The organism is Rhodococcus sp. C-2 (assembly GCF_027854095.1).
Classification (GTDB): domain Bacteria; phylum Actinomycetota; class Actinomycetes; order Mycobacteriales; family Mycobacteriaceae; genus Rhodococcus_F; species Rhodococcus_F qingshengii.
Window position 1 is genome coordinate 1 of record NZ_JAQGFI010000001.1, and the last position, 57,671, is coordinate 57,671.

53 protein-coding genes, 1 tRNA gene, 1 rRNA gene and 1 riboswitch (1 of these 56 running past the window's edge) are annotated in these 57,671 nt (G+C 62.4%); of the genes, 38 read left to right on the forward strand and 17 right to left on the reverse strand.

Annotated features, from left to right (window positions below; all coding sequences use genetic code 11):
• From rrf to PCS43_RS00095, 20 genes are all read left to right on the forward strand, one after another.
• Nucleotides 1–75, forward strand: a 5S ribosomal RNA gene (gene rrf, locus PCS43_RS33400); the annotation flags it as partial.
• 61 nt (nt 76–136) lie between these two features.
• Complete coding sequence (locus PCS43_RS00005) at nt 137–1,078, forward strand: hypothetical protein (RefSeq protein ID WP_073513327.1); 942 nt, start codon at nt 137–139, stop codon at nt 1,076–1,078.
• A complete protein-coding gene (locus PCS43_RS00010) occupies nt 1,075–2,058 on the forward strand; it encodes an HAD-IIA family hydrolase (RefSeq protein WP_209908739.1) in 984 nt (327 codons plus the stop codon). Before PCS43_RS00005 ends, PCS43_RS00010 begins: the two co-directional genes overlap by 4 nt.
• A 76-nt stretch (nt 2,059–2,134) precedes the next feature.
• On the forward strand, nt 2,135–2,377 hold the full coding sequence (locus tag PCS43_RS00015) for a hypothetical protein (RefSeq protein ID WP_003946140.1): 243 nt from the start codon (nt 2,135–2,137) through the stop codon (nt 2,375–2,377).
• 1 nt (nt 2,378) lies between these two features.
• Nucleotides 2,379–3,218: a TlyA family RNA methyltransferase gene (locus tag PCS43_RS00020; RefSeq protein ID WP_003946142.1), complete on the forward strand. Its 840-nt coding sequence runs from the start codon at nt 2,379–2,381 to the stop codon at nt 3,216–3,218.
• Nucleotides 3,215–4,162 carry an NAD kinase gene (locus PCS43_RS00025; RefSeq protein ID WP_003946132.1) on the forward strand — a complete coding sequence of 316 codons (948 nt, stop codon included), beginning with the start codon at nt 3,215–3,217 and terminating at the stop codon, nt 4,160–4,162. The genes PCS43_RS00020 and PCS43_RS00025 overlap by 4 nt, the downstream gene beginning before the upstream one ends.
• Nucleotides 4,163–4,164: 2 nt before the next feature.
• On the forward strand, nt 4,165–5,943 hold the full coding sequence (gene recN, locus PCS43_RS00030) for a DNA repair protein RecN (protein WP_042446202.1): 1,779 nt from the start codon (nt 4,165–4,167) through the stop codon (nt 5,941–5,943).
• An 86-nt stretch (nt 5,944–6,029) separates the two neighbouring features.
• Nucleotides 6,030–7,214, forward strand: a complete 1,185-nt coding sequence (steA, locus tag PCS43_RS00035; RefSeq protein WP_007731902.1) for a putative cytokinetic ring protein SteA — start codon at nt 6,030–6,032, stop codon at nt 7,212–7,214.
• Nucleotides 7,211–8,164, forward strand: coding sequence for a copper transporter (locus tag PCS43_RS00040; protein WP_042446205.1), 954 nt, complete (start codon nt 7,211–7,213; stop codon nt 8,162–8,164). Before steA ends, PCS43_RS00040 begins: the two co-directional genes overlap by 4 nt.
• A 156-nt stretch (nt 8,165–8,320) precedes the next feature.
• Nucleotides 8,321–10,081 carry a CTP synthase gene (locus PCS43_RS00045; RefSeq protein ID WP_003946139.1) on the forward strand — a complete coding sequence of 587 codons (1,761 nt, stop codon included), beginning with the start codon at nt 8,321–8,323 and terminating at the stop codon, nt 10,079–10,081.
• 6 nt (nt 10,082–10,087) lie between these two features.
• Complete coding sequence (locus PCS43_RS00050) at nt 10,088–10,720, forward strand: NUDIX domain-containing protein (protein WP_019748589.1); 633 nt, start codon at nt 10,088–10,090, stop codon at nt 10,718–10,720.
• A 1-nt stretch (nt 10,721) separates the two neighbouring features.
• The gene (xerD, locus tag PCS43_RS00055) at nt 10,722–11,645 is read left to right on the forward strand and encodes a site-specific tyrosine recombinase XerD (RefSeq protein WP_007731892.1); all 924 of its coding nucleotides are present in this window, start codon (nt 10,722–10,724) and stop codon (nt 11,643–11,645) included.
• Nucleotides 11,646–11,788: 143 nt separating this feature from the next.
• Nucleotides 11,789–12,802: a ParA family protein gene (locus PCS43_RS00060; protein WP_270922984.1), complete on the forward strand. Its 1,014-nt coding sequence runs from the start codon at nt 11,789–11,791 to the stop codon at nt 12,800–12,802.
• A gap of 50 nt (nt 12,803–12,852) precedes the next feature.
• The gene (locus PCS43_RS00065) at nt 12,853–13,674 is read left to right on the forward strand and encodes a segregation and condensation protein A (protein WP_046379919.1); all 822 of its coding nucleotides are present in this window, start codon (nt 12,853–12,855) and stop codon (nt 13,672–13,674) included.
• A 41-nt stretch (nt 13,675–13,715) separates the two neighbouring features.
• Nucleotides 13,716–14,399, forward strand: coding sequence for an SMC-Scp complex subunit ScpB (gene scpB, locus PCS43_RS00070; protein WP_037127047.1), 684 nt, complete (start codon nt 13,716–13,718; stop codon nt 14,397–14,399).
• A gap of 77 nt (nt 14,400–14,476) precedes the next feature.
• Nucleotides 14,477–15,874 (forward strand): pseudouridine synthase, encoded by a 1,398-nt coding sequence (locus PCS43_RS00075; protein ID WP_209908736.1) that lies wholly within the window; start codon nt 14,477–14,479, stop codon nt 15,872–15,874.
• 11 nt (nt 15,875–15,885) lie between these two features.
• Nucleotides 15,886–16,566: a (d)CMP kinase gene (cmk, locus tag PCS43_RS00080; protein ID WP_182261235.1), complete on the forward strand. Its 681-nt coding sequence runs from the start codon at nt 15,886–15,888 to the stop codon at nt 16,564–16,566.
• Nucleotides 16,563–17,990: a ribosome biogenesis GTPase Der gene (gene der, locus PCS43_RS00085; RefSeq protein ID WP_003946199.1), complete on the forward strand. Its 1,428-nt coding sequence runs from the start codon at nt 16,563–16,565 to the stop codon at nt 17,988–17,990. The genes cmk and der overlap by 4 nt, the downstream gene beginning before the upstream one ends.
• Before the next feature lie 102 nt (nt 17,991–18,092).
• Nucleotides 18,093–18,166: transfer RNA gene (locus PCS43_RS00090), tRNA-Pro, on the forward strand.
• 678 nt (nt 18,167–18,844) lie between these two features.
• Nucleotides 18,845–19,174 carry a hypothetical protein gene (locus PCS43_RS00095; protein ID WP_270922985.1) on the forward strand — a complete coding sequence of 110 codons (330 nt, stop codon included), beginning with the start codon at nt 18,845–18,847 and terminating at the stop codon, nt 19,172–19,174.
• Between the two features lie 473 nt (nt 19,175–19,647).
• On the opposite strand, the gene PCS43_RS00100 is transcribed toward PCS43_RS00095, so the two are convergent.
• A complete protein-coding gene (locus tag PCS43_RS00100) occupies nt 19,648–20,073 on the reverse strand; it encodes a hypothetical protein (RefSeq protein ID WP_054828053.1) in 426 nt (141 codons plus the stop codon).
• Between the two features lie 467 nt (nt 20,074–20,540).
• Between PCS43_RS00100 and PCS43_RS00105 the strand changes: the two genes are divergently transcribed.
• On the forward strand, nt 20,541–20,996 hold the full coding sequence (locus PCS43_RS00105; protein WP_021333520.1) for a hypothetical protein: 456 nt from the start codon (nt 20,541–20,543) through the stop codon (nt 20,994–20,996).
• Here the strand turns inward: PCS43_RS00105 and PCS43_RS00110 are convergent, their stop codons facing one another.
• The 8 genes from PCS43_RS00110 to PCS43_RS00145 form a co-directional block, all read right to left on the reverse strand.
• Nucleotides 20,997–21,338 carry a hypothetical protein gene (locus PCS43_RS00110; protein WP_042451032.1) on the reverse strand — a complete coding sequence of 114 codons (342 nt, stop codon included), beginning with the start codon at nt 21,336–21,338 and terminating at the stop codon, nt 20,997–20,999.
• 35 nt (nt 21,339–21,373) lie between these two features.
• Nucleotides 21,374–22,054 carry a hypothetical protein gene (locus PCS43_RS00115; protein ID WP_063316364.1) on the reverse strand — a complete coding sequence of 227 codons (681 nt, stop codon included), beginning with the start codon at nt 22,052–22,054 and terminating at the stop codon, nt 21,374–21,376.
• Nucleotides 22,055–22,229: 175 nt separating this feature from the next.
• The gene (locus PCS43_RS00120) at nt 22,230–23,114 is read right to left on the reverse strand and encodes an SCO6745 family protein (protein WP_030537506.1); all 885 of its coding nucleotides are present in this window, start codon (nt 23,112–23,114) and stop codon (nt 22,230–22,232) included.
• A 65-nt stretch (nt 23,115–23,179) separates the two neighbouring features.
• Nucleotides 23,180–24,040: an ABC transporter permease gene (locus tag PCS43_RS00125; RefSeq protein ID WP_020969703.1), complete on the reverse strand. Its 861-nt coding sequence runs from the start codon at nt 24,038–24,040 to the stop codon at nt 23,180–23,182.
• Nucleotides 24,037–24,999, reverse strand: a complete 963-nt coding sequence (locus tag PCS43_RS00130) for an ABC transporter permease (protein ID WP_158510646.1) — start codon at nt 24,997–24,999, stop codon at nt 24,037–24,039. The genes PCS43_RS00125 and PCS43_RS00130 overlap by 4 nt, the downstream gene beginning before the upstream one ends.
• 80 nt (nt 25,000–25,079) lie before the next feature.
• The gene (locus PCS43_RS00135) at nt 25,080–26,612 is read right to left on the reverse strand and encodes an ABC transporter substrate-binding protein (RefSeq protein ID WP_162114854.1); all 1,533 of its coding nucleotides are present in this window, start codon (nt 26,610–26,612) and stop codon (nt 25,080–25,082) included.
• Nucleotides 26,613–26,743: 131 nt separating this feature from the next.
• Nucleotides 26,744–27,718, reverse strand: a complete 975-nt coding sequence (locus tag PCS43_RS00140) for an oligopeptide/dipeptide ABC transporter ATP-binding protein (protein WP_209908729.1) — start codon at nt 27,716–27,718, stop codon at nt 26,744–26,746.
• Nucleotides 27,718–28,629, reverse strand: coding sequence for an ABC transporter ATP-binding protein (locus PCS43_RS00145; RefSeq protein WP_238592730.1), 912 nt, complete (start codon nt 28,627–28,629; stop codon nt 27,718–27,720). The genes PCS43_RS00140 and PCS43_RS00145 overlap by 1 nt, the downstream gene beginning before the upstream one ends.
• Nucleotides 28,630–28,904: 275 nt before the next feature.
• On the opposite strand from PCS43_RS00145, the gene PCS43_RS00150 reads away from it, so the two are divergent.
• Nucleotides 28,905–29,462 carry a QsdR family transcriptional regulator gene (locus PCS43_RS00150; protein ID WP_021333511.1) on the forward strand — a complete coding sequence of 186 codons (558 nt, stop codon included), beginning with the start codon at nt 28,905–28,907 and terminating at the stop codon, nt 29,460–29,462.
• A gap of 85 nt (nt 29,463–29,547) precedes the next feature.
• Here PCS43_RS00150 and PCS43_RS00155 read toward each other — a convergent pair whose 3' ends face one another.
• Entirely contained in the window at nt 29,548–30,369 is an 822-nt protein-coding gene (locus PCS43_RS00155; RefSeq protein WP_031331541.1) for a class II glutamine amidotransferase, read from the reverse strand.
• A gap of 21 nt (nt 30,370–30,390) precedes the next feature.
• Complete coding sequence (locus tag PCS43_RS00160) at nt 30,391–30,834, reverse strand: DUF7144 family membrane protein (protein ID WP_042451026.1); 444 nt, start codon at nt 30,832–30,834, stop codon at nt 30,391–30,393.
• Nucleotides 30,835–31,181: 347 nt separating this feature from the next.
• On the opposite strand from PCS43_RS00160, the gene PCS43_RS00165 reads away from it, so the two are divergent.
• The 5 genes from PCS43_RS00165 to PCS43_RS00185 all read left to right on the forward strand — a co-directional run bounded on the left by PCS43_RS00165 (nt 31,182) and on the right by PCS43_RS00185 (nt 37,304).
• The gene (locus PCS43_RS00165) at nt 31,182–31,910 is read left to right on the forward strand and encodes a hypothetical protein (protein ID WP_209908726.1); all 729 of its coding nucleotides are present in this window, start codon (nt 31,182–31,184) and stop codon (nt 31,908–31,910) included.
• Entirely contained in the window at nt 31,907–32,521 is a 615-nt protein-coding gene (locus PCS43_RS00170) for a class F sortase (protein WP_230793229.1), read from the forward strand. The genes PCS43_RS00165 and PCS43_RS00170 overlap by 4 nt, the downstream gene beginning before the upstream one ends.
• A gap of 93 nt (nt 32,522–32,614) precedes the next feature.
• The gene (thiD, locus tag PCS43_RS00175; protein ID WP_003946192.1) at nt 32,615–33,415 is read left to right on the forward strand and encodes a bifunctional hydroxymethylpyrimidine kinase/phosphomethylpyrimidine kinase; all 801 of its coding nucleotides are present in this window, start codon (nt 32,615–32,617) and stop codon (nt 33,413–33,415) included.
• A 50-nt stretch (nt 33,416–33,465) separates the two neighbouring features.
• Nucleotides 33,466–35,949 carry an aminopeptidase N gene (gene pepN / locus PCS43_RS00180; RefSeq protein WP_064444627.1) on the forward strand — a complete coding sequence of 828 codons (2,484 nt, stop codon included), beginning with the start codon at nt 33,466–33,468 and terminating at the stop codon, nt 35,947–35,949.
• Between the two features lie 65 nt (nt 35,950–36,014).
• Nucleotides 36,015–37,304 carry an alpha/beta hydrolase gene (locus PCS43_RS00185; protein ID WP_042451019.1) on the forward strand — a complete coding sequence of 430 codons (1,290 nt, stop codon included), beginning with the start codon at nt 36,015–36,017 and terminating at the stop codon, nt 37,302–37,304.
• On the opposite strand, the gene PCS43_RS00190 is transcribed toward PCS43_RS00185, so the two are convergent.
• Entirely contained in the window at nt 37,266–39,533 is a 2,268-nt protein-coding gene (locus tag PCS43_RS00190) for a DUF2254 family protein (protein WP_042451017.1), read from the reverse strand. The genes PCS43_RS00185 and PCS43_RS00190 overlap by 39 nt on opposite strands.
• A gap of 4 nt (nt 39,534–39,537) precedes the next feature.
• A complete protein-coding gene (locus PCS43_RS00195; protein ID WP_042924704.1) occupies nt 39,538–41,673 on the reverse strand; it encodes a bifunctional lysylphosphatidylglycerol flippase/synthetase MprF in 2,136 nt (711 codons plus the stop codon).
• A gap of 139 nt (nt 41,674–41,812) precedes the next feature.
• On the opposite strand from PCS43_RS00195, the gene PCS43_RS00200 reads away from it, so the two are divergent.
• The 11 genes from PCS43_RS00200 to gcvP all read left to right on the forward strand — a co-directional run bounded on the left by PCS43_RS00200 (nt 41,813) and on the right by gcvP (nt 51,757).
• Nucleotides 41,813–42,427: an NUDIX hydrolase gene (locus PCS43_RS00200; RefSeq protein ID WP_003946186.1), complete on the forward strand. Its 615-nt coding sequence runs from the start codon at nt 41,813–41,815 to the stop codon at nt 42,425–42,427.
• Nucleotides 42,428–42,536: 109 nt separating this feature from the next.
• Nucleotides 42,537–43,136 carry a CDP-alcohol phosphatidyltransferase family protein gene (locus PCS43_RS00205; RefSeq protein WP_030537518.1) on the forward strand — a complete coding sequence of 200 codons (600 nt, stop codon included), beginning with the start codon at nt 42,537–42,539 and terminating at the stop codon, nt 43,134–43,136.
• Nucleotides 43,133–43,999 carry a DUF881 domain-containing protein gene (locus PCS43_RS00210; RefSeq protein WP_003946177.1) on the forward strand — a complete coding sequence of 289 codons (867 nt, stop codon included), beginning with the start codon at nt 43,133–43,135 and terminating at the stop codon, nt 43,997–43,999. The genes PCS43_RS00205 and PCS43_RS00210 overlap by 4 nt, the downstream gene beginning before the upstream one ends.
• Nucleotides 44,000–44,012: 13 nt before the next feature.
• Nucleotides 44,013–44,363 carry a small basic family protein gene (locus PCS43_RS00215; RefSeq protein ID WP_003946178.1) on the forward strand — a complete coding sequence of 117 codons (351 nt, stop codon included), beginning with the start codon at nt 44,013–44,015 and terminating at the stop codon, nt 44,361–44,363.
• Nucleotides 44,364–44,366: 3 nt separating this feature from the next.
• Entirely contained in the window at nt 44,367–45,149 is a 783-nt protein-coding gene (locus PCS43_RS00220; protein WP_007731994.1) for a DUF881 domain-containing protein, read from the forward strand.
• Nucleotides 45,150–45,194: 45 nt separating this feature from the next.
• Nucleotides 45,195–45,599, forward strand: a complete 405-nt coding sequence (gene gcvH, locus PCS43_RS00225) for a glycine cleavage system protein GcvH (protein WP_003946160.1) — start codon at nt 45,195–45,197, stop codon at nt 45,597–45,599.
• Nucleotides 45,600–45,810: 211 nt separating this feature from the next.
• On the forward strand, nt 45,811–46,305 hold the full coding sequence (gene garA, locus PCS43_RS00230) for a glycogen accumulation regulator GarA (RefSeq protein ID WP_003946166.1): 495 nt from the start codon (nt 45,811–45,813) through the stop codon (nt 46,303–46,305).
• Nucleotides 46,305–47,042, forward strand: a complete 738-nt coding sequence (ftsR, locus tag PCS43_RS00235) for a transcriptional regulator FtsR (protein ID WP_003946161.1) — start codon at nt 46,305–46,307, stop codon at nt 47,040–47,042. The genes garA and ftsR overlap by 1 nt, the downstream gene beginning before the upstream one ends.
• A gap of 93 nt (nt 47,043–47,135) precedes the next feature.
• Nucleotides 47,136–47,609 (forward strand): bifunctional nuclease family protein, encoded by a 474-nt coding sequence (locus PCS43_RS00240; protein ID WP_003946194.1) that lies wholly within the window; start codon nt 47,136–47,138, stop codon nt 47,607–47,609.
• Nucleotides 47,610–47,941: 332 nt separating this feature from the next.
• Entirely contained in the window at nt 47,942–48,496 is a 555-nt protein-coding gene (locus PCS43_RS00245; RefSeq protein WP_021344354.1) for a MerR family transcriptional regulator, read from the forward strand.
• A gap of 220 nt (nt 48,497–48,716) precedes the next feature.
• Nucleotides 48,717–48,845: riboswitch (glycine riboswitch) on the forward strand.
• Between the two features lie 53 nt (nt 48,846–48,898).
• Entirely contained in the window at nt 48,899–51,757 is a 2,859-nt protein-coding gene (gcvP, locus tag PCS43_RS00250) for an aminomethyl-transferring glycine dehydrogenase (RefSeq protein WP_042451011.1), read from the forward strand.
• A gap of 22 nt (nt 51,758–51,779) precedes the next feature.
• On the opposite strand, the gene PCS43_RS00255 is transcribed toward gcvP, so the two are convergent.
• The 4 genes from PCS43_RS00255 to PCS43_RS00270 form a co-directional block, all read right to left on the reverse strand.
• Entirely contained in the window at nt 51,780–52,928 is a 1,149-nt protein-coding gene (locus PCS43_RS00255) for a metallophosphoesterase (protein WP_042451009.1), read from the reverse strand.
• Nucleotides 52,928–54,622, reverse strand: a complete 1,695-nt coding sequence (locus PCS43_RS00260) for a VWA domain-containing protein (RefSeq protein ID WP_030537521.1) — start codon at nt 54,620–54,622, stop codon at nt 52,928–52,930. Before PCS43_RS00260 ends, PCS43_RS00255 begins: the two co-directional genes overlap by 1 nt.
• Nucleotides 54,623–54,781: 159 nt before the next feature.
• The gene (locus tag PCS43_RS00265) at nt 54,782–56,965 is read right to left on the reverse strand and encodes a malate synthase G (RefSeq protein WP_007732004.1); all 2,184 of its coding nucleotides are present in this window, start codon (nt 56,963–56,965) and stop codon (nt 54,782–54,784) included.
• A 152-nt stretch (nt 56,966–57,117) separates the two neighbouring features.
• A protein-coding gene (locus PCS43_RS00270; protein WP_042924714.1) for a saccharopine dehydrogenase family protein crosses the window boundary here: on the reverse strand, nt 57,118–57,671 show its 3' portion. 697 nt of this gene lie beyond the right edge of the window; only the last 554 of its 1,251 coding nucleotides appear in the window; its start codon lies off the right edge, out of view; it ends in the stop codon at nt 57,118–57,120.

The window sequence follows — 57,671 nt, forward strand, 5'->3', positions numbered from 1 at the left end:
AACCCGGAAGCTAAGCCCTTCAGCGCCGATGGTACTGCACTCGACAGGGTGTGGGAGAGTAGGACACCGCCGAACACCCGTTAACCGAAAGGGGACCCAACATATTGGGTCCCCTTTCGTGCGTTGTATGAGAGGAATGACTGTGTCGGAGAATGGCGACGAGCGTCGGTCCTTCCGTGGGGGAGGAGCGCCTCGATCAGGTGGCCCCCGTCGTGACAACGACGGGCGTGGATCACGCGGCGCTGCAGGCGGAGACCGCCGCGGTGGTGCCGGAGACAACAACCGTGGCGGTGCTGGAAACAGTAACCGCGGCGGCGGATTCAACGGCGGACAGCGTCGCGGCGGCGAGGGTGGGTTCACCCCTCGTGGACGCGACGGCGACCGCAACCGTCAGCAAGCACGACCTGACGAACCGGATTTGCCCGACAACGTAGAGCCCACGGAGTTGGACCCGGCCGTTCGTCGGGATCTGCTCAGCCTCGACAAGGACAACGCCAACACAGTTGCGCGTCACCTCGTCATGGCGGGCAAGCTCGTCGACGAAGATCCGGAACTCGCACTGCTCCACGCTCGCGCTGCCCGTCAGCGCGCCGGCCGAATTGCGGTCGTTCGTGAAGCTGCCGGAATCACCGCGTACCACGCCGGTGAATGGGCTGAAGCTCTCTCCGAGCTTCGTGCTGCCCGTCGAATGGCTGGCGGACCGGGTCTGATCGCTGTCATGGCCGACTGCGAACGCGGTTTGGGTCGACCCGAACGCGCGATCGAGCTCGGCCGTAGCGACGAGGCTGCCCTGCTTTCGGGCGACGAGGCGTCTGAGTTGAGGATCGTCGTCGCGGGCGCCCGCATGGATCTCGGTCAGTTCGACCAGGCAGTTGTCACACTGCAGACCAAGGATCTGGACGCAGCGCGTACCGGTGAAGCTGCGGCTCGGCTGTTCTACGCCTACGCCGATGCCCTCGTTGCAGCTGGTCGTGTCGAAGACGGACTGAAATGGTTCCTCAACGCTGCAGCTGCTGACCTCGAGGGTGACACGGATGCTGAAGAACGGGTGGCCGAGTTGACCGGAGAAGATCAGTGACCGTGCTTCGTACTCAGTACGACGTACTTTTGCTCGATCTCGATGGCACTCTGTACGCCGGAGCTCATGCGATTCCCGGCACCCAGGCCGCTCTCGGTCAGGGCACGCAGGCCTTGTACTACGTGACCAACAATGCGAGTCGCTCGCCTTCGGCAGTGTCGGCGCATCTGACCGAACTCGGTTTCGATTCCGAAGACGATCGTGTCGTCACCAGTTCTCAGACGGCAGTGCGTCTGCTGTCGGAGCGTCTCGAACCCGGTGCCGCTGTGCTCGTCGTCGGTACCGACGCATTGGCCGACGAGGTGACGCGCGTCGGGTTGCTTCCGGTGCGCGAATTCGCGGATTCTCCGGTTGCTGTCGTTCAAGGACATTCGACGGAGACCAACTGGTCGATCCTTGCCGAGGCGTGCTTGGCGATCCGGGCCGGTGCGCTGTGGGTAGCGGCAAACCTGGACACAACACTGCCGTCGGAGCGGGGTTTGGTGCTGGGCAACGGCTCGATGGTGGCAGCTCTACGCGCTGCGACCAAGCAGGAACCGTTGGTGGCAGGTAAGCCTGCTGCACCGCTGATGGAGGACTCGCTCGCTCGCAGCGGGTGCTCGCGTCCACTGGTGGTCGGTGATCGTTTGGACACCGATATCGAAGGCGCACAAGCTGTTTCGATCGACTCGTTGTTGGTTCTCACCGGTGTGAGCACGCCGGGTGACGTACTGCGGGCTCCGGTTGAGCAGCGCCCCACCTACATTGCAGCAACTCTGGATTCGCTCAATCAGCCGGCCGTCGAATCGCTGGTCGGTGCGGACTCCAAGTGGTCTGTCTCCGTGAACGGGTCGGCGCTGGTTGTCGACGGCCCGGTTGTCGGGGACGAGATGTCGCTTCTACGCGCGGTTGCGCCTGTCGCATGGGCTAATCCGTCGTTCCGGACCCTGGAAGCGTCGGATGCCGGCGTGGCGGATCTGTTTGCATCCTGGCTCGTCTGATCTCTCGCAAATGTGTTCGACTCGCGGGGGTGCGGGTGTATGCGTAACCGAGAGTCATGCACTAACGTTGTGCCCGATGAGCACGCCGACACCGCACCCCGGAAACACGAGTAACGGATCTCCGTTGCCCGGGCCACGCCCTTCCGTCGATCCGGAACGCATACGTTCTGACGTCGACGGTTTGCTGGCGCGCCTCGGTGGCATCGAACAGGATCCGAACGATCAGCACGGAGCAGGTGTGATTCCGCAGAAGGCACATATTTTGGAACAGGCACACGAGGTGCTCGTCCAGGCACTCGCCTCTGTGGACAGGGCTTGACGTGGCACGTAGAGCACGGGTGGACGCCGAACTTGTCCGTCGCGGACTCGCACGGTCACGAGATCATGCGCAAGAACTGATTTCCGCCGGGCGAGTTCTCATCTCGGGAGCCGTTGCGACCAAGCCTGCGACGGCGATCGAAGCCGGAACGCCACTTCGGGTCGTCGAGGTGGAGCAGGAAGTTTCGTGGGCGTCGCGAGGTGCTCACAAACTGATCGGCGCACTCGACGCCTTCGGTGCCGAAGGATTGACGGTCGAAGGTCGCCGTTGCCTCGACGCCGGCGCATCCACCGGTGGGTTCACCGATGTTCTGCTGACGCGTGGTGCGAAGGAAGTTGTCGCAGTCGACGTCGGCTACGGACAACTGGTGTGGCGCCTGCAGTCCGATGACCGGGTGCACGTCATCGACCGAACCAATGTTCGTGCAATTGATGCAGAGACCATCGGCGGAACTGTCGATCTCGTTGTCGCGGACTTGTCGTTCATTTCTCTCAAACTTGTACTCGGGGCGTTTGTCGCCTGTACTGCTGACGGCGCGGACCTGGTTCCGATGGTCAAGCCTCAGTTCGAGGTGGGCAAGGACCGCGTCGGTGCCGGTGGCGTCGTACGAGATCCGGAATTGCGAATCTCGGCTGTGCTCGACGTGTCGGAGGCTGCTGCAAAGGTAGGTCTGCGGACGTTAGGTGTTGTGGCCAGCCCATTGCCCGGTCCGTCGGGAAATGTCGAGTATTTCCTGTGGCTTCGAAAGACAGGTTCGCCCGGTGATCACGAGCCGGACACCGAGGGAATTCCTTCGGTGGAGGACATGATTCGCAAGGCTGTAGAGGAAGGGCCCCAGTGAACGCGGTCACGAACGGCGAGTCGCGCGAGATCCTTCTTGTCGCACACCCTGGTCGACGTGACATCACGGAAACCGCCAAACGAGTCGGGAAGATTTTCGAACGGGCGGGAATCGGGCTGCGAGTCCTCGTCGACGAAGCAGACAGCTCGCGCATCGAAGCAATGACGGAACCCGCGGGCTTCTCTGCGCCGGGTCTCGACGTCACGGTTGTTCATCCCGGCCCTGATGCTGCCGTCGGATGCGAGTTAGTTCTGGTTCTCGGTGGTGACGGCACATTTCTGCGCGCCGCCGAACTCGCTCAAGAAGCGTCCATTCCGGTACTGGGCATCAACCTCGGACGGATCGGATTTCTGGCAGAGACCGAGGCCGAGCATCTCGACGAGGCGCTCGCACAGGTAGTTCGCAAGGAATATCGCGTCGAGTCCCGTATGACACTCGACGTTGTGATTCGGGTGGACGACGAGATCATCGATCGCGGGTGGGCGCTCAACGAGGCCAGTATCGAGAATCGTTCGCGTCTGGGAGTTCTCGAAGTTGTCCTCGAAGTCGACGGCCGACCGGTGTCTGCCTTCGGTTGCGACGGTGTTCTCGTGTCCACTCCTACAGGCTCGACCGCTTACGCATTTTCCGCAGGCGGCCCTGTCGTGTGGCCCGAACTCGAAGCATTGCTCGTCGTACCCAGCAACGCGCATGCGCTGTTCGCGCGGCCGTTGGTCACCAGCCCGAATTCGATCATCGCGGTGGAGACCGTCGCCGGTAGCCACGACGGCCTGGTCTTCTGCGACGGTCGTCGTACGTTGGAACTGCCTGCCGGCGCTCGCGTCGAGATCGTTCGCGGCGCCACTCCCGTCAAGTGGGTCCGGTTGGACTCTGCGCCCTTCGCTGATCGGATGGTTCGCAAGTTCGAGCTTCCGGTTACCGGATGGCGAGGAAGGAAGCCTTAATCGTGCTCGCAGAGATCCGTATCGACAGTCTTGGTGTGATCTCCGAGGCCAGCGCCCAGTTCCACGAGGGCCTGACCGTCCTGACCGGTGAAACCGGCGCAGGTAAAACGATGGTCGTCACCAGCTTGCACCTCCTCAGCGGAGCGCGAGCCGATGCCGGGCGGGTGCGGTTGGGCGCGTCGCGAGCCGTCGTCGAAGGACGATTCATCGCCGACGACGTCTCACCGGCCACCGAGCGTGAGATCGTCCGAATCCTGGAATCGTCCGGCGCCGAGCGCGACGAGGACGGGACCATCATCGCCGTCCGGACAGTCGGCAGCGACGGCCGCTCACGGGCTCATCTCGGCGGACGAAGCGTGCCGGCGGGAGTTCTCTCCGAATTCACGGATCCACTTCTGACTGTCCACGGACAGAACGATCAGCTGCGATTGCTTCGTCCCGACCAGCAACGCAATGCGCTGGACCGCTTCGGGGACAAGGCAATCGGAACGCTGCTGACGAGGTACCGCAAACACCGTCGTGAATGGCTAGATGCTCGTTCGGAGTTGATCGAACGCACGTCGAAGGCTCGTGAACTGGCGCAAGAAGCAGATCAGTTGACCTTCGCGCTCAACGAAATCGACGGCGTGGCACCCGAGCCAGGCGAGGACACGGCAATCGTTGCCGAAGTTCGTCGACTCAGTGAACTCGATTCGCTCCGCTCGGCTGCGGAAGAGGCGCACGCTGCGCTCGCCGGTAGTGACGACATGGCCAACGGCGACGTCGGGGTCATGCCGGCGCTAGACCTGATGTCCGAAGCGCGGGCGCGTATCGAGTCGGTCACCGACGCAGATCTGGACGGCCTCGGTTCCCGGTTGGCCGACGCTATTGCCGTCGTCACCGATGTTGCCGGTGACCTGAACACCTATCTGTCCGGGCTGCCCGCAGACCCGGGTGCTCTGGACTCGCTGCTGTCGCGGCAATCGGAACTGAAGACTCTGACTCGCAAGTACGCCGCCGATGTCGACGGTGTTCTCGAATGGGCAGATACCGCTCGCGCTCGTCTGTCCAAACTCGACGTGTCGTCGGATGCGTTGTCGCTGTTGGCCAAGCAGGTCGAGGAGACGGCTGGCCTCACCGCGGAAGCCGCCACAAAGCTGAGCGCCGCCAGAGTCAAGGCAGCGGCAAAGCTCGCCAAAGCCGTCAGCGCGGAACTCGCCGGTCTGGCGATGGGACGTGCGGGCCTCGAGGTGACCGTCCGTTCTCAGCCTGCGGGCCCGCAGGACTCGGCGCCGCTCAGTGTCGGGGGAGTAGACCTTCATGCCGGGTCTGCCGGCGTCGACGAGGTGGAATTCCGTCTGTCTGCGCACAGCGGGGCACCGTCACTTCCGATCAGCAAGAGCGCTTCCGGTGGCGAGCTGTCACGCGTCATGCTGGCGCTCGAGGTTGTTCTCGCTGGTAGCGACACCGGCGCGACGATGGTTTTCGACGAAGTGGACGCGGGGGTCGGTGGTCGCGCTGCTGTCGAGATCGGCCGCCGATTGGCGAAACTTGCTCGTACGCATCAGGTTATCGTCGTCACCCACCTTCCGCAGGTTGCTGCGTTTGCCGACACCCACCTCGTGGTGGACAAGGTCGACGACAAAGGCGGAGTGGTGAGCAGTGGCGTGCGGACCTTGTCGGATTCGGATCGGGTGGTCGAATTGGCCCGTATGTTGGCAGGGCTGGACGACACCGAGACCGGTCGTGCGCACGCCGAAGAACTGCTCGAGATCGCGAATGCGGCCCGCGTCACAGATTGAAGGTTCTGTGGTGTTGGTGTGACTGATGTGGTAGTTGTCGGCGCGCCTCCACCGGTCAACGCGGTTTCAGGTTCATCATCGAAGCCATGAAGATGCCCGGATTGCTCTCACGTAACACCGAATCCTTGCCTGGGATCAGTGGCATCGCCAGGGCCGATCGGAACACGGCGAAGCTTCTACGCCGCGTCGGTCCTGGAGACATCGTGATCCTCGACGAAGTCGACATCGATCGCCGGACCGCCGATGCTCTGGTGAAAGCCGGAGTCATGGCCGTGGTCAACGCGTCGCCGTCGATTTCGGGGCGGTACCCCAACCTCGGACCGGAAGTGATCGTCGCCAACGACATCGTTCTGATCGATGCCGTAGACGGTGACGTCTTCAAGAACGTCAAGGACGGCAGCAAGATCCGCCTGCACGAGGGCGAGATCTTCAACGGCGAGAAGAGCCTCGTCAAGGGCGAAGAGCAGACCGAGGCCGAGATCTCCGATCGGATGATCGAGGCCAAGACCGGCCTGGTCGATCACCTGGAAGCGTTCTCGGGTAACACCATCGAGTTCATCCGCACCGAAAGTCCTTTGCTGATCGACGGAATCGGTGTTCCGGACATCGACATCGACTTGAAGGATCGCCACGTCGTGGTCGTCTCCGACGGACCCGAACACGAGGCAGATCTGAAGAACCTCAAGCCCTTCATCAAGGAGTATTCGCCGATCCTGATCGGTGTCGGCGCAGGTGCGGACGTGTTGAGCAAGGCCGGATACCGCCCCGATCTGATCGTGGGCGACCCGGAAGAGATCACCAGTTCCACCCTCAAGTCCGGCGCGGAAGTTGTACTGCCCGCAGACCAGGACGGTCATGCGGCGGGGCTTTCCCGAATCCAGGATCTCGGTATCGGGGCGATGACGTTCCCGGCGACCTGCTCACCGACCGACCTTGCGTTGCTGCTCGCCGATCACCACGGAGCTTCACTGATCGTGACGGTCGGCAACGTGGTGTCCTTGGACGAGTTCTTCGACCGTGGGCGTCGTGAAAGCAATCCGTCGGCGTTCATGACACGGCTCAAGGTGGGACCGAAACTGGTCGACGCCAAGGCTGTTGCAACGCTGTATCGAAGTCGAGTGTCCGGCGGCGCGATCGCGCTCCTGGTGCTCGCCGCCCTGGTGGCAGTGATCGTCGCCCTGGTCGTGTCCAATGCCGGTAGTGAAGTTCTCGACTGGGCAATCGCAACGTGGAACAGCTTCGCGCTGTGGGTTCAGGGGCTCTTCAAGTGATTTCGATGCGTCAACATGCAATTTCCATAGCGGCAATCTTCCTGGCACTCGCGATCGGCGTGGTGCTCGGTTCCGGAATGCTGTCCAGTGGATTGCTTTCGGGTCTGCGCGACGACAAGGCGGACCTGCAGAACGAGATCGAAGACCTCAATCAACAGTCCAATCAGCTTCAGCAGCAACTCAATTCCGCGGACGGCTTCGATGCTGCTGTCGGCGGTCGCGTCGTGCGCGACAGTCTCGCTGGTCGCACCGTCGTCGTGATCACGGCACCGGACGCCGATCCCGGTGATCTCGACGGTGTCAACCGACTCGTTACTGCCGCCGGTGGCGCCGTGACCGGACGCGTCTCGCTCACCGATTCGTTTGTCGACGCCACGGGCGGTGACCGCTTGCGGACCGTCGTCACCAATGTCATCCCTGCGGGCATCACCCTCAAGACCGGTGCGGTCGATCAGGGCAGTCTCGCGGGTGATCTGCTGGGTTCGGTTCTGCTTCTCAACGGGCAGAACAGCGAGCCGCAGAGCACTCCGGACGAGATGAATCTCGCGCTCGACTCGCTGCGTAGCGCCGGTTTCATCAGCTACGACGACGGAGCGGTCAAGCCGGCTCAGCTCGCGGTGGTTCTCACCGGCGACAACAAGAGTGAATCCGACGCAGCCACGGGTAACCGCGGCGCCGTCATTGCCCGGTTTGCAGGTGCTCTCGACGGACGCGGCGCAGGAACGATTCTCGCGGGCCGGCCTGGCTCGGCCGAGGGCAGTGGTCCGGTTGCCGTCGCTCGTGCGGACACGGCGCTCTCAGCGGGCTTGACGACCATCGACAACATCGATCGGGAGTCGGGCAAGATCACCACGCCGTTGGCGCTGCAGGAACAGTTGAACGGCGGCGCCGGCCGCTACGGCACGGGACCGGGAGCGGCGGCGGTCACCGTCGGCGCACCCACCAACTGAACACCCCGGTATTGATACGCCGGTCACATCGGGGGCGGAAAGTCGGCGCGTTGTAGGCACCGACCCCCGATAGGTGTTACCGTGAAATCCCGTGGGTCGGCAGGCCCCAGCATGCTTCATCAGACCAAGCCCTGCACAGTCGTCACGGGAGCCCCTTTGCCACAGTCACGCACTAACACGCGTACCGCCACCAAGCACATCTTCGTCAGCGGAGGTGTAGCTTCCTCGCTCGGCAAAGGTTTGACCGCCTCGAGCCTGGGACAGTTGTTGACCGCGCGGGGAATGCGCGTGACCATGCAGAAGCTCGATCCCTATCTCAATGTGGATCCGGGCACCATGAACCCCTTCCAGCACGGCGAGGTCTTCGTCACCGAAGACGGTGCCGAGACCGACCTCGATGTCGGGCACTACGAGCGGTTCCTCGACCGTGACCTATCCGGTCAGGCGAACGTCACCACCGGCCAGGTTTACTCGACGGTCATCGCCAAGGAACGCCGCGGCGAGTACCTCGGCGACACCGTTCAGGTCATCCCGCACATCACCGACGAGATCAAGCGTCGCATCCTCGAGATGAGCGGTCCGGATCTGCAGGGACACCGCCCGGACGTCGTGATCACCGAAATCGGTGGCACCGTCGGCGACATCGAATCGCAGCCCTTCCTCGAAGCCGCTCGCCAGGTCCGCCACGACGTCGGCCGCGACAACGTCTTCTTCCTGCACGTCTCCCTCGTGCCGTACCTCGGCCCCTCCGGAGAACTCAAGACCAAGCCCACGCAGCACTCGGTTGCGTCGTTGCGCAGCATCGGCATTCAGCCCGACGCGCTGATCCTTCGTTGCGATCGTGACGTTCCGCAGGGCCTCAAGAACAAGATCGCCCTGATGTGCGACGTGGACGTCGACGCCTGCATCTCGACGCCCGACGCTCCCTCGATCTACGACATCCCGAAGGTTCTGCACCGTGAGGGCCTCGACGCTTACGTCGTTCGCCAGCTCGGTCTCCCGTTCCGCGACGTCGACTGGACCGTGTGGGGCAACCTCCTCGATCGTGTTCACCAGCCGCGTGAGACCGTGCGGGTCGCGTTGGTCGGCAAGTACGTCGACCTGCCCGACGCATACCTATCCGTCACCGAGGCACTGCGCGCCGGTGGATTCGCGAACCGGTCCAAGGTCGAGATCTCCTGGGTCCCGTCGGATGCCTGTGAGACCGAAGCCGGAGCGCAGGCCGCTCTCGGTGACGTCGACGGTGTTCTGATCCCCGGCGGCTTCGGCATCCGCGGCATCGAAGGCAAGCTCGGCGCGATCCGTTTCGCACGTTCGCGCAAGCTGCCGCTGCTGGGTCTGTGCCTGGGTCTGCAGTGCGTCGTCATCGAAGCTGCTCGTAGCGTCGGCCTCGACGATGCCAACTCGGCCGAGTTCGAGCCGGACACCAAGCATCCGGTCATCTCGACGATGGCTGATCAGGAAGACGTCATCGCCGGTGACGCCGACCTCGGTGGCACCATGCGTCTGGGTGCTTACCCGGCCGTGCTGACCAAGGGTTCCGTCGTCGCTCAGGCCTACGGAACCGAGGACGTTTCCGAGCGTCACCGTCACCGTTACGAGGTCAACAACACCTACCGCGACCGGATTGCCAAGTCCGGCTTGCAGTTCAGCGGAACTTCACCGGACGGCCACCTGGTCGAGTTCGTCGAGTACCCGCGTGAGCAGCATCCGTTCTTCGTTGCCACCCAGGCACACCCGGAGCTCAAGAGTCGCCCGACACGCCCGCACCCGCTGTTCGCCGCCTTCGTCGAAGCAGCGTTGACGTACAAGCTCGAAGAGCGCCTGCCCGTCGACGTCCACGGTGACGAGAAGATCGACACCGCTGCCACCGAGACAGCGCTCGACGCTGCAGTCGAGAACGTGGAAAAGGTCTAGCCACACATGAGCGATCCCGGTCGGCACGAATTCGACACCCTCGGCTCCAAGACGGTCTACACCGGCGCGATCATCGCGTTGCGCGTCGACACCGTTGCGATGCCTGGTGGTCAGCGTGCCGATCGGGAAGTCGTCGAGCATCACGGCGCCGTTGCCGTCGTGGCACTGGACGAGCACGACAACCTGGTCCTGATTCACCAGTACCGTCACCCGCTCGGGCACCGGTTGTGGGAAATTCCTGCCGGTCTGCTCGACGCTGCGGGGGAGAGCCCGGTCGAGGCTGCAGCGCGCGAGCTGGGCGAAGAAACCGGACTCGGCGCCGATCGATGGTCGGTGCTGGTCGATGTCGCTCTCTCACCCGGGTTCACGGACGAGGCGGTTCGCGTCTTCCTCGCCGAGGGGTTGCACGAGGTGGAGCGCGACGATCCCGAACACGAAGAAGCCGATCTCGAGATTTCGCGGGTTCCGCTCGCCGACGCCGTCGACATGGCGCTACGCGGCGACATCGTCAATGCCACAGCGGTATCAGGCATTCTCGCGATCGCCACCGCACGCGCGACGGGAAAGCCGCTACGCCCCGCCGACGCACCGTGGCCCGATCGTCCTCGCGCATTCGGAGAACGCAAGTCGCGAGCCTGAAGTGCTTGCCCGACAGGTGGACTCGTATCTCGACCATCTAGCGGTCGAGCGAGGATCTGCGCGCAATACTCTACTTTCCTATCGCCGCGACCTGAATCGGTACGCGGAGTACCTGCACGGACGCGGCATCGACGACGTCGCGGGCGTGACGGAGAACGACGTCACCGAATTCGTGACACATCTGCGCCTGGGTGACAAAGATTCCGGCGTCGTACCATTGGCGGCCAGTTCGGCAGCACGCACCCTGATCGCGGTTCGCGGATTCCACAAGTTTTCCGCCGCCGAAGGTCTGGTCAGCGTCGACGTGGCCCGAACGGTCAAGCCGCCGACGCCCGGACGCAAGCTGCCCAAGGCCCTGCCTCTCGACGACGTGATCGCCCTGCTCGACGCTTCGGGTGGCGGTGCGGCCGGTGACGGGCCCCGCGACCTGCGGGATCGCGCTCTGCTCGAGCTCCTGTACTCGACCGGAGCGCGAATCACCGAGGCGATCGATCTGGACGTCGACGACATCGATACCGAAACTCGTTCCGTGCTGCTCAAGGGCAAGGGCGGCAAGCAGCGGATCGTCCCCGTCGGCAGGCCGGCGATCGCCGCCGTCGACGCGTATCTCGTCCGCGGGCGCCCCAGCCTGGCGACGCGCGGTGTTCCTGCCCTCTTTCTCAACGCGCGCGGTGGACGCCTCTCGCGTCAAAGCGCGTGGCAGATACTTCAGGATGCGGCGGCGTCGGCCGGGATCAAGGCGGACGTCTCACCCCACACGCTCAGGCACTCGTTTGCCACACACCTGCTCGACGGCGGCGCGGACGTACGCGTCGTGCAGGAACTTCTCGGTCACGCTTCGGTAACCACGACGCAGATCTACACGCTGGTCACCGTCACCGCGCTGCGCGAAGTGTGGGCTCAGGCACACCCGCGTGCCCGTTAGGGGTTGGTTGGCTCATGCGTGTCTGCGAGACCATTCGGTGATGTAAGCGGTAGCGTTCAAGGAGCGCGAGCGGCCTCCACCGCAGTTTCGGGGGTTTGCCGGCGCCGAGAGCAACCGCCGAAAGAGTAGGGGAGCATCGGACCGTGTCGACATCGCAGCCACCAGCGGCGGAGTCCGCGCCGCCGCATGTCAATGCCCAACTCTTCGAGCGCGTGAACGAGTCAGCACCAGCTGTACCCTCCGAACCAGAGGCGATGTTCGAAATAGATACGACGCCAGTAGCCTCTCCACCTGCGGAAACCCTGACCGTTTCCGCGGAAGAACTCGGCCCGACAGGCCGACCGGTCCGCGAGGTGCCGCAACCGACACCGTTGGCGCACCACGGACCCGCGATGATCATCGCGATGTGCAACCAGAAGGGCGGCGTCGGCAAGACGACGTCGACCATCAACCTGGGTGCGTCGTTGGCCGAATACGGTCGCCGAGTGCTCCTGGTGGATCTCGATCCCCAAGGCGCGTTGTCTGCTGGACTGGGCGTCCAGCATCACGACCTGGAACTGACCGTCCATAACCTTCTGGTCGAACCGCGTGTGTCCATCGACGATGTGTTGATGCGCACTCGGGTCGACGGCCTCGACCTGCTGCCCAGCAACATCGACCTTTCGGCCGCCGAGATCCAATTGGTCACCGAGGTCGGGCGTGAGCAGACCTTGGGACGCGTGTTGCACCCTGTTCTCGATCGGTACGACTACGTGCTCATCGACTGCCAGCCGTCGCTTGGCCTGCTCACGGTGAATGCGCTGGCCTGCGCCGATTCGGTCATCATTCCGATGGAATGCGAGTACTTCAGCCTGCGCGGCCTGGCACTCCTCAACGACACCGTCGAAAAGGTGCACGATCGTCTCAATCCCAAGCTCAAGTTGGCCGGTATCGTCGTCACGATGTTCGACGCCCGGACTCTGCACGCTCGTGAGGTGATGGCGCGAGTCGTCGAGGTGTTCGGCGACGTCGTCTACGACACGGTGATCAACCGCACCGTCCGATTCCCCGAAACCAGCGTCGCCGGTGAGCCGATCACGACGTGGGCGCCGAAATCGGCTGGGGCCGAGGCATATCGAGCATTGGCCCGCGAGGTCATTCACCGGTCTGGTCGTTAGTGGAACTGATTGCATCGCAAGAAGATTCGGTCGAAGTCGAGCCGGATTCGATCGACCCGAACGTGCCGACCGACGCTCAGACCGCAGCCAAGGCTGCCGGTTTCCGAGTCACTCTCCGGAACTTCGAAGGCCCGTTCGATCTGCTGTTGAACCTGATCAATCAACGACAGCTCGATGTCACCGAAGTCGCCCTGCACACCGTCACTGACGATTTCATCGCATACACCAAGGAACTTGGCAGTGCGATGGGCCTCGATCAGACAACAGAGTTTCTGGTCGTCGCAGCTACGCTTCTGGACCTGAAAGCGGCCAGGCTGTTGCCCGCCGGGCAGGTCGAGGACGCGGAGGATCTGGCGCTTCTCGAAGCCCGCGACCTTCTCTTCGCGCGACTGCTGCAGTACCGGGCGTACAAACAAGTTGCGGCGCTGTTCGGTGAGTTGGAGGAAGCAGCGCTGCGGCGCTATCCGCGCTCGGTTGCCGTCGAGGATCAGTTCACCGAACTCCTGCCCGAGGTGTTGTTGGGCGTCGACCCTCAGCGTTTTGCGGAGATCGCGGCGACTGTGTTCACACCACGTCCGGTGCCGACGGTGGGCCTCGATCACCTCCATGTGTCCAATATCTCGATACCCGAGCAGGCCGAGCGAATTCTCGAGTTGCTGCGCGAGCGAGGCATAGGGGAGTGGACACCCTTCGGGGACCTCGTTGCCGAGTGTGAGATCACCGTCGAGATAGTCGCAAGATTTCTCGCGTTGCTCGAGTTGTATCGCCGGCAGGTCATTGTGTTCGAGCAACCCGAAGCACTCGGACCGCTGATGGTGAGTTGGACCGGAGACGACCCGGCCGCGCCGGTCACAGAGGAGGACTACGGATGAACGCCGAGCCGACGGAACCAGAGTCTTCGCAGCTAGACGAGATGATCGAGCCTACCGAACACGCCTCGGAGTCCGAAGATTCCGCCCCCGATTTCGAACTCGACGACGATCAACTCGACGCAGTGCTGGAGTCGCTTCTGCTTGTCGTGGATTCGCCGGCCGAAGTGAACCAACTCGCATCTGTCACCGGAACCGCGCCGGAACGAGTCGAAGAACGCCTGACGTCGATGTCAGCCGCATTGACCGCTCGCGGCAGCGGAATGGACCTTCGCTACGCGGGCGACGGATGGCGTCTGTACACGCGACAAGAGTTTGCCCCGTACGTGGAAAAGCTGCTATTGGACGGCGCACGCACCAAATTGACCAGGGCGGCATTGGAAACTTTGGCCGTAGTCGCATACCGTCAACCGTTGACTCGTGCGCGGATCAGTGCGGTACGAGGCGTCAACGTGGACGGGGTGGTACGCACCCTCCTTGCCCGCGGACTGATCGCGGAAGCCGGGCCTGACCCGGACACCAACGCGACACGGTACTCCACGACCGAACTGTTCCTCGAACGGCTCGGCCTGGCCTCGCTCAGCGAGCTCCCGGAGTTGGCCCCGCTCTTGCCTGATGTCGATCTCATCGACGACATCAGCGAAAGCCTGGAATCCGATCCGCGATTTGCGAGAATGAACAAGGCAGACGTGCCCGCTGACGTAGTGGACACCGAAGTCGACGACTGACCGGAATTCCGGCGCTCGTCAGCACCGAGAAAGACCCGACCACGCTCGGGAAACAGTAGAAAACTGACAGGAAAAAAGTGAACAATCCCGCTCGCCGAGATGGCACACCGGACCGTAACAACTCCCGCGACAACCGCGGCGCACGCAGCGATGCCCCCCGTGGTGGTCGCAGCGACGCCCCCCGCGGCGCACGTAGCGAAGCGCCCCGTGGTGGACGCAGCAACACTTCCCGCAGTACTTCTGGATACGACCGCAACGCCGGATCCGACCGTCCCCGCACGGACGACCGTCGCGGTGGATTCAATGATGACCGTCGCCCGCCGCGCAGCGACGACCGTCGCCCCGCACGTACGGACGACCGTCGTAGTGGCTACAACGACGATCGGCGCGGCCCGCGCACGGACGATCGCCGCGGACCCCGCAGCGATGACCGCCGTACCCCCCACGTCGACGCCCGTCGCGCACCGCGTGGCGGCGCTGACCGTCGTAGTGACGATCAGCGCGGCGCACGCCCCGACGCTCCTCGTGGCGGCGCATGGTCGAACGCACCTCGTGGATCCAAGTTCGACGGACCTCCGCGCAAGCGCCCGGCAGCTCCCACACCGCCGGCGACCAACAAGCGTGGCAAGCCGAAGACCGAGAAGCCGCAGCGTGTCGTCTCTCAGAACCCGTTGGTCTCCAACGCCAAGCCGGCGCGTCACCAGCATGCCGAGATCACCAAGCACGACGGCCCGCCGAAGGGCGACGGCGTCCGCTTGCAGAAGGTGCTGGCTCAGGCCGGCGTCGCATCACGCCGTGCAGCTGAAGAGCTGATCGACCAGGGTCGCGTCGAGGTCGACGGCCGCATCGTGGTCGAACAGGGTCTGCGTGTCGACCCCGAGAACGCAGTGGTTCGTGTCGACGGCGTCCGCGTCGTCGTGCAGAAGGACCTCGTCTACCTCGCGATGAACAAGCCGCGTGGCTGGCAGTGCACCATGTCCGACGATCTCGGTCGTCCGTGCGTCGGCGACATCGTCTCCGAGCGCGTTCAGTCGGGTCAGCGACTCTTCCACGTCGGCCGCCTCGACGCCGACACCGAAGGCTTGCTCCTCTTCACCAACGACGGCGATCTGGCTCACCGCCTGATGCACCCGTCGTTCGAGGTTCCGAAGACGTACCTCGCCACGGTTCACGGCGTTGTCGAGCGCAGCACCGGCAAGCAGTTGCGCGACGGTGTCACCCTCGACGACGGTCCGGCCAAGGTGGACGCGTTCACCGTGCTCGAGATCAACGAGGGCAAGACGCTCGTCAAGCTGGTTCTGCACGAGGGTCGTAAGCACATCGTGCGTCGCCTCCTCGATGCCGTCGGTCACCCCGTTGTCCGTCTGGTTCGCACCAACGTCGGAGTTGTCGCCCTCGGCGATCAGCGTCCGGGAACGCAGCGCGTCCTCGGACGTAGCGAGGTCGGTGGACTGTACGAGGCGGTCGGCCTGTGACCGATTCGTCCATGCCGCTGGTAGTCGCTATGGACGGACCGTCCGGAACCGGCAAGTCCAGCGTCTCTCGCGCGTTGGCGCAGCGTTTGGGTGCTCGCTACCTCGACACCGGAGCCATCTACCGGATCGCGACCCTGCACGTGCTGCGTCAGGGAATCGATCTGGCGGATTCCGCCGCGATCACGGCCGCCGTTGCGGCGTTGCCGTGGTCCATCGGTACCGATCCGAGCAGCGAGCAGGTGCATCTCGACGGCGCGGACGTCAGCGAGGAGATCCGCGGCGACGCGGTCACCAAGGCTGTCTCCGCAGTGTCGGCCGTACCCGAGGTTCGCGACCTGCTGGTCGCCACTCAGCGTGAGTTGGCGGCAAGCGCAGACCGGATCGTCGTGGAAGGTCGCGACATCGGAACCGTCGTACTCCCCGATGCAGACGTCAAGATCTTCTTGACCGCATCGGCGGAAACCCGTGCGGCACGGCGCAATACGCAGAACATCGGCCAAGGCCGTGAAGACAATTACGAAGCGGTGCTGGCTGATGTGCAGCGCCGTGACCATCTCGATTCGACTCGGGCAGTGTCGCCGTTGCGCCCTGCCGACGACTCCATTCTGGTGGATACGAGCGAATTGGGAATTGAAGATGTGATCGCCAAGTTGCTGTTGGTGGTCAGCGACAGAACTGGAGCAGTGCAGTGAGCGACGATCTGGTAACCGAATATGCCGGTGACGGAACTTGGTCCGAGGAATCGGAGTGGGATTACGCCGATCTCGAAGCGGACGGCGAAGGCGAAGCGCACATTGCCGTCCCGACCTTGGCTGTTGTCGGTCGACCGAACGTCGGCAAGTCGACGCTCGTCAACCGCATCATCGGCCGTCGTGAAGCGGTAGTCGAAGACATCCCCGGCGTTACCCGTGACCGCGTCTCGTACGAGGCGAACTGGGCCGGACGACGCTTCCTAGTCCAGGACACCGGCGGATGGGAGCCCGACGCAAAGGGTCTTCAGCAGGCGGTCGCACGTCAGGCGGAGTTGGCCATGGGAACGGCTGACGCCATTCTCCTGGTCGTCGACGCTGTTGTCGGCGCTACCGCGACGGACGAAGCTGTTGCTCGCGTGCTTCGCCGCTCGAAGACTCCGGTCATCCTCGTTGCCAACAAGGTGGACGACGGACGCACCGAGTCCGAGGTTGCAGCGCTGTGGTCCTTGGGCCTCGGTCAGCCGTACTCCGTGAGTGCGACGCACGGCCGCGGTACCGGAGACCTGCTCGACGAGGTTCTCGAGAAGCTGCCGGAAACCCCGCGTGAAGGTATCCCCGGCGGCGGTCCGCGTCGTGTTGCTCTCGTCGGAAAGCCGAATGTCGGAAAGTCCAGCTTGCTCAACAAGCTGTCCGGTGACGAGCGGTCCGTCGTGCACAATGTTGCCGGCACCACCGTCGACCCCGTCGACTCCATTGTCGAACTCGGCGGGCGCCCTTGGCGTTTCGTCGACACGGCTGGTCTGCGCAAGCGCGTCAGCCATGCCAGCGGGGCGGAGTTCTATGCGTCGCTGCGTACGAAGAGCGCGATCGAGGCCGCTGAGGTTGCGATCCTGCTGATCGACGCGCACGAGCCGATCACCGAGCAGGACTTGCGTGTTCTGAGCATGGTGGCCGACACGGGTCGTGCATTGGTGATCGCATTCAACAAGTGGGACCTCGTGGACGAGGACCGTCGACTCATGCTGGACAAGGAAGTGGACCGCGATCTGGTCCGCGTTCCGTGGGCTCAGCGAGTCAACATCTCCGCCCACACCGGTCGCGCCGTGGCGAAGCTCGTGCCGGCTCTCGACACGGCTCTGGAGTCCTGGGACAAGCGCATCCCCACGGGTCGCCTGAACACCTGGCTCAAGGAAGTTGTGGCAGCAACGCCGCCTCCGATGCGTGGTGGTCGCCTTCCGCGCATCATGTTCGCGACGCAGGCAAGCACGCGCCCGCCGACATTCGTTCTCTTCACCACGGGCTTCCTTGAGGCCGGCTACCGCCGCTTCATCGAGCGGCGTCTGCGTGAAGAGTTCAACTTCGACGGCAGCCCGATCCGCGTATCCGTCCGAGTGCGCGAGAAGCGTGACCGTAAGGGCCGCTGATTCTGCGTCCAATTCGGTACTGAAACGGCTCTGACCAGCCGATTGGTACTTCGGCCCGTCCCTGATGTAATCTTTCCAAGCGCCCGAAACAAGGGCGTGGGACGGGCTGTGGCGCAGCTTGGTAGCGCACTTGACTGGGGGTCAAGTGGTCGCAGGTTCAAATCCTGTCAGCCCGACCGAAGTTAGATCAAAAAGGCAGTTTCTCAGAAATGAGAAACTGCCTTTTTGTTTGTGCCTTCAAAGGTTCGGCAACGGATCATGCGGGAAGTCCTGCGGCGACGTTCAAGACACGTTGACAAACGCACAAATCAGCTTGAGTCGTCGTCCGGGAACCTTCAGGCCAACTTGGGGTCTAAGCGCTTAACAACATTGGTAGGAAAACTCATGTGTTTGCGCTATGCACTGGGTGATCCAACGGTTGAACCGATTCCATTGTCCTGGGCATGATGGGCACGCTGTGAGGCGTAGACGGGTGGTTGCCGCGATCATCGACTGAGCGTCTAGCTGATAGCCAAACCTTTCGTATCCTTCTATCTAAATGAGGCAGTCAGAACACCCCGAGATGGGGCAAGTGTTGGAAGTGGGAACTCGTTGTGATGGCTCATCCGGAGCGGAACCTCGTGCTTCACTCGGTCCAAGTGGATCTGCAACCAGTTTCGTCGCACACGACGCCGTCGGCCTCGGTGATCCCGCACGCGTGGCCAGATTCGCAGACGAACTCGGTCGGCCCTGAATCTGGGACAATCTCGTTTTGGAGAAACGCATCGCGAACCGTCTGACAATAGTCGGAGTACCCGGTTACGGTGCCGTCCGACCAGGTCGTCTCGATCGGGTTGTACCCGGATTGACAACCGATGATTGTTGCCGGCGTGGGTGTTTCGAGGGTGGTCTCCAGCAGTGTCGTCGTTGTTGGCAGCGGGACTGTCGTGGTTGTGAGTGGTGGAGTCTCGGATGTGGATGTGGATGTGGATGTGGATGTGGATGTGGATGTGGATGTGGATGTGGGGGAAGGGGGTGCGTCTGAGATGTCTGATGCGACACCACACGCGGATAGCATCAAGGAAAGCGCTCCGACAGATACAGCGGCGAACTTGATTTTCATATCTTTGCTTTCGTTGGTTGTGGTGGATCCGTCCGATTTTGACGAAGTTGTCAGATGGAGCTCTGAGCGCTGCGTGCGTTGACGGCCGCACTAGGGCACGAGGTTTGTTCCTATTATTCTCATTTTCCCGTTGTTCTCATTTTCCCGGTTGAGGCAATAGACCGCGATATTGGTCGGGGCAGAAGCGGACGCGGACTAGACCGTGTAGCCCCAGTCCAATCTATCTCAGGCTCCTGTGACGATTATCCATAAGGGGCTATGTGACTGCAGGTTAATAGCATGTCAACTGATTCAATCTTGTGAGCTTGACCGAAGGTTCTGTACGAGTGGCAACTGCGTTTCAATAGCGCCTCACAGGTTCGGCAACGGATCTCGGGGGAAGTCCTGACGTGATCTCCGCGTCGGCAGCGTTCACGACTGCAACATATTCTTCGTCGGTTTCGCGCTCATCAGAACGTCTGCTGGAAATACGTACCGGATCTCGTCATCTGGATGCAAGTGGGAGCGAAGGCGCGCACGGACACTCGCGGAAACCGGCATGCGCGGAAGGCTAGCTCAGGTTCGCTGACTGAGGCGAATATTGTGAACGGCAACGGTTACTCCGAAGAGCGCGATCAGAATGGCGGTAAAGATTGCTGCCAACCACCACGGCGCCGAACCTGCTGTATTCAGCCAGATGGTCAGTGCACCGAAAATTGTAGTGGGAATGCCGACAGCACGAGACAGGTCGACGTTCCTCGGATTGACCGGCGGTGTTCTCCACCAATGAAGGCGATGTCCTCGATTCTCACGCAGCATTCGCAGGATGGACCAGACAGTAAGCGGCAGACCAATCGCGAGGATGACCATCCCGCCAATGATCGCCAAAGTGCACCCGTCTCGGAAGTACGTCACGGCAGCGCCGACGACACCTGCAAAACCGATGGCCGTGAATACTTTCCACGCCGGGGTTATGGACTGGCCATGCGGTTGTGTTGCCATGCAAGCACCCTTCCACAAAACATAGTTGAAAACTTCAACCCTGTTGCGGCCGTCGATTGTGCATCAGGGTGACAATCAAACTCGGTAAGCCGTTAACTACTCCGAGTACAGCGACTGCGATACCCGCACTCAAGAGAGGTGCTGTCTCCCAATAGTTGTCGACGATGGCAGATGCTCCGATCAAGCTCGATACCCAGCCCGTGAGTTGAGCACGTCGGACATGTTGTGCCGCTCGCGAGGAGGTCGGTCCTACCGAGAGAGGTAATCTCCGCCCGTAGTCGCCGTGAGTTGCGAGGCGAGCGCCATAGATATGGGCACCAGTGGCAAGCGCCAGTGCTCCCCATGCGATCAACATAGTTTGATCCATTCTTTGATTAGCGTTGACGGTATCGACCTTCCACGCAGTTCGAGTCGTAATTGCTTTCTTCTCCGGAGCGCAATTTCGCCTACTGGCATGATCTCTTCGTATGATTGGGATTCGGATCGCGTGGGTTGTATTGGCGGTCGCCACCGGGATTCTGGGATCCGCGACGGCACAGTGGCCGCTGTACGAGATCACCGATTGCGAAATAGGCCTCGGCCCGCTCAGTTCTGCCGATTGTTACCGCTCGATTCACGACTATTTCGGGCGGGAGCTCTTCTTGGTGCTGGCGTTGCCGGTGGCTCTGTGCGTTATTCCAGCCGTGATCCCACGACCATTAGTTTCCTGGATCGTCTCGGCGACAATGCTTTGCGCTGCAGTACTGGGTTTCTTTACCGCTTTCAGCTCTGGTATGCCTTCTCTGCTGTCGATGGTGGGGAGCCTCCCTGCTGCAGTGCTGGCATTGGTACTTGCTGCGGTGCATCAGGGGATCGCATTGCGCAACAAGGGCGCCATTGCGCGTGCGCGCAGTGGGGTTCGCGATACGCAGCCGAGTGAGTGATCAGTCGGGGCTGAAGAACAGTTCCATCGAGATCCAGAACCACGCCACCATTGCTGCCACAGAAAGGAACGCGAGCACCAATGGCAACGCGAATTGCCTGCCGGTGCGGCTGGGAATAGTCATAAGTCCGAGAATGACGAACACGGCGGCAGGCGCCGCCCAACTTATCCAGTAGGTGAGCGGTGGCGGGTTGGGGCCGAACGACGTGAACGAACGGTTCGGATAAAGCTGCGGCTGCGGGACATCGGCGAAGTGTTGCCACAGGAGTACCAATGGCAGGTAGCCGAACAGTCCCAGTAGGAGGCCGACGACGAGTCCCGCGAAGATTCGTTCGCCCCTCATCTCAACGCACCCGTCCGAATCAATCGTCCCACTGCCTATGCGACTTCTGGTAAGTCACGAGGCTGAATCCGTAGAGCCCACGCCCGGGCCGCAACGAACGTCATGGCCAATACGAGAACGACCAGCAGTACGACCGCGATCCAGGTGGGAGTGGTGGTGGAAAAGCCCAGCCTCCACGCAGTACCGACACCTACAGTCGTCGCCGCCAACGCCCCGACCGGAAGCATCGCCGCCACCGCTCGCGTCGTGCGAACGGTAAGTCGATCCCCGGCAGCGCGGAGGACTCCGAACACGGCGGCGACCGAAATGCCATACGCCAGGAGACCGCTGACGGCATAGACCAGGAGCGGGGACCATCCGATATCAACCGACCCGGTGAATGCCATGCCGATCAGGACCAACAGGGGCGTCAACCCAAGCGTGACGCCTGCGAGGCCTGCCACCACAGTTGGAACCATTCGATTGTCCTGGCCTCCGGAGATTCGCACGCCCGCGAGGCGGAGCACGAACCCGGTCAGCGCGCCCAGAAGGGCGCCGATCACCGCAGCCTCGATGGGCCAGGTCCATTGCGATTCACCCGCGAAGCCCGAGATTGTGGTGCCACCCGAAAAGAGGGTGATCGTGGCGGACGCCTGTGCCGATCCCTGTGTCAGCGCCGCCGTGACGATGGCAACGGTCGCACCGAACAAAGCAAACCCGAGTGCCTGTTTCCACATCTAGCCATCTTGACCCATCCCGCGGGAGAATTCGGCACAACGGCAGTCTCATCCGGATGCCTTCTCACTGTGCAGATTGGGGCGCAGCCGACTTCGGCGATAATTGTGTGAAGGGGCTGGTGGTGACACCCTCGTCGTATCACCACCAGCCACGTTCGACACTCACGACCTGCTGTCACGCACGCAATCGGCGACGTGCTGCCAGTGCTGCCGGAAATCCGAGATCTGCATCGATCACTTCACCGGAGAGACGTTCCGAGATTTCGATCAGTCGACTGCATCCGGTCTCTCCGATCGCCTCGTACGGGTACGACCCCAGCACATCGGTCTGATGCTCAACCCGCTTTCGGCGATCGCGACCCACCTCGTTCAGGTGAAGCTCGGGGCCGTCTTCGAGCCATCCACGCGCCCGCACACTTTCGACGCCTTCCGCCCACTGATCGTTGTCCCATGCCCGGCTCATTTGCAGAGCAGCAGCAGGAACATCACCGGTTGCGGCGTGGACTACCAACGCTTCGACACCGTTGAGTCCCTCGGCGTGAAGAAGTGCGACATGAGAATCTCCGCGAAACTCCCGGAGCAAGGATTGGGCATGCCACAACACGAGATGAGGCTCCTCAGGCCACGGCAATGATGCGTGCCCACCGAACAGGGGTCGCCCTTGTGGTCTGTTGCAGGCGCGTTCCGCGGCTCGACGTGCGAGTTCGGCAGCTTCGCGAACTTCGGTGCCGTCGACATGTTCTCCCCAGGCCTTGCGCAGCGAACGGTCGACAGCGTCGAGTCGAGCGGTGAGGATCTGTTCGGGGGTGGCGATTGTCCAGGCTTCCGGCAGCACCGCGTGTACCAGTTCGGGGTTGAAGTTGAAGAACGTAGCGATGGTGACTTCAGCCGCTACTGCGCCCATGGGCGCAGACCGCGAAGCGAAGTAGCCCATTCGAGGGTGTGTAAAGCCCAGTGCGGCATATGCTTCCGCGCCGAAAGGGGTGAAGTAGATCATGCCGTGTATTGGTTCGGCTCCACGGAAGACGCGGCGCGCGGTTTCTGGTGCGATCGAGGTCATCGATAGTCCTTCATGCTGGTGGTGTGGTCTTCGAACAGTCGAGTCGGATGGTTGTTCTACGCCGGCTATCTCCCTCTGACATACATGCGGTCCCGGACGGCATCACCCACTCGGTAGACGGCCAGGACGACCAATGAAATCAGAATGCCGGAGGGGAGAATCTGTTGTGGTGCACTCAAGATGTGCAGGTACGCATCGGATAGGTCACCGCCCCAACTCGGAGTGGGGGGCTGTATTCCCAACCCCAGGAATGAGAGTGCCGCCTGCGCGAGAAAAGTCAGGCCGGTGAGCACGGTCACCTGAACGACAACCGGCCCGATTGCGTGCGGAAGAAGATGACGCAGGAGCACTACGTGCGGCGGGCATCCTGAGAGTCGCGCGCTCAGAACGAAGTCTCGGTTCCTCGTTTCGCTGACCCCGGCAGCCAGAATTCTTGCAATTGTGGGTGCATAGACGACTCCGAGCGCTGACATCGACGTGATCAGGCTCGGCCCCAGAACACCGGTAATAGCCACTGCGAGAACCAAACCTGGGAATGCCAGCAATGCGTCCGCCACCCGGAGGAGTGACGCGCCGATCCAGCGTGGCCAATATCCGGCGATCAACCCCCACGGAATTCCCAACAGCAGACTGACAGCGACAGCGATCGCGACGCCGAAGAAGGCGGAGCGTCCTCCCCAGATCAATCGACTGAGCACGTCACGACCGAAGCCGTCAGTGCCAAGCAGGTGCTGTGCACTCGGACCGGCGAACGTGTTGGTCAGGTTCTGATCGGTCGGACTGTGCGGAGCCACGAACGAGGCCAAGACGGACGCCGCTATCAGCGTTCCGAGAAAGCAGTAGCTGAGCCATAATCCGGGGTGCAGTCGAGGGAGAGCCCACTTGGAGCGGGTCTCGCCTGCGGTGGTCAGCGCGAGTTGGCTCACGAGATCGTTCCCTTCCTCAATTGTGGGCTGATCATGTTGTTGACGACGTCGACCAGGATGTTCACGAGAAGCACGATCACGACGAACAGCAACACAATGCCTTGAAGCATCGGATAATCTCGCGTGTCGATCGCAATGACGAGAGCGCTCCCGAGGCCCGGCAGCACGAAGATCTGCTCGAGAATGACCGTCGCACCCAGCATCGCCACGGCGAGCAATCCATAGACAGTGACAATCGTGGGAACGATGTTTCGTAGCGCGTAGCGCCACACGATCTTCCGCTCGTCGATACCCATCGCACGCGCAGTTCGTACGTAGTCACTTGACAGTGTCTCGATCATCGCAGCCCTGGTCTGCCGAACCGCAATCGATGCTGCGCCGGCAGCGAGCGCCGTTGCTGGTAGGACCAAATGGCTCAGGTTGTCGATCACACTGTTCTCGAGAGGAACCCAGCCGAGCACCGGTAGAACTCCCAAACCGAGGGCGAAGACATCGACCAGCACGATAGCGAGGAAGAAGTCCGGTACCGCGAGTCCGATCCCCGAAACCGTGCGGGTCAGACCATCGCTGCGTCGTCCCTGCCGCGTCGCGGTCCACACACCGAGCGGTATGGCGACGACGGCGGACAGTAACAGTGCGAGTACAACGAGCTCGGCGCTCGCCGGCAGGCGCGCAAGGATCTGTGGGCCGACGGGGGCGCTGTTCTGTAGCGACGTTCCCAGATCTCCGTGCAGAGCCGACACCACCCAGTTCCAGTACTGGACCAGCAGAGGTTGATTCAATCCGAGGCGCTCGTTGAGTGCCGCGATCGCTTCATCGCTGCCGTTCGGACCGAGAAGTGCCTCGGCTGGTCCACCGGGGATTATCCGGATAAGGGCAAAGGTTATGAAACTAGCGATAATCGCGGTAGGAATTATCTGTGCGAACCGGACGCCGATCATCCGTATGTAAGGATTCACCGGCGATCGGTGAGGGTTTCGGGTCGGAACGCTCTCAGGCTCGGGGGCCAACGAATTCTCTTGCGATACAACGGTCGTCGTCATGACTTCGAGAGGTACGTCAGATTGGGGGAGCCGTTCAGTGCGGGAACGGCCCCGTGGACGTTCTTCGTGTAGGCGACCACGTCGGGAGTGAAGTACAACGGTACGTACTCAGCGGACTTGATCACGACTTGATTGATCTGTTTGACGATGTCGAGCTGAGCGGTTTCGTCATACGTGTTGTTCAGCAGTGCGATCAGCTTCTCCAACTCCTCGTTGGGGACGGAATTCTGCCGGAAGTACGATCGCGAACCCAGAGAGGCTTCGAAATTGAGCGGTGCGGATGCTCGCGTGGGCCATCCCACGCTGAAGACGTCCGCGCTGTTGTGTGCGACGAACTCCGTAATCGCCTGAGGTCCACTCATTTCGACGAAGTCGACCTTGATGCCGACTTTCTCCCATTGTTCTCCGACAAGGACAGCGTTGGTCGAGTACGGCGGTAGGTTGCCTGCTAGTCCGCGCACGGTGACCCCATTCGGATACCCCGCCTCCGCTAGCAGCGATTTGGCCTTCTCCGGGTCGTACGGCCATGCATCTTCGGTTTCCTCGTCGTAGAACTGCGAACCGGGAGGATATTGACCGAACGCCGCAGTTCCTTCCGTGCTGTCCAGCGCGGCTCGCGCAATTGCCTTGCGGTCGAGCGCATACTGCATCGCCAGACGAACCCGGACGTCGTTAACCACAGGGTTCTTGTTGTTGATCACGACGAGCGCAACTCCGAGTCTCGGGTCGTGACTGACGTTCAGGTTGGGATTCCGTTCGAGGATCGGAGCACTCGACGGTGTGAGCCCGTATGCAAAATCCGCAGCGTTCGATGTCAGGGCATTTGTCAGCGCTGTGGGATTGGAGATCACCTGGATCTGGATCTTGGCGAGCTGGGGGCTGGGTGGACCTGCCGGTTTGTAATCGTCGAATCGACTGAATGTGTATGAACTGTTCGGGACTGCGCTGGTGAATGTGTACGGCCCTGCGCCTACAGGCTTGTTGGCGAAGTCTGCCCCTGCTGCTGCCAGCGCAGTGGGGGAGACCACCATTCCCAATCTGCCGTTGAGCCAGCCTGGTAAACCGGAGGTAGGTGAACTCAACGAGATCGTGACGTGATCTGGGGACGTTGCTTCGATGCTCTTGATCGTCGGGACGGAAACGATTCCGAGACTCAAGCAGTGTTCCATGCTTGCCTTGACGGCTGCTGCATCGACAGCTGTACCGTCGTGGAAGGTCAAGCCGTTCTGCAACGTCATCTCGAACGTCAGGTTGTCCGGTCCGGAGAAGCCCCACTCGCTGGCGATTCCGGGCCGCAACTTCTGGGTGGCAGGTTCCGCATCGATCAGTGGTGCATACATCAACTGTAAGTAGTCGATGTCGTATCCGATGTTTCCCGCACACGGGTCGAGCGAGGCGGGCACGTGCGATGTCGCGACCTTGAGTTCGGCGTTCGGATCGGCAGGTCCGGTATCGCCGGCGGTACCGGTGGCGCTGCTCGAACAGCCGCTGAGCACAAGAGCAGAAAGTGCAAACGCAGCTACCAGCACACGTGGGCCACTTTTCCCATGATTCTGGAAGCGTGTGATCGGATATCGGGATCGCAAAGACAGACGCGGATTCATATGGTGGACTTTCGCTTTGGTCTTCTCGGAAGGGGGGAGACTGACGCGGCACGCATTTACTGCGGCGGGTTGAAGATTCCGATCGATGTGGCCGGGGACGATAGATGGCAGGCGGAGCTGTGTGCGGAATTCGAGGCCGCGCGAAGTGACGGCGCTTCCGACGCACAGCGATCCATCGCAAACGTGCAGCGGGTGCGGAATCGACAGCCCGAGGGTGGATTCCGTGGGTCGGGTAACTCGCCCCGCACCAATGCTTTCCGACGACTGCGCCGCTCGAGTTCGATGTGCGGGGCCGCGGCGAGAAGCGCCTGCGTGTAGGGGTGCGATGGAGTCCTCAGGACCGTGGCAACCGGTCCGATCTCGACGATTCGGCCGAGGTACATCACCGCGACGCGATCGGCGATCCATGCCACCGAACCCAAATCGTGCGAAATGAAGATGTACGTGAGGTCATGTTCTTCTCGGAGATCGGCAAGAAGCTGCAACACCTCTTCCTGAAGCGAAACATCCAGGGAGGCAACAGGTTCGTCGCAGAGAATCAGTGGCGCCTTGGAGGCAAGTGCACGAGCGATGGTCACGCGTTGGCGTTGGCCACCGGAGAGCTGGGTCGGGAGGCGGTCGGCAAGCTCAGCGCCGAGACCGACCCTACGCAACAGCTCGACGGCTTTCGGCCGCAAGGACTGTGGGATGCGCAGACGCCCTGGCGCCATCGGCTCGGCTACGCAAGCCCATGAGGACATCCGATTGTTCAAGGCCGACGTAGGGTTTTGAAAAATGAGATGGGAAGATCCACCCTTGCCGAACGCCGGGTCGTCGAGATTCATAGTGATGGAGCCTGCGGCCGTAGCCACCAGACCCGCGAGAGCGTGAGCCGTCGAGGATTTTCCCGATCCTGATTCACCGATTATCGCAAGGGTTTCGCCCCTCTGTACGGAGAAGCTGACGTCGTCGACCGCGCGAAGAGCTTTGCGTCCGCGTCCGTACTCGACTGCCAGATTCCGAACGTCGACGATGACGTCGGTGTTGCTCATCAGCTCACCAGTCCGAGCAACTCGAGTTCGTCGCTGCGGTGACATCTTGTTGCCGATTCCGGTGATCCGATCAGAAGTGGATGATCGGATATGCAGAGCTCCTCGGAGTAGTTGCACCGGGCGACGTATCGGCAACCCACGCCGTCAGCAGGGGCTTTGCTGGTGAAATCGCCTCGCGCCTTGGGTGATTGGGAGGAGACTTCTTCGAATGTCGAGCGTGCCGCCTCGAGAAGGCTGAACGTGTAGGGATGCGCGGGCCGCCGAAGCAGCACGTCTCGTGGCGCGACGTCGACGATCTCGCCGCGAAACATGGTGATGACTCGATCCGCGACCTCGGCGACAACCGCGAGGTCGTGACTGATCAACAACACGGCAAGATCGCGCTGTTCGGCCAGTTCTCGAAGGAGATCGACAATCTGAGCTTGGATGGTGACGTCGAGCGCTGTTGTCGGTTCGTCCGCGATCAGCAACTTCGGACCGCATGCCAGGGCCATCGCGATCATCACCCGCTGACACATCCCGCCGGAAAGCTCGTACCCGTACGACTTCAAGGTTCTGCTCGGGTCGGCCAGACCGACCTGGTGGAGAAGATCTGTAGCCACGTCCTCCGCATCGACTTTCGTGATGTCGCGGTGGGCCTTCAACACATCGACGATCTGGCGACCGATGCTGACGGAGGGGTTGAGAGCCGAACTCGGGTCCTGGAAGACCATACTGACGTCGCGACCGCGTATTTTCCTCAACTCGGCGGCGGGCCGACCCACAAGTTCCTGTCCTTCCAAACGGATGCTTCCGCTGGTTGTTGCCGTACGGGGCAAGAGACCGAGCAGAGCGAGTCCGGTCAGTGTCTTTCCGCTCCCGCTCTCTCCTACGAGGCCGGTGATTTCGCCCGACCCCAACTCGAAGCTCACTCGGTCGAGGAGTCTGTTCGAAATCGATTCTGTCCCAGTGTCAACCGTGAGGTCTCGTACTTGCAGAAGTGGGCTCATCGTCGGGTCGTCCACGTGTGATCGTTCATCGCATTCCTCCGTAAACAACTGAACTGTTGTGACTGGAATCACGTACCGGGGAACCATAAACACTCACCTGCAACAAAGTCAATGAATGTTGCAACGATTGCCGTCGATGGCGCCGTCTGATCGCCTCCGGCTACCGACCAGCACGTCGTCAGCGATACATTCACTCCATGGCCGAGACACGTGACATCCGCGCGGAAGCGTTGAGTGCCGCCCGACGACAGTTCGCAGCCGGAAAACCGCTCGATGTGAATGCTTTGGCCACCGAGTTGGGGGTGGATCGGACCACCTTGTTCCGGCGTGCAGGGAATCGCGACACAATTACCGGTGACGTGCTCGATTCGCTGGCGCGCCGAACGTGGCGAATGGGCCTCGAGGAGTGCGGTGGAAGCGGAGCGTCAAGGGTTGTCGACGTCCTCACCTACCATGCACGGGCGACAATCGAGACCGAATTCTTCCGGACGTATTTGACTCGGGAACCGCAAAAGGCGTTGTGCATACTCACAACTGGACTGGGGCCGATTCAGGGCACGATGGTCGAATCCGTGCGAAGGCTGATCGAAGCTGAAATACCGGAGCAGATTCGGCCAGACCTGCCCGTCGAGGACATGGCATATCTGCTGGTTCGCGTGGGTGAGTCGTTCATCTACAACGATTTGCTCACTGGTGGCACTCCGGATACGGAGAAGGCTCGCTTGGCGTTCCGGCTCATCCTCTCGCGTGACTAGTGTGCCGAGTTTCCGTTTTCTCAGTTTTCGTGAAAGCGCTTCGAATGCAAGCTATTTCATAGCTATGCCTGGTTGTATGACCCAATCAGGCTGGTGGGATCGGCACAAAGCTCCGCATCTCGTCCCGTCCGGGCCGGATGACGCCTGCGGCGGATTCGGGAACCTCGTTCCAGGCGCCGGGAAGGTCACGTAGAGGCTCGGAGACGACGATTCGGGTCTCCTCACTCAGATGGTGCAGGGCATCCACCTCAGGATGGAGCTTGCGCAACGTGGAAATCTCGGTGGAGAAGAACAACGACCTCGACTGGTGCTCGCTGGAATAGCGAAAGATCCAGGTGGAGATGCCATCCGACGTGGCGACGGTCATCTGAACCGGATTGTCGATTCCCTGCGAGCGGGCCGTGTGCTCGACGAATCCGACGGCCCTCGCGACACCTTCGAACGGATCGTCGGTCAGGCCGAACGTCAGCGCGAGGAAGAACAAGGTTTCCGAGTCCGTCGATCCTTCGAGATCCGGAAAGAGCGACGGATCAATGGCAGTCACCAATTCCCGTTTCATGTCGTGGAATCCGTGTAGTGAACCGTTGTGCATCCACAACCATTGCCGGTGCCGGAACGGGTGACAGTTGCTGCGCTGCACTGCAGTTCCCGTCGAGGCGCGGATGTGAGCGAACAGCAGAGGGGTGCGCAATTGGGAGGTGACTTCGCGCAGGTTCGAGTCGTTCCACGCGGGTTCGATGCTCTTGAAAACTGCCGGTTGGGGGCCTTCCCCGTACCAGCCGATTCCGAAGCCGTCGCCATTTGTCGTCGTGGCCCCGAGTTGAGAATGCAGGCTCTGGTCGATCAGCGAGTGCTGTGGCCTGAACAGCAAGTCATGGGCCAGTATCGGCTCTCCGGAATACGCCATCCACCTACACATACTTTCAACTCAAGCAGATCGAGTCGGCGTTGACGGTGCATGCGTAGCGGCGTGCGTCGTCTGGGTGGGCTTCCATGTCGACACAGCCCAGATCACGACGATGTTCAGCGCGATGATGAGAGTCGACCACCAGGGGTAGTACGGCAGCCACAAGAAGTTCGCGATGATCGAGATCGCGCAGATCACCACTGCCGACACCCGCGCCCAGGCCGCTCCGGTGAACAGCGCAAGCCCGACGAGAGCGACGAGCGCGCCCAACACGAGATGGATCCAACCCCACGTCGTCAGGTCGAACTGATAGACGTAGTCGATCCCGACTACGAACACTTCGTTTTCGGCGACGGCAGCGAGTCCTTGGAAGAACTGCACGATGCCGACCGTCACCAAGATGACGGCTGCCCCGATCGATGTTCCTACCGCGAAACCCTGCTTGACTGATGTTGTATCCGACATGACGGTTTCCCTTGATTCGGTGGGGGGGGGCGACCGGACACGTGCCCGGCACGCTCGTTGTAGTGATCGTTGTTCCACCGGCTGACCGCTATGAAACGGAAATACCTGTCCAATGCGGTGAGAAATCAGTGCGATCTGCTCCGATGTGCGGGCGAAATGTAACTTCTGACCCCTGTTGATCCGATGGACCCCTTACCCGAACGCGTGTGCGGAGAAATTGCTCGTAACCGAAGTTCACAGAAAACAAGAAGAATTCGGCACGGAATTCGACCTATTTGTCCAGCTGTACTGGTATTTTGACTGAATTGACCGGAAGCTACGGTCCGCGGAAAAAAGGTAGCGAGAGAATGACGATCTTCGGCAGGCGTACCGCGGGCATCACCGCGACGGCCTTCGTCTTGGCGACCGTTGTGTCGACAGCACTCCCCGCAGTGGGATCGGCTGCCCCCGTTTCGCTCACCCGCGCGTGCAACTCGGAAATCAACGAAAATTCGATGTCACTCGATCCGGCCGTGATCGACGGTTGGTACGACATCTCGACTGGATCGCCTGGAACGAAAATCAACTCGATCGAGGCGTGGCGGACAGTGCCGGGAGACATCCTCGAGTTTCGCGCATCGGTGACGATCAGAGCCCACGGAAGTCCCGTCCGAGGGACCCTTCGGATCGACGGCGCCGGCTTGACCGGAGATCAGGATTTGATCTCCAAAATGACGTTGACCCAAGATCTCGGCCGGTCAGGGTCAACGGTCACCGACGCTGACGACGGTTCGGTCATCCCCGTACGTGCCAAGCTCGCATTCGACGTCACAACTCCTGGACAAGTCGCGCAGAACCAGACGGTCAACCTCTCGGCAGTCAAGATTGTCTTGGCAGGCGACACCACCGATCCGGGAGGTGAGTGCCCCGGCCCCGGCCCCGGCGGCGGGGGGAATGGAAGCGGTGGCGGAAACGGCAGCGGTGGTGACGGTTCCGGTGGGAACGGTGGGGATTCCGGTGACGCACTTCCCGGTCGTGACGTAGGAAACCGAGTACCAATTGCCCAGATTCCGCCCGGCCCGACTTCTCGTCCGTGACAGCGGCACCTGGATCCACGGCCAGCCGAACGTGGGCCGCTGCAGTAGTGGCGACAATGCTCTTGATCGGCGGATGTTCCGACGACGGTGACTCGCCGACCCGCGTCCTCGCGACCGGCCAACAAGATTTGCCGCCAGAGATTCGCGCGGTGGTCGACGGTCCGGATGTCCCGACCGCGCTGCGCACAGGCAACAGCACCGCTGACATCCTGCCGATCAAGACGACGACGGACGGCTCGCTCATTCCGCCCGAGGATGTCAGTGAGATCGGATGGTGGGCAGATTCGGCATTTCCCGGCTCCGGCGCGGGCACCGTGGTGATCACCGGACACATCAACGACATCTATGAGGGTGACGGTTTCGGAAAGAAGTTCTCGACACTGGAAATCGGCTCGGTCGTGACCGTGGCGGGCGCCGGGGGACAGACCTGGAACTACCGTATCGATGCGGTCGATCACTACAGCAAGGACGGCGAGCTGCCGGTCGAGCGATTGAACAGCCTCGACGGACCCGAAACCCTCGCGCTGATCACCTGCGGCGGCGAGTTCGTCGGTCCGCCGTTCGGATACGAGGACAACGACGTCGCGTGGGGAACTCCGGTGCCCGCATAGCCGAAAACCAGACGTCGGAACGGTTGATAAACTGGGTCCCGCGTTCGTGGCCATCCACGCACGTTTCAAAAGTCCGAAGAAGGAGATTGTGCTGTGGTTGACCTCGCCTATGTCATCGCTGGGTCCGAAGCGACTGGCGGTGCCGGCCTGCAGGTCGACCTGAAGACGTTCCAGGCATTGGACGTCTACGGCGTAGCGACCACCACATGTATCGTCTCGTTCGATCCCAAGAACAACTGGGGTCATCGCTTCGTACCGATCGCTCCTGACGTGATCGCTGATCAGATCGAGGCTGCCACTGCGGCTCACGATCTGGACGTCGTCAAGATCGGCATGTTGGGCACGCCCGCCACCATCGAGGTTGTGGCAGAGGGCCTGCGTCGGCAGTCCTGGCGCCACGTCGTCCTCGACCCGGTCCTGATCTGCAAGGGCCAGGAGCCCGGTGCGGCTCTCGATACCGATACAGCACTTCGTGATTCGATCCTCCCGCTCGCCACCGTCGTCACACCCAACCTGTTCGAGGCACGCACCCTCGCCGGAATGGACAGCATCGAAAGCGTCGACGACCTCATCGAGGCCGCACGTCGTATCCATGATCTCGGACCCAAGTACGTGCTCGCAAAGGGCGGTGTCGAACTCGCCGGTGGCGACGCCGTCGACGTGTTGTTCGACGGGACCGACGTGACTGTTCTCTCCGCCCCCAAGGTCGGCGAAGAGCGCGTCTCGGGTGCCGGTTGCACGCTGGCCGCCGCAGTGACCGCGGAGCTGGCAAAAGGCGCCGACGTGGGAGAAGCCGTCGCTCTGGCAAAGAAGTTCGTCACGGCGGGCATCGAAGGCCGCGTCTCGGCACACACGCCGTTCGACACCGTCTGGCAGGGCGCGTTCAAGGGATAGGCGCGCACGGCGGCTCACATCGCCGCGCGCGGCCTGGCAGGATCGAGTGCGTGAGTACTGCGAACCTGAATCGAAGCGAAGTCGCCGAACGATCTCGAGCCATCTCCGTCGCCGGTTACCGGGTGGAGTTGGATCTGCGATCGGCGGTCGACTCCGCCGTGAAGACCTTTTCGACGGTCACGACAATTGATCTGACGTCCTCGGTGGAGTCCACGTGGCTCGATTTCATCGGTGCTGCGGTCGATTCCGTGGACGTCGACGGTGCGTCGATTCCGGTGGAGTACGACGGATCCCGGATCGTGCTGCGCGGACTCGGCGGATCGAACGTCGTTCGGGTGGCAGCTCACGGCAACTACAGCCGTTCCGGTGAAGGGCTGCACCGATTTGTCGACGACGCTGACGATCAGACGTATCTGTACACGCAATACGAGCCTGCCGATGCCAGGCGTGTTTTCGCCTGCTTCGAGCAGCCGGACCTCAAGGCGCCCTTCACGTTCGAGGTGACAGCACCTGACGGCTGGGAAGTCCTGTCGAATCAGCCCGCGACCCAGACTCTCTCCGTGGACGGTGCACAACGCGTCACTTTCGCCCCGACGCTGCCGATCTCGACCTACATCACCGCGATCGCGGCCGGGCCGTATCACCGCGTGGCGTCGTCGTGGAGTCGCGGCGAACTCACTGTCGAGTTGGGTGCGCTGTGCCGGGCGTCGTTGGCTCCACACCTCGATGCAGACAACGTTTTCGACATCACCCGTCAGGGGCTGGACTTCTACGCCGAGCACTTCGACTATCCGTATCCGTTCGGCAAGTACGACCAGATCTTCGTCCCCGAGTACAACCTCGGCGCCATGGAGAACCCGGGACTGGTGACCTTCACCGAGGCATACGTGTTCCGCGGCTCCGCAACCGACGAGCAGCATCAGCGCCGCGCCAACACGATCCTGCACGAAATGGCGCACATGTGGTTCGGCGATCTCGTGACCATGGTCTGGTGGGACGACCTGTGGCTCAAGGAATCTTTTGCCGATTTCATGGGATCGCTGGTCAGCGCCGAAGCTACTCGCTTCACCGATGCCTGGGTAGCATTTGCCATCAAGCGGAAGGCGTGGGCGTACCTCCAAGATCAGCTGCCGACCACGCATCCTATCGTCGCCGACATCGTCGATCTCGAAGCTGCGAAGCTGAACTTCGACGGAATCACCTACGCCAAGGGCGCCAGTGTCCTCAAGCAACTCGTGGCGTTCGTCGGCCGTGACGCGTTCTTCGAAGCGGCACGACGGTACTTCAAGGCCCACGCCTTCGGGAACACCACGCTGGTTGATCTGCTCGACGTGCTCGCGGAGACTTCCGGACGTGATGTGCGCGAATGGGCCCGAATCTGGTTGCAGACCACCGGAGTGTCCACGCTGTCGCTCGACGGAACAGACCTGGTCCAGACGGACCCGAGGCCGCATCGGCTCGCAGTCGGAATCTACGACTACAACGAGTCCGGAGACCTTGTTCGCACCGAACGCGTCGAACTCGACATCACCGAATCACGCACGTCGGTCGACCTTCCGCCCGGAGCACTCACACTGCTCAACGACGAAGACCTCACCTACGCCAAGGTGCGATTGGACGCGGAATCTCTGTCCACTGTCGAGGCATCCCTGGACCGCGTGAGCGATCCGCTTGCGCGCGGGGTGATCTGGTCGTCGCTGTGGAACTCGGTGCGTGATGCGCAGCTCTCGGTGTTCCGGTACCTCGACATGGTGGAACGATTCGCTCCCGCGGAGACAGATCTTGCGATTCTCAGCTCGATCCTGACCGATGCCCAATACGCGGTTCTTCACTACGTTCCGAAAAGCTTGCGGCCCAATGTAAGTGCAGGCTGGTTGGAAACGACCTGGAAGGCGGTGTTCGAAGCCGAACCGGAGTCCGGAAGACAGCTGGCATGGGCACGGGCTCTGTCGGCCGCTGCAGCGGTCAACGATGCTCGCGCCGACGAGGTGCGGTCGATACTCGACGGCACCTGCCCGGGGCCGGTCGGACTGGCTCTCGATCCTGATCTGCGGTGGGCATTGTGGATCGCCCTGTCGGCGACCGGCCATGCGAGTGTGAGCGACTTCGATGGTGAGCTGAGCAAGGACAGCACGTCAGCGGGTCGAACGGCGTACGTCCGCGCCGCGGCGTCGATTCCCGATGCCGAGACCAAGGCGGCTGCCTGGGCGTCGGCGACCACTGACGGCTCACTCTCGAACGACCGCCTGGATGCGACGATCGCCGGATTCCGTTCGGGCACGGACCCGTCGTTGATCGAGGGATATGCGGCAGAGTACTTCTCGTCCCTGGGGAAGTGGTGGTCCGAACGCAGCATCGAGATCGCCCGACGGTTGGTGAACGGACTCTTCCCGGCAGCTGAAGACACCTCTGCTGTCGATTCCTGGATCCAGGCCAATGCGGAGGCGCCCGCGTCGCTGCGGAGGCTTGTTCTCGAGCGTCGGGATCACCTGGCCCGAGACCTACGTGCCCAGGCGTCGAACGCGGTGATCTGACGCCATCAGCTCCGAAATGTCCTGTTCTTGGATATTGTCTAAACAGGGCTGCGACGGGAGACGACGTGCACACGATCACGGATCTGTCGCTGGTCACGGGCCCGGTTCCGCCCGTGGTGACGGTGCTCGGAATTCTGGCACTTCTGTGGCTGATCTTCTCGAGATCGAGGCGTCACGTCCTGATCTCGATTCCGGTCTGCATCGTCGCGGCAATCGCGATCACTCTCGTGCTGTACTGGCTGATCGAGAAGGTGTGGCACCCGTTCCCCGATCCGATTGCCCGTCCGGTCTACGTGTGGATCGGGTTGGGCATTCTCGGCGTGCTGCTGGGTGTTTCGCGGGTATTTGCGGCGACGCGGATCGACGGTCGCGTGCTCACCGTGGTCTCCGTGCTCCTGGTGGTCGTGTCGAGCGCGGCTCACGTGAATCTGCAGTTCCAGTCGTATCCGACGTTGGGAACAGCGCTGGGACTCTCGGACGCGGAGAAGGTTTCACTCGCAGACCTGGACGACGGCAAGGACGGGGCGGTACCGGTTTCGCAATGGAAGGCTCCCACGGACATGCCGTCGGCGGGCAAGGTCAGCACGGTCACGATTGCGGGGACGGTCTCCGGATTCAGCGCCCGCGACGCCGAGATCTACCTACCGCCCGCGTATTTCACCAACCCACGACCGGAGTTGCCCGTGTTGGTCCTGCTAGCCGGCCAACCAGGCGCGCCCGAGGACTGGCTACAGGGCGGACGTCTCGTCCAGACCATGGACACCTACGCCGCTGCGCATTCGGGCTTGGCTCCCGTTGTCGTCGTTGCTGACGGGACCGGGTCGGAACTGGCGAATCCGCTCTGCGTCGATTCCCAACTCGGGAACGTCGCGACGTACCTTTCGCGCGATGTTCCCGACTGGGTGCGCGGGAACCTCCAGGTGGATCCCGACCCGAGGAAGTGGGCGATCGGGGGACTTTCCTACGGCGGCACCTGCGCGTTCCAGATGGCAACGAACTTCCCCGCGGTCTATCCGACGTTCCTGGATCTGTCCGGTCAGATCGAACCCACACTCGGCGATCGCAAGCAGACGGTCGATGCAGCGTTCGGCGGCAATGAAGCCGCGTTCGTGGCAGTGAATCCGCAGGATCTGCTCCGGGAGAAGAAGTTCCCCGACAGCGCCGGGGTGTTCGTGGTCGGCAAACAGGACAACGACTACCGCCCAGGTCTTCAAACGCTCTACGAAGCCGCAAAAGCCGCAGGGATGGACGTCCAATACGCCGAGGTCGACGGAGGACACAGCTTCCAAGTGTGGTCGGCTGGATTGGCGAGTCAATTAGGTTGGCTGGGAACGCGACTCGGCCTGCCCGGATGAACGATCGTCCGGAAGTTCCGAAGACCCGATGATCAGCGGGTGAATTCTTCCGGTCGCCCCGGCTTCGGAGCCCAATCCCTGCGGATCCGCCACACTCGCGAGCCGAAGGTCGAGTGCGCCGGTCCATTCTCGGTTCAATTGCGCATCGAGTGCGTCGACGCGCTCGAGTAGCGGAGGGTGCTGGTCCGGCGGGCAGGCTTCGAGCAAGGTCGCGAATACCGCGCGTAGACGACGCTGGACCTGCGCGGAATTGGTACTGAAGTGCCGGATCTCGTCGGTGGCGACGGACACGTAATCGGTCCAGGTGCGTTGCTGCCCTCGGATCAGCGTGAGATCCGAGGTTGACGTGTCGAAGCGGACCCGCGGGGCGAGAAGTACCAGAAGATCTTCGATGTGGTCGAGAGCCTGCACGGCTCGGCCCGGGTCGTTGATGGCGGGTGACAGCGCCTTGAGCGCGATGTCCACGATCGACTGAAGCGCTGCACCGGGGCTGACGACCGGGCTGTGCGTGTCACCGAAGATCAAGCACGACATCAAGGTGTCCGGGCGTACCTTCAGCGAGGGTCCGCGTACCTCGAAGAGGGGCGCGTTCTGGGCGACGAACTCGCCGATGCTGGGGACGACTTCGACCGAGACGTCCCAGCGGCCGGCCAACCGCTGCAGTCGTGCGAGATCGATCGCCAGCAGAATCCGGCCGTCGGGTGAGAGGTGGCGCAGGCGAATCACCAGTGCGTCGGCGCTCTCGGAGTTCTCGGACTCGCGCGGTTGGGGTAGGGGGAGCGGCTGACTGGGTTTCGGTGCGCCAGAGGGCAGGTCCTCGTACAGCGGATAGGCACGAATCGTCGCGCTCCGGCCCTGGGCCGCTATCCAACGCAGCAACCGACTGGAATTGAGAATCGACCCGACCTTCGCCACCAACGCGATGAACAGGATCGCACTGGCCAATGCCAGAAGCAGTGCGATCGCCGTGGAGATGGTCGGTGAGGAATTCTCCGAATCGAGCGCCAGATCGAGCGCAATGATCAAGGAGAAGACGAACGTGGCCAGAAACATGCCGATCGACCACCGCATCACCCGCTGCTGCGCAAGCATCGGGACCACCCGCACCGAAATCTGCGATGCGCCGAACTGCATTGCGAGGGTGATGGCGGTGAACACCAGACCGGTGAGAGTGATCATCCCGCCGGCGATGACGCTGAGCAGCGTCGCGGTGGCCCCGGCGTCCACGCCCTCGGAAATGGTACCGACGTCGCCGTCGCTGACGAGATCTCCGTCGATCCCGACGAGGATGTTCGCGGTGACGACGGACAGGACGACGAGGATCACGGGGAGACGCCAGACGGGGACTGTTCGTAGTCGTCGGCGAGTTCGACGCCAGCGAATTCTGTCCGAGAGCCGCCGCGACAATCCGACCTTCGACGTGGGGGTTGTGGTGTCGACGACGGGGAGCGGTGGTGGGGGCGGGGGAGCGGAACCGAAACTTCCCGACACCGTTTCCTGCACGTAGATCTTCGCGTGGATCATCGGCTCGCGATAACGCTGTTCACGGGCCACTGCCCGGCTCATCTTCGCCGGCTTGTCGCGGTAACGCGAGCGCGCCCACGGCGCACCCGGGCGACTCAACCGAATTGCTCCGATCAACAGAAGTGGGGTGAAGAACAGCCCGATCAAGCCGGTCCAGAGTTTGCCCTTCATCAACGTGATCACGGCGAGTCCGAGTTGGATCACGATCGCGACGACAACGCCGATCAACGTCGCCAGGCTACGGTCCTCCTCGTACGGGTCGAACTCTCCCGCGAACCCGATCGGGTGGACCCCGAGAAGGAAAAGGAACGAGATCGCGATGGCAACGAACACTGCGTCGATGGACGAGCGACCTTCCTCGGCCCAGTAGACATCGCGCAGATGCAACACGAGTGCGTACTCGTCGAGGACCAACGCGCTGCCGATACCGAACACCGACGCGAGAACACAATTGGCGATCGGGGTGTGATAGTCGGCCAGAGCGATGAAGGCGAAGCCGGACACGAGCATCATCATCAAACCGAAAACCATGTGGTGGATGTGCATTCCACCGGGCGTGACATTGCCTGGCCACCACGAGACCTCGGCCCGGATCATCCGGACGCTGAAGCGGATGAACAGGAACGTCAGGACAAAGGCGAGTAGGAGGAAGAACAGCGGGAGCCTGCCGGTGTCGACGACCGTGTGCTCGAACCAGGACCGCACGGCGTCAACTCTTGCTGGTGGCGAGCTTGATCAGCTGAGGAGCCGTTGCGTCGGGCAGGTATGCACGCGTCAGTGCGATTCCGATCCGAGGCAGGTCGGCCTCGTCGCGGAAACACAGGAAAACGGGTTCGTACCTCGGCTTGAACTTCTTCTTGAACGCGTGAAGAGACCGGAAGCCGTACAGCGGTTCCATCGCGGCTCCGAGCATGTCCAGCAGGCGGTCCATCGATGCGGCGTCGGCGCCGTCGTCGCTGCGTGCGAGCGGTGCTCCGGACAGTGAGACGAATTGGGCACCTTGTTCTTTGAACTCGAGGGCCGACGATGCGATGAGGAACTCGACCACCGGACGGAACCCGTCGGGACGTCGACGCATGACATCGAGTGTCCAACCCTGAACCACGCCGCCTTCGCCGTACACCGGCAACCACGAGGTGACGCCGTGAATGCTTCCGGTCGGGTCGACGGCCAAGCCGACCCGGACGTCGCGGTCGAGCGCCTCCTCGACGCTTCCGAGGGTGAACCCCATCTCGGGTAGCCCCTTGTCGCCCACCCATTCCTCGGAGATGGCGCGCACCTGAGCCAATACGGAGAACGGCTCGTCGGCCAATGTTGTCATCCGGAAGGTGATGTCGTCCTTCTTGGCCTTGTTGAGCGCCGAGCGGATGTCCTGCCAGGATTTACCGGTGAACTGCAGTTCTGGTAGGTCGACGATCGTGTCTTCGGCGACCTGAACGGTGCGCCAGCCACGCCGGGTGGCGGCGTCGGCTGTCTCCTTCCCCACGGAGAACAAGCAGGGAGTGAGGCCGTTGGCTTCGGACATCGTCGTGAATTCGTCCACCGCTGCGGCGAGTCGGTCGGGGTTCGCTATCGGATCGGCCAGGACCACGACGACACCGACATGCCGTTGGAATGCAACGACGCTCTCACCCGACTCGCCGAAGTAGTAACTGTTGCCGTCCCACGTCGTCATCCACGACATGGTTCCGCCGCCGTGTCGTTTGAGCAGTTCCCGAGCGGCGGCGCGCGGATCGTTCCCGGACAACGGCCCGCCTCGAATCTTGCGCCGCATCGGTACGTGGAAAGCGTGGCGGCCCTTGATCAACAAGATGAGTTCGAGAAGCCAGAGCAGCGCGGTACCGACCGTGACGGCGCCGGCGCTCTCGTAGTCGAAGAAGATGACCGAGACGAGGACGAGGGCGGTGGCCAAGACCGTCAGTGAACCGAACACCACGGCAACCCACCAGGCCCAGCGGCGACCTCGTCGCAACTGGTCCGCGATGAGGGCAACGATGACCACGTCGATCAATGCCGTCCAGCCCGAACCGGTTTCGGCTTCCGTCGGCCCGAACGGTCCGCTTCCGGGGAACAGCCAGACGGCGATCTCGACCACGCCGATCAGGAGCAGGCCGATGAATCCGAGCAGGCGGATCTCGCGTCGCGTTCGGGGGATGAACCCGCGCTCTCCGTCGCCGAAGAACTTCTCGCCCACCGGCAGGAATATCGCGACCGCGATGAGGTGCTGCACGTCGGCGAGGCGGCCTTCGAAGAGGAACGCGATCGCAATGTACGCACACAGAATGGCGCGCACTCGCATTCGCCAGGGCGAGCGGAGTGTTGCTGTGGTCGCGGCGAGTGCGGCGATGATTGCGGTAGTCACGCCGACGTCGCGGTGGGTGGCGAGGTTGCGAGCCCAATCCCAGTCGGTGTGGCTGCCCGCCCAGAGGAGGAGCGATGCACCGAGTTCGCCCGCCAACTGACCGCTGATCGTGACGATGGCCGCGTTCTTGGTTCCCAGGCGCCATTCGCACCAGCCGACCGCGAAGGCAAAAACGACGATGATCGAAACATACTGACCCGGCGTCAATCCGAAGAACCACCCCGTGACGAGAGTCCACCACTTGCCTTCCTGCAAGGCAGGAACTCCGTAGGCGATGTCGTTGAACCACGAGTAGGTACGGACGTGATTCCACAGGGCGCCGGTCGCGATCCCGACGACGGTGATGGTGAGCACTACGCTCGCGGTGAACGGCACACGCCGCAGGACGCTCAGCGTGTCGGAGGCGAAGCGAGAGGCCCGATTCGACGCGCCCGGCGCGCTCTGGTCGGTCTGCGGGGTGGGGGTCTGGGACTGCTCAGCCATCGAGGTTCTCTTCTCGCCATGCCGCACGGTGGATTCTGCCTGTTCAGCATGACAGGAATACAGACCGATAATCAGGCGAAGCGGCCAAAATGGACCAGACTGGCTGAGGGTCTCAGTCTCGTGGCGCTACTGTCGAGCCATGGTGAACGGAGATTTACTGAATCGGGACCACGTGGTCGCCTCACTTGCCGCTTTCGAACCTCGGTCGGTCGAATTGGACGGAAGGCGCTCGGCGTCGGTGGTCATCGTCGTCATGCGGACTGCGGACGGAACACCAGTGTTCCCGGTGACGAAGCGGCCGAGCAAGATGCGCGCCCACCCCGGTCAATTCGCGTTGCCGGGCGGAAGCGTCGACCCGGGCGAGTCGTCCGAACAGGCAGCGGTTCGGGAACTTTCCGAGGAGCTGGGTGTCGACGTTCCCGAGTCGAAGATCATCGGCCGGCTCGACGACTACGTCACTCGTTCGGGATTCGTGATCCGGCCGTTCGTCATGTGGTCGGGCGAGGACATCGGGGGACTGGTACCCAATCCCGACGAGGTGGCCCAGGTGTATGCCGTCACGTCGGAGGAGCTCGACGTGGACTCGCGCTTCGTCACCATCGAGGAGTCACCGAACCCGGTGATCCAATGGCCGTTCCGAACGAGCCTGATCCATGCGCCGACCGGAGCCGTCATCTATCAGTTCCGCGAAGTGCTGAACGGACGGCACACGCGCATCGACAAGCTCGAGCAGCCGGTGTTCGCCTGGAGATAGGGGCAGCTCGACACGCTCGGGACAGTTCAGGCTACGGCGCCTCGGCGAATAGTCCGTCGTGCTGTGGAAAGCTGGCCGCACGGCAATCGAACGACGCGAGGTGTGTGCAGTGAACTCTGGCGAACAAGAACCGATCCCCACGGATCGGATTCTCACTGTTCCCAACGTGCTCAGTATCGTGCGTCTACTCGCTCTGCCGCTGTTCGCCTACCTGCTGCTCGTCACGCACTCGGACGGCTGGGCATTGGCGCTGCTGATGCTCAGCGGGTTCACCGACTGGCTCGACGGCAAGCTGGCCAGAGTGCTCGGACAGACCTCGCGTCTGGGAGCGCTTCTCGACCCGCTGGTCGATCGTCTGTACGTCGTGACGACACTGGTCACCTTCGTCGCCCGCGATTTCATTCCCTGGTGGGTCGCAGCGATACTCATCGGCCGTGATCTTCTGCTTGCGTTGACGCTGCCGATCTACCGCAGGCGTGGCCTGCCACCGCCCGAGGTGGTTTATCTCGGCAAGGCTGCGACCTTCCTACTGATGTTCGCGCTGCCGTTGATTCTTGCCGGGCACGGAGACTGGGCCATCGGACCGTTCACCCATGCCTTCGGTTTCGCTTTCCTGATCTGGGGAACCGTCCTGTACGTGTGGACTGCCGCGATCTACGTGCTCAAGGCCGTTGACGTTGCGCGAACCCACGAGGTCGTGCCCCGATGAAGTCGACCGGGGAGGACGTCCGTCGTAACCCGGTACCGTCGCTGCTTCGGTCACTCATGACCGAACATCTCGACCCGGGCTACGAGGCAACTGCATTCGAACGCCAGCACGAGCACACCAAGAACAGATCCTCGAAGACGGGGCCGTGGCTGGCCCTCGGCGCACTGTTGATCGGGTTCATCGTCACGGTCTCGGCTGTTCAGGCGACGAAGCAGGTGACCGGCACCGAAGAGGTTCGAAGCGAGTTGGTGGCGAAGGTCCGTGATGCGGAGGATCGAATCGATTCACTGGCCGCGTCCCGCGATTCACTCGGCGGCGCCGTCGACGCCGCGCGCGGCGTGGCGCTCGAAGGCGATGCACGCGGCAGCGCCGTCCTCGACCAACTGCGAGCGGTCGAATCCGGCGCAGGAGCCGAAGCTGTTCACGGAGAGGGACTGGTGGTGACGTTGACCGACCCGGCCGGACGCCCGAACCTCTCGGATGCGTCGCAACGGAGTGTCGGCGGTAAGACAGTTGTCCTCGATCGCGATCTGCAGACCGTCGTAAACGCCCTGTGGGCTGGGGGAGCGGAGGCGATCGCCGTCGGCGGCGTGCGAATCGGGCCGACGGTGACCATTCGTCAGGCGGGCGGCGCGATGCTCGTCGACAACCAACCTGTTTTCTCCCCGTACCTCGTCGAGGCGATCGGAGACACGCGAGCACTGCAGCGGAAATTCGTCGTCAGCGACGCCTACGTGAGAATGTCTAGCGTCTCGCAACTGTACGGAGTCGGTTTCGCGGTGGCCGAAGACGATTCGTTGACTCTGCCGCCTGCGGCGCCTCGCGCCGTCCGAGTGGCAACAGAACCCACAGAACCCAAGTGACAGAAGGAGTTCGATGAAGGCCGGTTCCGCCCTGTACGGACTCGCAGCACTGGTCGTCGGCATCGTCCTGGGCGTAGTTTTCAGCCCGCAGGTGCCCGACGTGATCCAGCCCTATCTTCCGATCGCTGTCGTTGCGGCGCTCGACGCCGTCTTCGGTGGACTACGCGCGTATCTGGACGAAATCTTCGACGCGAAGGTGTTCGTGGTTTCCTTCGTCTTCAACGTGCTCGTCGCGTCGTTGATCGTCTGGCTCGGTGATCAGTTGGGTGTGGGTACTCAACTCTCGACGGCGATCGTCGTCGTGTTGGGTATCCGGATCTTCGGCAACGCAGCGGCATTGCGACGCCGACTGTTCGGAGCGTGAGTCATGGCGGAACATTCCACGACCGAACCGGAAGAAGAACCTCCCGTCACCACTGCGGGTGAAGGTCGTCACGAGTTGCGTTCACCGTCCAAACACCGCACCAACGTCGTCTTCGCAATCCTCGCTGCTGTGCTGTTGGGCGTGCTCGGCGTTGCGATTGCCACACAGGTACGCAGCACAGTGGCCGGAGATTCACTCGACGCAGCGCGCCCTGCCGACCTCCTGGTGGTTCTCGACAATTTGAATCGGCGCGAAGCCGCGCTGAGGCAGGAAGTCGCGAATCTTCAGGAATCGCTTGCCACTTTGGAAGCCGGTGGCAACACGGGAGCAGCGCTGGACGAGGCGCGGGCGCGGCTGACCTCACTCTCCATTCAAGTGGGGACCGCTCCGGCCACTGGACCGGGTGTGACGATGACCCTGACAGATCCGGCGGGCGGGGTCGGATCGGAAGTGATTCTCGATCTCATCCAGGAACTGCGTGCTGCCGGTGCCGAAGCCATCTCGATCGCAGGTGCGAACGGCGAACCCATTCGTATCGGCGTGAACTCGTGGGTGAGTGGGCGCGGCGGCGAGATCGAATTGGACGGAACCCGGATCGAGCAGCCGTACACTGTGACCGCGATCGGAGATCCGCCGACATTGGCGGCAGCGTTGAACATTCCCGGAGGCGTCTTCGACAATGTCGCACGCAATGGCGGAACGTCGTCCGTCGAGCAATCGCAGCAGGTCACGATCTCCGTCTTGCGACAATTGAATCCGCGCCAATACGCTCAACCCGGAAATTGATCTTTTTGCGTCCGACTTTCGGACGGCCTGTGAAAGGAAGCCACTGTGAGTGAGCTCGATACACCTACCGATCTGCGCTACACCGCGGAGCACGAGTGGGTGAAGCGAACCGGCCCGACCTCAGTTCGAGTCGGTATCACCGACTTTGCTCAGTCGCAGCTCGGTGACGTCGTGTTCGTCCAGCTTCCCGCTGTCGACGAAGACGTGACCGCCGGTGAATCGCTCGGTGAGGTCGAGTCGACCAAGAGCGTCTCCGACATCTTTGCTCCGTTCACTGCGAAAGTTCTTGCAGCGAACGGTGAATTGGACGGACAGCCCGACCTCGTCAACACCGACCCGTACGACACGGGTTGGTTGGTCGAACTCGAGGTTGCCGACGAGGCCACACTCGACGCCGCACTCGCGGCAACTCTGGACGCGGAGGCATACAAGGGACTCACGTCCGAGTAGAAAACCTGCGCGTGGACCGGCCAACTCGTGTTGTGTCGCGGCCTGTCTCGCTGCACACGGCGGTCTGCGCAGGGTACGGTCGTTAGGTACGCATGTGCCGAGTCGGGGCGCAGGGCCGTATCGAACGTGACTGTGAAAGATGCTCGTGAAGAAAGTGCACTGCGTAGTCCAGTGATTCATGATCTGGATGATTGACCCAGGAGGAGAAACAGTGAGCGAGAACGGTAACGACGCGGGCTATGGGGAGTCGCCGGCGGAGACCACTTCGGTTTTCCGCGCGGACTTCCTCAATGAGCTCGACAACACCTCCTCTGCAGCACCGGCCGCCGAGCAGCCGGTTTCGGGCGTGGAAGGCCTTCCCGCCGGAGCCGCACTTCTGGTGGTCAAGCGGGGACCGAATGCAGGATCCCGCTTCTTGCTCGATCAGCCGACGACGTCGGCAGGTCGGCACCCGGACAGCGACATCTTCCTGGACGACGTGACCGTCAGCCGTCGTCACGCCGAGTTCCGTCAGGAAGATGCAGATTTCCACGTCGTCGACGTCGGAAGCCTCAACGGCACCTACGTCAACCGTGAGCCTGTCGATTCGGCAGTTCTCGCGAATGGTGACGAGGTTCAGATCGGCAAGTTCCGTCTGGTGTTCCTCACCGGCCCTCGTGCCGGCGGTTCGCAGGTCGGCGAGTCGTCAGCAGGTGCGGGTAGCTAATGACGGCAGTGCGGCAGCAGAGCCAGCCCGGAATGTCGATTGGTTCCGTGCTGGATCGGTTGCGTCCAGATTTTCCCGACGTGACGATTTCGAAGATCCGTTTCCTCGAGTCCGAGGGCTTGATCAGCCCGCAACGGACACCGTCGGGATACCGCAGATTCTCTGTCGAGGACTGCGAGCGTCTTCGCTTCGTGCTGACCGCTCAACGCGATCAGTACCTGCCGCTCAAAGTGATCAAAGAACAACTCGAAGCGATCGACAGTGGCGCAGCGACGGTGAGTGCAGAAGTTCCTGCGCCTCGTCGTGCTCGCGTCCTGTCGATCGCTACGGGCGATGTCTCACCCGAGGCGTTCCGGGTCGATCGCGAAGTTCGAGTCGGTCGTCAGGATCTTCTCGCGCGCGCTGACATCGACGATCGGTTTCTGACCGATCTGATCCGCACCGGTTTGGTCGTTCCCGGCGCGGCGGGCTTCTTCGACGAGGATGCCGTGACGTTGGCGCGCACCGCTAAGGCGATGTCCGAGTACGGCTTGGAGGTTCGCCATCTGCGGGCGTTCAAGTTGGCTGCTGATCGCGAAGCGGGGCTGGTGACTCAGATCGCCGGACCGGTTGCCAAGGGTCGTGACGCCGGAGCACGTGATCGTGCCGAGGAAATGGTGCGGGAGCTGGCCGCTCTGTCACTGACTTTGCACACGTGTCTGGTCAAATCGGCAGTTCGGGGAAGTCTCGATCGCTGAGTTCCTCGATCAGCGGGGCACACTCGAATAGAATTTCAGTACGACCGCATCGGAGTCGGTCGGCTGGATCACGTCAGGTTGGAGGCAAGCTCGATGGGCGAAATGCGTGTGATCGGAGTTCGTGTCGAGCAGCCTCAGAATCAGCCGGTCCTGTTGCTGCGAGAGTCCGACGGCGATCGGTACCTGCCGATCTGGATCGGGCAAACCGAAGCTACCGCGATTGTTCTCGAACAACAGGGAGTCGAGCCGGCGCGGCCGCTGACTCACGACCTGATCAAGATCTTGATCGAATCTTTCGGTCGGAGCCTCAAGGAAGTTCGGATCGTGGACCTGCAAGAGGGCACTTTTTACGCGGATCTCGTCTTCGACGAGCAGACCACTGTCTCGGCACGTCCGTCGGACTCGATTGCATTGGCCCTGCGCATCGGCGTTCCGATCTTCGCGTCGGAGGCTGTTCTCGCCGAGGCCGGTCTGGTCATTCCCGACGAGCGCGAAGACGAGGTCGAGAAGTTCAAGGAATTCCTCGACACCATCTCGCCGGACGATTTCAAAGCCACTGATGGTTAGCCTGAATTGACTGGTTGCGGACTTTAGTCTTCAACTCTCAAGTAGAGGTTGAGTCTCGGTCGGCGTGTTGCGTTGACCATGCACCCTCCTGGACTTACCGTTGCGTGCGGTGGAGATCTTCTCGCCTTGTCGATCGAGGCGTACTCTGGGTAAGTCCACTCATGGAATTACCTGCCTTGGATTCACATCTGAAAGTTCGGTCGGCACGGGATTCTCGTGACTGCTGATAGCACAGGTTGGTTACATGATGGCGAAGCGAGAGGGAGACGGCAGTGGAAGAACAGTCGAATGAGCGCGGGACGGGCATAGCCGGTAGTGCCGCGACTGCAGAAATGTCTTCCGAAGAGCTGCAGCCGGGCTTGTTCCCGGACGATTCCATCCCCGACGACCTCGTCGGATATCGAGTACCCAGTGCGTGCCAGATCGCCGGGATCACGTACCGCCAACTCGACTACTGGGCACGGACGTCGTTGGTTGTTCCGTCGATCCGTGGCGCTGCCGGATCCGGAAGCCAACGTCTGTACTCCTTCAAGGACATTCTCGTTCTGAAGATCGTGAAGCGTCTGCTCGATACCGGCATCTCACTGCAGAACATCCGCGTTGCCGTCGATCACCTCCGTAAGCGTGGCGTCCGCGATCTTGCCAACATCACTCTGTTCTCCGACGGCACCACCGTGTACGAATGCACGTCCCCCGAAGAGGTCGTCGACCTCCTCCAGGGTGGGCAGGGCGTATTCGGCATCGCAGTCAGTGGCGCGATGCGTGAACTCACCGGAACGATCGCCGACTTCCCCGCCGAGCGGGCCGACGGCGGCGAAAGTGATCCCAACCCGGAAGACGAGTTGGCTTCGCGACGCAAGAATCGCGCCAGCCGCAAAACCGGATAACGTACGTCACATCTCTTTGGAGGATGCCACGGTGCAGGTAGGCGTTTCGGTCAACTAGACTGGGCCTGCGTCGCCGGCGTACGGGAGAGCCTCGGATACCGATTCACCGAACTTGTCTTTGTTTCAGTCTTTGTCTCAAAGGTCAGTCGTGAGCGGGATCAGGGCGCCGAAGGAGCAATACCTCCCCGTCAATCTCTCAGGCACCAAGGACCGTACGGGCTCCGACGCCTCTGGAAAGCGGTGGGACAACCCACCCGCCGACGGGGAAAGGCTGTGGCTTCCGCCTTCGGCGGATCACTACCGAATCTCTCAGGCGCTCGGGAATCGAGCATGCGACAGAGGGGGAGGAACACACCGCAGTTCGGTGTGTGTCCTGATCCTCCGATCTGTCTGGGAGTTGTCGTGATCGACGCTGCAAGCCGTATATTTGCCGACCGCCATGTCGGTCCGAACGCCGCGGAACTCGCGCGCATCCTCGAACTCGTCGGGGTCGATTCACTCGACGAACTGGCAACCAAGGCCGTTCCCTCCGTCATCCTCGACGCTGCCCCGAACGGCATCGCTGCCGGACTCGACGCTCTGCCGCTTCCGGTCGGAGAGCACGAGGCACTTGCCGAACTGACTGCACTCGCAGCCCAGAACACCGTCGCGACGTCGATGATCGGCCTCGGCTACTTCGACACGTTGACGCCGCCGGTGTTGTTGCGCAACATCATCGAGAACCCGGCCTGGTACACCGCGTACACCCCGTATCAGCCGGAGATCAGCCAGGGCCGTCTCGAAGCCCTCCTCAACTTCCAGACCATGGTCGCCGATCTCTCCGGCATGGAACTGGCAAACTCATCGATGCTCGACGAGGCCACCGCCGCTGCCGAAGCCATGACGCTCCTGCGCCGCGCGAACCGCAGCAAGTCCCCACGATTTGTCGTCGACGCCGATCTCTACCCGCAGACCCTCGCCGTCATCGAGACTCGCGCCGAGCCGCTCGGCATCGAGATCGTCTCTGCGGACCTCACCGCTGGTCTTCCGGAAGGTGACTTCTTCGGCGTCATCGCCCAGATCCCAGGTGCCTCGGGACGAGTCGTCGATTACACCTCGATCATCGCGGAAGCTCACGAGCGCGGCGCACTGGTTGCCGTCGGCGCAGACCTCCTCGCGATGACGCTCATCACCTCACCCGGTGAGCTCGGCGCGGATGCGTGCTTCGGAACCACCCAGCGTTTCGGTGTTCCCATGGGATACGGCGGACCGCACGCCGGTTACCTGGCCGTGCACTCCAAGCATGCGCGTCAGCTGCCCGGCCGCTTGGTCGGCGTCTCCATCGACGCAGACGGAGACAAGGCGTACCGCCTGGCGCTGCAGACACGTGAGCAGCACATTCGCCGCGAGAAGGCGACGTCCAACATCTGTACCGCTCAGGTGCTCCTCGCCATCCTCGCTGCGATGTACGCGAGCTACCACGGCGCCGAGGGACTCAAGGCGATTGCGTTGCGAGTCGCTGCCCGCGCACACGCGTTGGCAAACGGCCTGCGCGAAGGCGGCGTGACCGTCGTCCACGATTCGTTCTTCGACACCGTGCTCGCTCAGGTTCCGGGCAAGGCGGCCGACGTCGTCGCTGCGGCCAAGGAATCCGGGATCAACCTGCGTCTGGTCGATGCCGATCATGTCGGTATCTCCTGCGACGAGGCCACGACCGCCGACCACGTCCTTGCCGTGCTCGACGCGTTCGGGATCGAGGATGCTGTTGTCGCCATCGAAGCCGAGGGCAATTCGGTTCCGGCTGCTCAGGAGCGCACCTCCGACTACCTGCAGCACGAAGCCTTCACCCGTTACCGTACGGAAACGGCAATGCTTCGCTACCTGCGCGCGCTGTCCGACAAGGACATCGCCCTCGATCGCAGCATGATCCCGCTGGGTTCGTGCACCATGAAGCTCAATGCGACCGCCGAGATGGAATCCATCACCTGGCCCGCGTTCAACGCGATCCATCCGTTCGCGCCGACATCGGATGCGCCCGGTCTGCTGAAGATCATCAAGGATCTCGAAGACTGGCTGGTCGCGGTCACCGGCTACGACAACGTCAGCCTGCAACCCAACGCCGGCAGCCAGGGGGAATACGCGGGCCTGCTCGCGATCCGCAACTACCACCTCAGCCGGGGCGACGACCACCGCGACACCTGCCTCATTCCGTCGAGTGCTCACGGCACCAACGCGGCTTCTGCCGTCATGGCCGGGATGCGCGTCGAGGTTGTCGCCTGCCGTCCCAACGGTGACGTCGACGTCGACGATCTGCGCGCGAAGATCGCCGATCACGCCGAGCGTCTCGCCGCGATCATGATCACCTACCCTTCAACGCACGGTGTCTACGAGCACGAGATCGCCGACATCTGCGCAGCGGTACACGACGCCGGTGGCCAGGTGTACGTCGACGGCGCCAACCTCAATGCGCTTGTCGGCCTTGCCCGTCCGGGCCGATTCGGCGGCGACGTCAGCCACCTGAATCTGCACAAGACCTTCTGCATCCCGCACGGCGGCGGCGGACCCGGCGTCGGCCCGATCGGTGTGCGCTCACACTTGACGCCGTTTTTGCCCGGACACCCGATGGCCCCCGAACTCGGTGGTGGAGGAACGATCTCGGCAGCGCCGTACGGCAGTGCGTCCATTCTGCCCATCACCTGGACCTACATCCGGATGATGGGTGCTGCGGGCCTGCGCCGCGCCAGCCTGACCGCCATCGCGTCGGCCAACTACATCGCGCGTCGACTCGACGAGTACTTCCCGGTTCTCTACACCGGCGAGAACGGCATGGTCGCGCACGAGTGCATCCTCGACCTCCGTGGGTTGACCAAGGACACCGGCGTCACCGTCGACGACGTCGCAAAGCGTCTGGCCGACTACGGTTTCCATGCACCGACCATGAGCTTCCCCGTGGTCGGCACACTGATGGTCGAGCCCACCGAGAGCGAGAACCTCGAAGAGATCGACGAGTTCTGCGAGGCGATGATCGCCATTCGCGGCGAAATCGATCGCGTCGGCGCCGGCGAGTGGACGGTCGAGGACAACCCGCTACGCGGTGCTCCCCACACTGCCGGAAGCATTGCAGCGCAGTGGGATCACCCGTACTCGCGTGAGATCGCCGTCTTCCCGCGTGGCAAGGCCCGCCCGAAGGTGTGGCCGTCCGTGCGTCGTATCGACGGTGCACATGGCGACCGCAACCTGGTCTGCTCCTGCCCGCCGATCGAAGCGTTCGCAGGCAACTAAGGCGTGTGCCCGCCGGAGATCATCACCTCTCGTGTACGAGTTCGAGAACAGTGATCTCCGGCGGGGCGCCGACGCGTACCGGCGGACCCCAAGCCCCGGCGCCACGCGTCGTGTACAGCACTGTGTTTCCGACCCTGTCCAAGCCTTGCACCGAAGGCTGCTGCAGCGGAACGAGATACCGCAGCGGCCACATCTGACCGCCGTGAGTGTGCCCGGACAGTTGCAGATCGATACCCATCTCGGATGCCTCGATCGCTTGACGCGGTTCGTGCGCGAGAAGCAAGGCGAAAGTATTCGGATCGCGACCTGCGAGCGCGGCAGTCAGGTTCGGCTCGTACGGGGCCGGCGACGTGTAGTCGTGGATGCCCACGATGTCGATGGTATCGCCGCCATGCTGGATCGAGGTGCGGCTGTTGCGAAGTGTGGTGATCCCCAATGTCTCCCACACGTCGAGCCATTTGCCGCCGTCGTCGGCGTAGAACTCGTGGTTTCCGCTGACTCCGAAGATTCCGTCGGGCGCCCGAAGATCGGCGAGCGGAGCAAGATCGGGAGCAACTTTCGCGACGGTTCCGTCCACGAGGTCGCCGCCGATCGCGATCAGATCGACATTCTGCGAGTTCACGATATCGACCACCTTGCGGGTGAAGTCGACCCCGCGGGCCGGTCCCACGTGCAGGTCGGTGATCAAGGCGATCCGGTATCCGTTGAAGCCCTCAGGTAGGCGAGCGAGCGGCACGCGGACGCGGGAAATCTTGGGGCCCGACGCCTCGTAGACGCCGTAGCCGGCGGTGCCGATCGCCGCGAGAGTGACTGCTGCCGTAGCCAACTGCAACGTACGACGCTTGGCTGGGTCGACTTCGGTCGTGGTATCCGTGTGGCGTGCACGTAGTCGACCGATCCCGGCGAACAGGCCGATCACGAGCAGTCCGGGAATCAGATACAGCCACGAAGCCAGCCAGACCCATCCGACAAATCCGATCGGTCGCGCCCAGGACGTCGAGAAGACTTCGCCGCTGCCGACCCCGATGAGCGTCGAGACCGCCAAGACGACAAGCGCAGTGTCGGCGAGACGAGCCCATCGCCTCGGGATGCCGGTGGCGCGAACGAGTCGGCGATGCAGGAACCAGGTCAGAAGGGCGAGAAGGACTGCAAAAACCGCGACGCGCCCCATCAGGACAGCATCTTGGTCACTGCGGCCGCGAGAGCGGGGTCGGACGTCGAATCGACCCGAACCAATGTTCCGCCCGTCCGATCCGAGACGTCTTGGAGTGTGGAGACGTCGTCGCCCGCACCGACGACGATCACGTCGACCTGTACCGGACGCGACGGATTGCCCGTAGCGGCGATCGCGCTGAGCAGTTCGGCTCGCGTCGTGGCGGATTCGTCAGGCGTACTCGAGGTGATCAGCAGCACCGAGTTGACTCGCCCCGCGTCGAAACCGTCCACGGCGGCTTTGTAGGAGCTGGCAAGCGCCGGGTACTTGGAGGTCTTTCCGCCGGCCCGAAGCCCGTTGAGGAAATCGGTGATCGTGGCACGCCGATTCGGCTCGGACAGTGAACCGCCCGGAACCAGGATGCGCTCGGACGGTTTTCCGTCGGTGCCCGTGCTGAACTCGCGAAGGCCGATGTCCGAAGCGTCAGGGCTGCGACCCAATTGGGTATTCACCGCCGAGGCAACGTTCGCCAAGCGGGTAGTGCCACCGTCGTCGGTACCCATCGACGCCGACGTGTCCATCAGGATGGTGGCACTGCGCGGCGAGACCGGGTTGGCGACTATGTCACCGAGCGCCGCTGCGGTCTCCGCCGAAGCCGGTTTCAACGTGGACGAGATCTTGGCCGGGGACACCGCCCCGAGATCGGGAAGGTCTTGGCCCTCGACCCGGAAACCGGCGCCGACGAACAACTGTGACTGATTCGGCTCACGCATGAAATCGGCAAACTGTGCCGCTGCGCGCGACGCGGTTTCGTCGATCCCGCTGCCCGAGACGATGACCGCCGGATAGTCCGCGACTGGCGTTGCGCCGGCGGGGGAGTACGTCGTCATCGCCGCGTTCGCGCTCTGCGCTATCGACTGTTCCGTGGCCGGAACGGCTTTCACCGAATCCGGTGTTCCGGCGCTCAGTGCTCCGAGGGCTTCGGCGGTGGACGAGGGGGGAGTCGGCAAGGATTGGAACTGCAACGCCCGTGCACTGAGCGCAGCGTTGACCTGAGCGGACTTCGCCTGATCCGTCGTGACCGGACCGGCACCCGCATCGGCGACGTCGGCAGCGATCGCCTGTGCAGCCATCGAGGTTTCGGTACTTCCGACCGGCAGGGCGACCGTCAGATCGGAAGGCAAAGACTTCCAACTCGATGCTGCGCCGGCCAATGCTGCCGCGGTCTCGGGACCGGCTGCCAGAACGATCGGGGAACTCGCGAGCGAGCGAGGATCACCGTTGATCACGGCCTTGCCCGACAGTGGCGCGAGTTCGAACGAACTCGTCGGGATCCACAGGGAGGGACGTGGTCCCAATGCTGCGTCGTCCCAGGGGGCCGCCGGACCGGCTTCGAGTGCCGTCGAGACCGACGCGGACGGCGCACCGTGCACCACGACGGCGATGCAGTGATCACGCACCACCGGCGAGGTCTGGGTGTACCGCTTCGCCAGTTCCTCGACCTGTGGGGCTATGGACGGATCCGCGGTGACGTCGAGTGTCTTGTTGCCCTCGACGCACGTACCGGCTGCCTGCTGTCCCTGATCGTCGATCCGGTTGCTGAGGGCCTTCCATCCGAAGAAGCCTGCCACGATCAAGACGATCAGCACGACGACGAGAATCGGCCCCTTACTGATACCTCTGGCGCCTGACCCGCCGCGATGTTCGCCCACGTACCTTGCCCTACCTTGGTCACTCGAAGAATGTCTGTTGAACGGACTGTGTCCTCGGCCAGTCTAGTGACGAAACTTCGGGGCCTACGCGAACAGCCTCGACACCGGGAGCGGTGCCGAGGCTGTTCGGGTTCAGCTTCGAGTTCGAAGAAGGTGAAATCAGGCGTTGGCGGCCTTGTACTCGCGGCGGCGGCGATGCAGGATCGGCTCCGTGTATCCGCTGGGCTGCTTCGCGCCTTCGAGGATGAGTTCCTTGGCAGCCTGGAACGCGATGTTGGAATCGAAATCAGGTGCCATGTTGCGGTACTCGGCGTCGCCCTCGTTCTGACGGTCGACAACCGGGGCCATGCGCTCGAGTGCACTGACAACGTCGCTCTCGCTGACGATGCCGTGACGCAGCCAGTTGGCGAGCAGCTGGCTCGAGATGCGCAGCGTGGCGCGATCCTCCATGAGCGCGACATCGTGGATGTCGGGAACCTTGGAGCAGCCGACGCCCGCGTCGATCCAACGGACCACGTAGCCGAGGATGGACTGGCAGTTGTTGTCGAGCTCTTCCTTCTTCTCCGCGTCCGTCCAGTCGGTGCTGGGAGCGAGCGGGATGGTCAGGATGTCGTCGACGCTCGCGCGAGGCTTGCCCTTCAGGCTGTCCTGAACTGCGAATACGTCGACGCGGTGGTAGTGCGTCGCGTGCAGCGTTGCGCCGGTCGGCGAAGGTACCCATGCAGTGTTGGCGCCGGCCTTGGGGTGACCGATCTTCTGCTCGAGCATGTCTGCCATCAACTCGGTCATGGCCCACATGCCCTTGCCGATCTGGGCCTTGCCCTGCAGACCGCAGGCCAGACCGGTGTCGACGTTCCAGTCCTCGTAGGCGCCGATCCACTTCTGCTTCTTCATCTCGGCCTTGCGCACCATCGCGCCGGCTTCCATGGAGGTGTGGATCTCGTCGCCGGTGCGGTCGAGGAAGCCGGTGTTGATGAACACGACGCGGTCGCTGGCTTCCTTGATGCAGGCGGCGAGGTTGACCGTCGTACGACGCTCCTCGTCCATGATGCCGACCTTGAGCGTGTTCTCCGGAAGCCCGAGAACCTGCTCGACACGGCCGAACAGTTCGGTGGTGAAGGCAACCTCCTCGGGACCGTGCTGCTTGGGCTTGACGATGTAGATCGAGCCGGTGCGGCTGTTGTCGAGCGGTCCGTTGGCGTCACTGATCGAGAGGCCGTGCACTGCACAGGCACTGGTGATCAAGGCGTCGAGGATGCCCTCGGGGACCTCGTTGCCGTCGGCGTCGAGGATCGCGGGGTTGGTCATGAGGTGACCGACGTTGCGGACGAACAGGAGCGAACGACCGTGCAGGCTGAGTTCGCTGCCGTCGACTGCGGTGTACTTACGGTCGCCGTTGAGCGTGCGGGTGAAGGACTTGGCGCCCTTCTTGATCTCCTCGGACAGGTCACCACGGTTGAGACCCAACCAGTTTCGGTAGCCGACAACCTTGTCGTCGGCGTCGACAGCGGCGACAGAATCCTCGAAGTCCATGATCGTGGTGACGGCGGATTCGAGAACGACGTCCTTGACGCCGGCGGCGTCGGTGCTGCCGATCGGGGACGAGGCGTCGATCTGGATCTCGGCGTGCAATCCGTTGTTCAGCAGCAGGATGCTCGTCGGTGCGTCCTTCTCGCCGAGGTAGCCGACGAACTTCTCCGGCTGGGCGAGCGTGGTGACAGTACCGTCTGCCAACGTGATCTTCAGTTCACTGCCGTCGACAACGTACTTGGTTGAATCTGCATGCGATCCCGACGCGAGAGGTGCTGCCGCATCGAGGAATTCACGCGCCCAGGCGATGACCTTGTCGCCGCGGACCTTGTTGTAGCCGGAACCCTTCTCGGCGCCGTTCTCCTCGGAGATGGCGTTGGTGCCGTACAGCGCGTCGTACAACGAACCCCAGCGGGCGTTGGACGCGTTGAGTGCGAAGCGCGCGTTGAGGATCGGCACGACCAACTGCGGGCCGGCCGTCGAGGTGATCTCGGTGTCGACGTTCGCGGTGGTGACCGAGAACTCGGCAGGCGTCGGCAGGAGGTAGCCGATTTCCTGCAGGAACGCCTTGTACGCGGCGGCGTCGATGGGAGCGCCGGCGTGATCGCGATGCCACTGATCGATCTGAGCCTGCAGATCGTCACGCTTGGCAAGCAAGTCGCGGTTCTTCGGTGCGAGCTCGGTGATGACCTTGTCGGCGCCGGCCCAGAACGTTTCGGCGTCTACACCGGTGCCGGGAAGAGCCTCCTCGACCACGAAGTCGTAGAGAACCTTGGCAACCTGAAGACTGCCGACCTGAACGCGCTCAGTCATGAATAGCCTCACTTTTCCGAAAGCGGAGCATCACATATGGATGCCATGAACCAACATCAATGTTACCTGGGAGTATTCCCACCGCTGTCCGCGCCCTGAGCTGCGATAATCGGGCGCGAAGAGCTGAAACGATCAAGTGAAATTCGTTCTGTCTAGAGTTTGCGCGCGGAAATCTCGAAACCAGCCGCGCGTAGACGCTCGACCAGGACGTCGCCGAGCGCTGTCGCTGGAGTCAAAACGCCGGTGGCCGGGGGAAGAGCCTTTTGGTCCTTCGCCAACGACAACGCAGATTCGCCGAGCATTACCGCCGTCGCGCTGTATCCCGGGTCGCCCTTCGCCTTCACTCGTGATGTGTATCGGGCGCCGGTCGTGGTCGTGGTGAACACGTCGAGCGTGAAGTGGCCCTTCTTCTGGGTGCTCTCGCTCGGACCTTCACCGGGAGCCGGCAATACCTTGTCGAGAAGGAAACGTGTCGGAGGTAGAGCGAGTCCGGCGACCAGCGCGCCGAGGCCGACCGCCACGCCGCCCGCAATCACCGGTGACACCACCGATGAGCCGACGCTCATCACCTCGCTGTACTTGAACTTCTTGCCGTACGCCCACTCTCGGAGCGCATTGCTGCGACGGACGACTCGTGTGTTGTACGACGCCATCACGAACGGCGCTTTCCACCCCTTCAACGACGGATCGATCTTCTTGCCGTCGA

Bases quoted from the DNA above. Each gene is read 5' to 3' on its own strand.
- PCS43_RS00050 (WP_019748589.1), top strand. From the start codon at position 10,088: ATGAGCGATCCCGGTCGGCACGAATTCGACACCCTCGGCTCCAAGACG.
- PCS43_RS00195 (WP_042924704.1), bottom strand. From the start codon at position 41,673: ATGGCTGAGCAGTCCCAGACCCCCACCCCGCAGACCGACCAGAGCGCG.
- PCS43_RS00140 (WP_209908729.1), bottom strand. From the start codon at position 27,718: ATGAGCAACACCGACGTCATCGTCGACGTTCGGAATCTGGCAGTCGAG.
- PCS43_RS00015 (WP_003946140.1), top strand. From the start codon at position 2,135: ATGAGCACGCCGACACCGCACCCCGGAAACACGAGTAACGGATCTCCG.
- PCS43_RS00220 (WP_007731994.1), top strand. From the start codon at position 44,367: ATGGCGGAACATTCCACGACCGAACCGGAAGAAGAACCTCCCGTCACC.
- PCS43_RS00255 (WP_042451009.1), bottom strand. From the start codon at position 52,928: ATGGGGCGCGTCGCGGTTTTTGCAGTCCTTCTCGCCCTTCTGACCTGG.
- ftsR (WP_003946161.1), top strand. From the start codon at position 46,305: ATGACGGCAGTGCGGCAGCAGAGCCAGCCCGGAATGTCGATTGGTTCC.
- PCS43_RS00165 (WP_209908726.1), top strand. From the start codon at position 31,182: ATGACGATCTTCGGCAGGCGTACCGCGGGCATCACCGCGACGGCCTTC.
- PCS43_RS00120 (WP_030537506.1), bottom strand. From the start codon at position 23,114: ATGACCTCGATCGCACCAGAAACCGCGCGCCGCGTCTTCCGTGGAGCC.
- PCS43_RS00155 (WP_031331541.1), bottom strand. From the start codon at position 30,369: ATGGCGTATTCCGGAGAGCCGATACTGGCCCATGACTTGCTGTTCAGG.
- PCS43_RS00095 (WP_270922985.1), top strand. From the start codon at position 18,845: ATGATTGTTGCCGGCGTGGGTGTTTCGAGGGTGGTCTCCAGCAGTGTC.
- PCS43_RS00240 (WP_003946194.1), top strand. From the start codon at position 47,136: ATGGGCGAAATGCGTGTGATCGGAGTTCGTGTCGAGCAGCCTCAGAAT.
- PCS43_RS00150 (WP_021333511.1), top strand. From the start codon at position 28,905: ATGGCCGAGACACGTGACATCCGCGCGGAAGCGTTGAGTGCCGCCCGA.
- PCS43_RS00265 (WP_007732004.1), bottom strand. From the start codon at position 56,965: ATGACTGAGCGCGTTCAGGTCGGCAGTCTTCAGGTTGCCAAGGTTCTC.
- PCS43_RS00160 (WP_042451026.1), bottom strand. From the start codon at position 30,834: ATGTCGGATACAACATCAGTCAAGCAGGGTTTCGCGGTAGGAACATCG.
- PCS43_RS00105 (WP_021333520.1), top strand. From the start codon at position 20,541: ATGATTGGGATTCGGATCGCGTGGGTTGTATTGGCGGTCGCCACCGGG.
- steA (WP_007731902.1), top strand. From the start codon at position 6,030: ATGAAGATGCCCGGATTGCTCTCACGTAACACCGAATCCTTGCCTGGG.
- PCS43_RS00245 (WP_021344354.1), top strand. From the start codon at position 47,942: ATGTCTTCCGAAGAGCTGCAGCCGGGCTTGTTCCCGGACGATTCCATC.
- PCS43_RS00110 (WP_042451032.1), bottom strand. From the start codon at position 21,338: ATGAGGGGCGAACGAATCTTCGCGGGACTCGTCGTCGGCCTCCTACTG.
- PCS43_RS00215 (WP_003946178.1), top strand. From the start codon at position 44,013: ATGAAGGCCGGTTCCGCCCTGTACGGACTCGCAGCACTGGTCGTCGGC.
- PCS43_RS00100 (WP_054828053.1), bottom strand. From the start codon at position 20,073: ATGGCAACACAACCGCATGGCCAGTCCATAACCCCGGCGTGGAAAGTA.
- PCS43_RS00005 (WP_073513327.1), top strand. From the start codon at position 137: ATGACTGTGTCGGAGAATGGCGACGAGCGTCGGTCCTTCCGTGGGGGA.
- cmk (WP_182261235.1), top strand. From the start codon at position 15,886: ATGCCGCTGGTAGTCGCTATGGACGGACCGTCCGGAACCGGCAAGTCC.
- PCS43_RS00115 (WP_063316364.1), bottom strand. From the start codon at position 22,054: ATGTGGAAACAGGCACTCGGGTTTGCTTTGTTCGGTGCGACCGTTGCC.
- PCS43_RS00200 (WP_003946186.1), top strand. From the start codon at position 41,813: ATGGTGAACGGAGATTTACTGAATCGGGACCACGTGGTCGCCTCACTT.
- PCS43_RS00210 (WP_003946177.1), top strand. From the start codon at position 43,133: ATGAAGTCGACCGGGGAGGACGTCCGTCGTAACCCGGTACCGTCGCTG.
- scpB (WP_037127047.1), top strand. From the start codon at position 13,716: ATGATCGAGCCTACCGAACACGCCTCGGAGTCCGAAGATTCCGCCCCC.